The organism is Streptomyces sp. NPDC047981, from assembly GCF_040653315.1.
Taxonomy (GTDB): domain Bacteria; phylum Actinomycetota; class Actinomycetes; order Streptomycetales; family Streptomycetaceae; genus Streptomyces.
This window is the reverse complement of record NZ_JBEZNQ010000012.1, coordinates 1-57671: the sequence shown is the minus strand read 5'-3', so window position 1 is coordinate 57671 and position 57671 is coordinate 1. Positions and strand designations below refer to the sequence as shown.

Here is a 57671-nt window from a genome sequence, read left to right as displayed (position 1 = left end):
TCACGGAGGGCCACCGGGTACGGCGTGGAGTTCCCCAGGGGCGGCATCTGCACGCCCTGCAGGCACGTGGGCAGCAGGTCATCGAGGAGCTGTTCCCGGGCATCAGCGACGAGATGATCGCCGCCGGGGCCGCCACCGGTGACGTGGGGTTCAACACCCGCTGGTACTTCAACGGAAAGAGCCCGCGGCGGGTCCGCACCGGGCTGCGCGCCGTGGCCGCGAGCCGGCCCTTCCTGGAGCGCCACGTCTACGCGCGGGTCGCCGCGCTGCCGAACGTGGCCTTCCGGGGAGGACACGACATCCTCGGTCTGGAGACGACGCCCGACCACGCGCGGGTGACCGGCGTGCGGGTGCAGGCCCACGGCGGCGGCTCGCCCGAGGAGTCGATCGGCGCCGATCTGGTGGTGGACGCCACGGGTCGCGGCTCACGCGTGCCGGCCTGGCTGGAGGAGTTCGGATTCCCCCGCGTCGAGGAGTCCCGGCTGAAGGTCGGCGTCGGCTACACCACCTGCCGCTATCGGCTGACCTCCGACCCGTACGACGACGAGATCTCCATCGCCGTCATCGCCTCGGCGGAGCTGCCGCGCGGCGCGATCATGACCAAGGTGGAGGACGGCCTGGTCACCCTGACCGCCTACGGCATCCTCGGGGACCATCCTCCGACCGACCGGGAGGGCTTCCGGGTCTTCCTCAAGTCGCTCGCCGTGCCGGACATCTTCGAGGCGGTCCAGGACCAGGAGCCGCTGGAGGACCCGGTCGCCTTCAAGTACCCCGTCAGTGTCCGTCGTCACTTCGAGCGGGTCCCGCGCTTCCCCCAGGGGCTGCTGGTCACGGGCGACAGCGTGTGCAGCTTCAACCCGACGTACGCCCAGGGCATGACGGTCGCCTCGCTCGGCGCGCAGGTGCTGCGCGAACACCTGGCCTCGGGGTCGGCACCCGTCCCGGCGGCGTACTTCCGGGACGTCGCGCACCGGGCGGTCGACGGGCCGTGGGAAGCCATGACCATCAACGACCTCGCCTTCCCCGGAGTCGAGGGCAGGCGCACCCTGTCGACGCGTATGGCGCACGCGCTGACCGCCCGCGTCCAGGCGGCGTCGACCAGGGACCCCGCGGTGACCGAGGCGTTCCTGCGCGTCGTCGGCCTCATCGAACCGCCGTCGACGCTGATGCGCCCGGGAATGCTGACCCGGATCCTGCGCGGCTCCCGCGCCGCGTCTTGACCGCCCCCCTCCACTCCGCCCGTTCCACTCCGCTCCACCCGCAACCCCCCACCCCCCTCCACCACGAGACCTAGGCGGTTCCCGCAGTGAGCATGGACATCAAGAACGCGTCCGAGATCGTCCAGAAGTACATCGACACCTGGAACGAGCGGGACGGCCGGCAGCGTCGTGAGCAGATCGCCCAGGTCTTCGCCGAGGACGGTTCGTACATCGACAACAACCTCGACGCACCCGTCGAGGGCCACGTGGGGCTCGACGAGTACATGGCCTACTTCCACCAGGAGTTCCCCGAGTACGTGTTCTCGCTCGTCGCGGTCCTCAACGCGCACAACAACCTCGCTCTGTTCAGCTGGCGTTGGGGAGCTCCGGGAGCCCCCGCTGGTGCTGCCAGCGGCACGGACGCCGTCGTCTTCGAGGACGGACGGATCAGCAAGGTCTACGGATTCCTCAATTAGTCAGCCACCCCGTCGTATCCGACGGACCGAAAGCGCACGCCGAGAGGGAACCTTCCATGCGCGTTCTGTTCACCGTCCTTCCCGCGAAGGCCCATGTGCACGCGGTCGTACCGCTCGCCCGGGCTCTCCAGGGTGCGGGGCACGAGGTCCGCGTCGCGACCACCCACCCGGATGCGACGCGACCGGTCGTCTCCGCCGGACTCACCGCCGTCGCGCTCAGCGACGAGGACTACTTCCCGCCGATGCGGGTGGACGAGGAGAGGCTGGACCTGATCACCGAGAAGCTGGCGCTCGGTGAGGAGGACGCCGGGGTGTGGCAGGAGTTCCGGACGATCGTCATGCCACCGATGTCGATCTTCTACCCCACGGGTGACACCGCGGAGGGTGGGGGCGGCGACGGCGCGGAGCACCCCTCTCTCGTGGACCGCCTGGTCGGGTTCGCCACCCAGTGGCGGCCGGATCTGGTCCTGTGGGACCCGACCTGGCTCGCCGGCCCTGTGGCGGCCCGGGTGAGCGGCGCGGCGCACGCCCGGCTGATGTGGGGCGAGGACTACTTCGCCTGGGTCAAGGACCGCTTCGACGAACGCCCGGAACTGGCGGAGCTCGGTCTGCGCGACCCGCTGGTCGAGATGGCCGAGCCCGTCGCGGCGCGGTACGGCCTCACGGTGGACGACGAACTGCTGCTGGGCCAGTGGACCGTCGACCCGATTCCCCCGGCGATGCGGCTGGCCACGAACACCAGAACGGTGCCTGTCCAAGCGCTCCCTTACGGTGGCGCGGACGTCCTGCCCGAGTGGCTCTACGGGGCTCCGGAGCGCCCACGCGTGGCACTGACACTGGGAACCACGTCGCGGGACTACGAGTTCGGGGCCGAGGAGCAGGCGCGCCTCGTGGCGACGATGCTGGAGGTCGCCGGCGGTCTCGACGTCGAGGTGGTGGCGGCGCTCAACAGCAGGCAGCTGGCGGGTCAGCGGGTCCCGGACAACTTCCGGGTCGTCGACTACGTCCCGTACACCGCCCTGCTGCCCACCTGTTCCGCGGTGATCCACCACGGCGGGTACGGCATCTCGGCGGCGGCCGCCGTGTACGGCGTGCCCCAGCTGATCCTGCTCCAGGACCACAATTGGTGGCATTCCCGGTGGACCGCGCGGTACGTGACCGGGCGTGGAGCCGGTCTCGCGCTGGACCCGGCCCGCTCGTCCGTCCCGCAGCTGCGGGAACAACTGCTGCGCGTGCTCCGGGAGCCCGGATTCCGCAGTGGGGCGGAATCCCTCTACCGGGACCTTCTCGCGACACCGACTCCGAACGACATCGTTCCGCAGCTGGAGCGGCTGACCGCGGAGCACACGAAGTAGCGGCGAAGCGCCCGCCGAGCGATCCCTTCGGCGGCCGCACCCCCCACATCGCTCCCACGCACGTCCCCCTCGCTTTTCCGCCTCACCAACCGCAAGGAGAATCAGGATGACCGCGGCTGACACGGAGACCGCAGCTGTACTGAAGGCAGTGACGGACCTCGTCCCGAAGCTGAGGGAGAACGGTCTGGCGGCGGAGGAGCGCCGCTGGGTCCCGGAGGAGAACGTCGAACTGCTCGAGAAGGCCGGGGTGTTCAGGGCCGCCGTGCCCCGCCGCTTCGGGGGTCTCGATCTGCCGCTGGCCGACCAGGTCGAGATCTTCACGGAGATCGCACGAGGCTGCGGCTCGACCGGCTGGCTCTCGGTCGCCTGGGTCACCAGCGGGTGGATGGCCACCCTCTACCCGGACCGCACCCAGGAGGAGGTGTTCGCCCAGCCTTCGGTGCGGATCTCCGGCGGCTTCACGCCCAGCGGGATGGTGACGCCGACCGAGGGCGGCTACCTCCTCAACGGCAGCTGGCGATTCAACTCCGGCTGTCGCGCCGCCCACTGGGACCTGCTGGCAGCGCTTCTGGAGCACCCGGACGGTCAGTACGAGCAGGTCTTCGCGATCGTGCCGATGTCGGAGCTGTCCATCGCCGACGACTGGGACGTGACGGCCGCGCAGGGCACCGGAAGCTCCACGGTGACGGCCGAGAACGTCTTCGTCCCCGCGCATCGGGTGGCCGGCGGTGAGGACGCGGTCAACGGGACCTCTGGCGACCGGTCCAACACCGGGGCCACCGGCCGGAACTACGGTCTGGTCGGCGTGGTCATGGCCGCCTCCGTGGGCGCGTACATCGGGATGGCGAAGGCCGCCCTCGAACTGTTCGTCGGGCAGGTCAAGGGCCGCCCGATCGCGTACACGCACAACGAGGACCAGTCGCAGCACCCGCTGACCCAGATCAAGGTCGCCACCGCGGCGAACAAGATCGCCGCGGCCGAGGGGCTCGCCGCCGGCTACCTCAAGGTCCTCCAGGACCGTGCCGACGCCGGTGAGCAGCCCACCCTGGAGGAGCGCGCCGCGATCCGCGGTCAGTGCGGCTACGCCCTGCAGCTCACCAAGGAGGCCGTGGCGGAGCTGCACTCGGTGAGCGGGGCGTCCGCCATCGCCCGCAAGGCCCCGTTCCAGCGGTTCTACCGGGACATGATGGGCCTCTCCCTGCACGGAATGATGGCGCCCCACACCAACCTCGAGGTGCACGGCCGTGTGCTGCTCGGGCTCGACCCGGCCACCGAACTTCTCTGAATCCACCGCCGTCCGCGGCGCATCCGGCGCCGCCCCGACGGCGGCACTCGACGGACCATCCGACACCCCCAGGCCGGGCCCATGACGTGGCCCGCCCGGGGGTTTCGGCGAACTGGGAAGGAATCATGGATACTGCACGGGATTTGCTCGCTTCCATATCGGGCCGGGGCACCTCGCGGCGCTCGCTGCTCAAGGTTGCGGCCGGCTCCGCGGCGGTCGCCGGGGCCGGGGCGGTCGGACTCGGGGCCGCGTCCCCGGCCGCTGCCGACGAGGCGACCGGCTACGACGCCATCGTGATCGGCGCGGGTTTCGCGGGTGTCACCGCGGCCCGCGAGCTCCAGTCGAAGGGCCTGCGGACACTGCTGGTCGAGGCGCGCAATCGCATCGGGGGGCGCACCTGGACCAGTACGTTCCTCGGCAAGCAGGTCGAGTTCGGCGGCACCTGGATCGACGAGATCCAGGTCAACGTCTGGCGCGAGGCGCAGCGCTACAACATTCCGATCGTCTCGGACACCGACCCGATGGACCGGGCGATCTACCCGGCTCCGCAGGGCGTGGCGACGTACACGCCGGACGAGGTCTTCGCCCGGGAGGCGACGCTGCTCGGCAAGGTGATGGAGGGGACCGAGGGGTTCTTCCCGCGCCCCTACGAGCCGTTCTTCAACGCGGCCGGCCTCATCGAACCGGACAAGCTGTCCCTGCGCGACCGACTCGACCAGCTGCGGCTCAGCGCGGAGGACGACCGCTGGGTCAGCGCGATCACCGGCGGCTACTCCGGCGGCAGCAGCACCTACGGCGCGTACACCATGCTCGCCCACTGGTGGGCGCTGTCCGGGCGTACCTACGGGGGGTTCATGGGGGTCAACGTCGACCGCCCCGCCCCCGGTATGAAGGGCCTCCTGCAGGCCATGCTGGACGACGCGCGACTCTCCGGGCTGAAGCTGAGCACCCCGGTCTCGCGCATCGAGAACACCAATGCCGGAGTGCAGATCACCACCCGCGCGGGGCAGCGGATTTCGGCCAAGGTCGCCGTGGTGGCCCTGCCGGTGAACGTGTGGAAGAACATCAACTTCGGTTCGGCGGGTCTGCCGAGCGAGTTCCTCGCCCTGTCCAAGGAGGGCATGGCCGTCCAGTCCGCGCAGAAGATCTACATGCAACTGCGCGGCCAGAACATCGGTAGGTTCGTGGCCCAGGCGCCCGAGGGCTACAAGCTGGTGTCGATGCTGTCCCAGCACATCCTGCCGGACGGTCAGATCGCGGTGGGGTTCAGTGCCGACCCCACGCTGGACGGCAACAACCTGGAACAGGTGCGGGCCGCGGTGCGCGAGCTCGACCCGACCCTGGAGGTCGTCTCGGTCAAGGCCCAACACTGGGGCCGCGACGAGTTCTCGTTGGGCGGCTGGACCTTCCGCCGGCCGGGCCAGCTCACCACGAAGCTCCGCGCGGTGCAGCAGCCGGTGGGCCGGCTGACGTTCGCCACCAGCGACATCGCCACCGGCTGGGCGGGCTTCGTGGACGGTGCGGTCGAGTCGGGATTCCGGGCGGCGCAGCAGGCCCTTGCACTGACCAAGCAGGTCGCCGCATAGTCCGGGTGCGCCCCACCGCGGTCAATGCGGGATGACCTGAAATCCATTCCGGGCGGACCACTTACCTTTTTGTAAGTACTTGAGGGGTGGTGAAATCGCTGCCTACCATCTCAATGAATGCCGCCCGGATACCCATTTCCCAAGGAGACACCGCTCAATGTCCAACAACAACGCTCCGGTATCAGTCGTCGGCCTCGGTCTGATGGGCCAGGCGCTGGCGGCGACCCTGCTGCGCAACGGTCACCCGACCACCGTGTGGAACCGGTCCGCCGAAAAGGCCGACGCGCTTGTTTCCGAGGGCGCGAAGCTGGCCGGTTCGGTCGCCGACGCGGTCGCGGCGAGTGACGTCGTCATCGTCTGCGTGTCCACGTACGAGGTCACACGCGGTCTCATCGACCCGCTGGCCAAGGAGCTGTCGGGCAAGACCCTCGTCAACCTCACCACGGGCACGCCCGACGACGCCCGTTCGACGGCCGCCTGGGCCGCCGACCACGGCATCGCGTACCTCGACGGTGCGATCATGGCGATCCCGCCGCTCGTCGGCACGCCGCAGGGGCAGTTCTTCTACGGCGGCAAGAAGGAGATCTTCGACGCCAACGAGTCGCTGCTGAAGGAGCTCGGCGGCGCTTCCGTGCACGTCAGCGAGGACCCGGGGGTTCCCCTCATCTTCGACCTGGCGCTGCTGACCGTCCTGTACGCCGCCGGCCAGGGCTGGGGCCACGCGCACGCGCTGGTCAACACCGCGGGCATCTCCGCCCAGGAGTTCCAGCCCTACATCAACACCTGGGTGCAGTACGTGGTCTCGGCCGCCATCGCCAGCCAGGACCAGGCGCGGGTCATCGACGAGGGCGACTACGCGACCGAGATCTCCAACGTCAGCACCAACCAGCTCGCGCTCGGTCACATCATCCAGGCGAGCAAGGAGCTGGGCGTCGACGCCTCCTGGCTCGAGCCGGTCAAGAAGGCCGCCGACGAGCTGGTCGGCGAGGGCTACGGGAACGACTCGTTCGCCCGCACCTTCGAGAAGGTGAAGGCCAAGAAGAAGTAGCCGCCTGCGGCCTTCCGGCGGGGCCGGCCCGGTGCACCGATATCCAATTCGGTGCACCGGGCCGCCCCCTTTTCTCGCTGTGCTTTCTTTCCCTCAGGATGATTACTCACCGATTACTCGGTGGTGCGGCCACTCGACTAGTTTGCAGATATGACGAGCGACCGGGGGAGGCCCATGCGGGTGCTGTTCGCAGTGTGGCCCGCGCAGGCGCATCTCTTTCCGACCTATCCGCTCGCCGCGGCACTTCAGGCGGCGGGGCACGAGGTGCGAGTGGCGGGGCCGCACACGACGGCCGAGAAGGCCCGAGCGATCGGGCTCAACGGAGTGTCGCTCGGCGGCACGGAATTCACCGCGACGTCCCTGGCCGAACTGCGAGCCGGGGAGACAGCCGCCGAACTCTTCGAGGGAGAACTCGACTCCATCGAGAAGGAGTTGTCGCTCGACGAGGCCGATCAGCGACAGTGGCAGACCTTCCGTCACTTTCCGCTCTCGGCCGCGCGCCTGTTCCACCCCGCGCACAGCAGCCCGCAGGGCCACCCCGCCCTCCTGGACCACCTGCTCGACTTCACCGCCCGCTGGCGGCCCGACCTCGTCCTGTGGGACCCCATCTGGCCCTCCGCCGCGATCGCGGCACGGCTGACCGGTGCGGCCCACGCGCGGCTGCTGTGGGGCCAGGACTACGGAGCCTGGGCCCAGGACCGGATCGACACCCACCTGGGCCCCGGCGCCAGGAGCCCGCTCGTGGCTCTGGTGCGGGGCCTGGCCGAACACCACGGGGTCGAGGTCGACGAGGAGCTGTTGTTCGGGCAGTGGAGCGTCGACCCGATGCCGGCCGCGATGCGGCTGTCCACCCGCGCCCGGACCGTTGCGATGCGCTGGATCCCGTACACCGGTCCGGCAGTGCTCCCGTCATGGATGCGCGAGCCGCCCACGCGGCCGAGGGTGGCCGTGACCCTGGGGGGCTCGGTCCGTACCTTCGCGCCGGGCAGTTGGAGGCGCTGGGTGGACAACCTGCTGTCGGCGGTGGACGGCCTGGACGTCGACGTCTTCGCCACCTTCGACGACGATCAGCTCGCGGGGCGCACGGTTCCGGGCAACGTGCACGCGCACGCCTACGTACCGCTCGCCCCCCTGCTGCCGACCTGCGCCGCGCTGATCCACCACGGCGGCAGCGGCACGCACGGTGCCGCGCTGGCGCACGGTGTCCCGCAGCTGATCACGCTCGCCGACCGCGGCCCGGACACCCCCGTCACCGACAACACCATGAGCGCGTGGAACTTCGCGCGGCACGTCGAGGAGGGCGGCGCGGGGCTGACCCTCAACCAGGACGCGCACTCCGTCGCCGAGATGCGCGCGCGCCTGCTGCGGGTGGTCCGTGACCCCTCGTTCCGCGAGGGCGCCCGTCGGCTCCAGCAGGACGCCCTCGCCGTGCCGGCCCCCTCGGACGTCGTGCCCACGCTGGAGAAGCTCACGGCCCGGCACCGGGCCCGGACGTAGCGGAGGGACGGACCATGCGCATCACCCCCACCCGAGTGCCCGGAGCGTTCCTCGTCACCCCCGACGCCCTGCGTGACGAACGCGGGAGCTTCCACGAAGGATGGCGTGCCGAGGAACTGGAGCACGTGACCGGCTATCCGTTCACGCCCCGGCAGATCAACTACTCGGTGTCCCGCCGGAATACGCTCCGGGGCATCCACAGCGTCGCCCGGCCGCCCGGTCAGGCGAAGTTCGTGACGTGCGTCCGTGGCGCGCTGCGGGATTTCGTCGTCGATCTGCGCGTCGATTCGCCGACGTTCGGCCAGTACGACTCGAACGTGCTCGACGCCGACTCCGGGAATTCCGTCTTCGTGCCCGAGGGCGTCGGCCACGGATTTCTCACGCTCACCGACGACGCCTGCATCTGCTATGTGCTCTCCAGCGAACACGTCCCGGGCACGCAGATCGACATCGACCCGCTCGATCCCGACCTCGACCTTCCCTGGGGTTTCACGGAACCACCGTTGATTTCCGAGAAGGATGCGCATGCGATGAGCGTCGCCGACGGGATCTCCCGCGGTGCCTTCGCTCACTGGAAGGACACCAGTCCGGATGCGCTGTCCGCCGCCGCGAGGAGAACGTGACCATGAAGGCTCTCGTACTGTCCGGGGGCGCAGGCACACGGCTGCGCCCGTTCAGCTATTCCATGCCGAAACAGCTCATTCCCATCGCCAACACACCCGTGCTCGAACACGTCCTGGAAAACGTGGCCGCGCTCGGGGTGACCGAGATCGGCGTCATCGTGGGTGACTGGGGCGAGGAGATCGCCGAGACCGTCGGGGACGGTTCCCGGTTCGGCTGCCGCATCACCTACATACCGCAGGAGCGGCCGCTCGGCCTCGCCCACTGCGTGGCCCTGGCCCGCCCCTTCCTCGGCGACGACGACTTCGTGATGTACCTCGGGGACAACATGCTGCCCGACGGCATCCAGGAGATCGCCGACGCGTTCGCGGCGAACCGGCCCGCAGCCCAGGTCGTGGTGCACAAGGTGCCCGACCCGACAGCCTTCGGCGTCGCGGAGCTCGACGAGAACGGCGCGGTCCGCCGGCTGGTGGAGAAACCCAAGGAGCCGCGGAGCGATCTGGCGCTGATCGGGGTCTACTTCTTCACGCCCGCCATCCACGAGGCGGTGGACTCCATCGCCCCGAGCGCCCGCGGCGAGCTGGAGATCACCGACGCCATCCAGTGGCTGGTCAGCTCCGGTGCCGACGTCCGGGCCAGCGAGTACGACGGGTACTGGAAGGACACCGGGCGGGTCGACGACGTCCTCGCGTGCAACCGCAAGCTGCTCGCCGACCGGGAGCCCGGTGTCTTCGGTGACGTCGACGGGGCCAGCGAGCTGATCGGCCAGGTCACCGTCGAGGCGGGCGCCCGCGTGGTGCGCTCGCGCATCGAGGGCCCGGTCGTCATCGGCGCCGGCACGCTCGTCGAGGACTCCCAGATCGGCCCGTACACCGCCGTCGGGCGCGGCTGCGTCCTGCGCGCCACCCGGCTCGCCGACTCGATCGTGATGGACGACGCCTCGATCTCGCGGGTGCCCGGCCTGCACGGTTCGTTGATCGGGCGCTCCGCGGTCATCGGACCCAGCGAGCACGAGGAGTCCCACCACCGGCTCGTGGTGGGCGATCACACACGGATAGAGGTCGCGGCATGAGGATCCTGGTCACCGGAGGTGCCGGCTTCATCGGCTCGCACTACGTGCGCACCCTGCTGGCGGGCGGCTACCCGGGCTACGAGGACACCCGCGTCACCGTCCTGGACAAGCTCACCTACGCCGGCCACCTGAGCAACCTGCCCACGGACCATCCGCGGCTCGACTTCGTCCGCGGTGACATCTGCGACCTGCCGCTCCTGCTCGACCTGTTGCCCGGTCACGACGCCGTGGTCCACTTCGCGGCCGAGTCGCACGTCGACCGCTCCATCGAGGCGGCCGCCGACTTCGTCCGTACCAACGTCGGCGGCACGCAGAGCGTCCTGGAGGCCTGCCTGCGCACCGGCATCGAGCGGGTGGTGCACGTCTCCACCGACGAGGTGTACGGCTCGATCGCCGAGGGTTCCTGGACCGAGACATGGCCGCTGGAGCCCAACACCCCCTACGCGGCGTCGAAGGCGGGCTCCGACCTCGTCGCCCGTTCCTATGTGCGCACCCACGGCCTGGACCTGTCGATCACCCGGTGCTCCAACAACTACGGGCCGTACCAGCACCCGGAGAAGCTCATCCCGCTGTTCATCACCAACCTCCTCGCGGGCGAGACCGTCCCGCTGTACGGCGACGGCGGCAACATCCGCGAGTGGCTGCACGTCGACGACCACTGCCGGGCCATCCACACCGTGCTCACGCTCGGACGCGCCGGCGAGATCTACAACATCGGCGGCGGCAACGAGCAGACCAACCGGCAGATCACCGACCGGCTCCTGGAACTGTGCGGCGCGGACGCGTCGATGATCCGCTGGGTCGCCGACCGCAAGGGCCACGACCTGCGCTACTCGATCGACGAGTCCAAGATCCGCGAGGAGCTGGGGTACACGCCGCACATCTCCTTCGAGGAGGGCCTGCGGTCCACCGTCGCCTGGTACCGGGACAACCCCGGCTGGTGGAAGTCGATCAAGCACGAGCAGGCCGCCGCGTGACGGCGGTCGTCCTCGGCGGCACCGGCTTCCTGGGCCGGCACGTCGTCGCCGCCCTGCGCGCGACCGGTCGCCGGGTCGTCTCCGTCTCCAGGACGGCGGGGGCCGCCCCCGAGCGCTCCGGGACGGAGGGCGGCGCGGGCGTCGACCTGACCGCCGACGACGGGCAGCGCCGGTTCGCCGGACTGCTCGCCGCCGAACGGGCCGCCGTCGTGGTCAACGCCGCGGGCCGGGCCTGGCGGGCGACCGAGGAGGACATGGTCCGGGGCAACGCCGAACTCGTCGAGCGGCTCGTCGCCGCCGTCCTGGCCCAGGACGCGCCGCCCCGACTGATCCAGCTCGGCTCCGTCCACGAGTACGGCCCCGGCACGCCCGGGGCCGGCACGGCGGAGGACCACCCCGCCGCGCCCGTCACCCCGTACGGGCGCAGCAAACTGCGTGCCACCGAAGCGGTCCTCGCGGCCTGCGCCGCCTCGGACCTGGACGGCGTGGTGCTGCGCGTCGCCAACGTCTCCGGGCCGGGGGCGCCGGTCGGCAGCCTGCTGCGGACCGTGGCCGACCAGCTGGTCGACGTCGCCTCCGGCGCCCTGTCCGAGCTGCGGTACGGACCGCTGCGCGCCGAGCGGGACTTCGTCGACGTACGGGACGTGGCCGACGCCGTCGTCGCGGCCGCCGACGCCCCGCGCGGGGCGGTGCGCGGCCAGGTGATCAACATCGGCACGGGCGAGGCGGTGCGGGCCCGGCTGCTCGTCGACCGCCTGGTCGCGCTCAGCGGCCTCGCCGTGCCGGTCGTCGAGCAGCCGGCCGCGCCCGGCGCGACCGGCCGGGCCGACGTCGAGTGGCAGCGGCTCGACACGGCCAAGGCACACCGCGTACTGGGCTGGAAACCGGCCCGTGACCTGGACACGTCGCTGCGCGATCTGCTCCAGAGCCGCTGAAGCCCATTCGAGGAAGAAGAGGAAGTCGGACATGAGCGATCACAAGGCGCTGGTCCTGGAATACGCCCGGAAGTACCACCACGACGTCCACCCCGCCGGCCCGTTCGTGCCCGGGGTCACCGAGATCTGGCCCTCGGGCGCCGTCCTCGACGAGGAGGACCGGGCCGCGCTCGTCGAGGCCGCCCTGGAGATGCGGATCGCCGCGGGGCCCAGCTCCCGCAAGTTCGAGTCGGCGTTCGCCCGGAAGCTGGGGCGGCGCAAGGCGCACCTGACCAACTCCGGTTCCTCGGCGAACCTGCTGGCGCTGACCGCGCTGACCTCGCACGTCATGGGCGAGCGGCGGCTGAAGCCGGGCGACGAGGTCATCACGGTCGCGGCCGGCTTCCCCACCACCGTCAACCCGATCGTGCAGAACAACCTCGTGCCCGTCTTCATCGACGTCGAACTGGGCACGTACAACACCACGGCGGCCCGGGTGGAGCAGGCGATCGGGCCGAAGACCCGGGCCATCATGATCGCCCACGCCCTCGGCAACCCCTTCGAGGTCGCCGAGGTCGCCCAACTCGCCAAGGACCACGACCTGTTCTTCGTCGAGGACAACTGCGACGCGGTGGGCACGCTCTACGACGGCAAGCTGACCGGCAGCTTCGGCGATCTGACCACGGTCAGCTTCTACCCCGCGCACCACCTGACCATGGGCGAGGGCGGCTGCGTCCTCACGTCCAACCTCCAGCTGGCGCGCGTGGTGGAGTCGCTGCGCGACTGGGGCCGGGACTGCTGGTGCGAGCCGGGCAAGAACAACACCTGCCTCAAGCGGTTCGAGTACCAGCTGGGCAACCTCCCCAAGGGGTACGACCACAAGTACATCTTCTCGCACGTGGGTTACAACCTGAAGGCGACCGACCTCCAGGCGGCCCTCGGCCTGACCCAGCTGGCCAAGCTCGACGACTTCTGCGCGGCGCGCCGGCGCAACTGGCGTCTGCTCCGCGACGGCCTGGCGGACGTGCCGCACCTGCTGCTGCCGGAGGCCACTCCGCGCTCCGACCCGAGCTGGTTCGGCTTCGTCATCACCGTCCAGCCGGACGCCCCGTTCAGCCGGGCCGCCCTGGTGGACTTCCTCGAAGGGCGCAAGATCGGCACGCGACGCCTCTTCGCCGGCAACCTGACGCGCCAGCCCGCCTACGTCGACCAGCCGCACCGCGTCGTCGGCGACCTCACCAACAGCGACCTCATCACCGACCAGACGTTCTGGATCGGCGTCTACCCGGGCCTCACCGAGGAAATGCTCCAGTACGTCATCGCCTCCATCAAGGAATTCGTGGGGTCCCACACGTGAGCGCACCCACCGTGCTGCGGCCGCGCGAGGACGACTCGGTCGCGACCCGCCTCGCCCGCTCCGCCGCCGCCAAGGACTCCGGTGCGTTCCTGCGCACCAGTGACTTCGCCGACTGGCTCCGCGGCCGGGGCCTGGCACACCGCTTCAGGGTCGACCGCATACCCTTCGCCGATCTCGACGGCTGGTCGTTCGCCCCGGACACCGGCAACCTCGTGCACCGCAGCGGACGGTTCTTCACCGTCGAGGGGCTGCGTGTCACCCGGGACGAGGGGCCCTTCCGCGACTGGCAGCAGCCGATCATCAAACAGCCCGAGGTCGGCATCCTCGGCATCCTGGCGAAGGAGTTCGACGGCGTCCTGCACTTCCTGATGCAGGCCAAGATGGAACCGGGCAACCGGAACCTGCTCCAGCTCTCACCCACCGTCCAGGCCACCCGGTCCAACTACACCAAGGCCCACCAGGGCGCGGACGTGAAGTACATCGACCACTTCATCCGCCCCTCCGCCGGGCGCCGGGTGCTCGCCGACACGCTCCAGTCCGAGCACGGCTCGTGGTTCCACCAGAAGTCCAACCGGAACATGATCGTCGAGACGGACCGGGCCGTCCCCGTCGACGAGGACTTCTGCTGGCTCACCCTCGGCCAGATCGGCGAACTCCTGCACGCGGACAACGTGGTGAACATGGACGCGCGGACCGTCCTCGCCTGTGCCCCGGTCGCGCACGACGAGCCCGGCGCGCTGCGGTCGGACACCGAACTATTGTCGTGGTTCACCGCCGAACGCTCCCGCCACCAGGTCACCACCGAGCGCATCCCGCTGCGGGACGTCGCCGAGTGGAAGCGCGGCGACATGGCCATCGAGCACGCCGGCGGCGGCTACTTCCAGGTCGTCGCCGTCTCCGTGGCCGCCGACAACCGGGAGGTCACCGGCTGGACACAGCCGCTCTTCGAGCCCGTCGGCCTGGGCGTCACCGCCTTCCTCACCCGGCGCGTGGACGGTGTCCCGCACGTCCTCGCGCACGCGCGCGTGGAGGGCGGCTTCCTGGACACCGTGGAGCTCGGCCCGACCGTCCAGTACACCCCGGACAACTACGCCCACCTGGCCGGTTCCGGCTGGCCTCCGTACCTCGATGCCGTGCTCGGCGCCGATCCGTCGCGGGTCCGCTACGAGGCGGTGCACTCCGAGGAGGGCGGCCGCTTCCTCAACGCCGAGAGCCGCTACCTCTTCGTCGACGCCGACGAGGAGACGGCGACCACCGACCCGCCCGCCGGCTACCACTGGGTCACGCCCGGCCAGCTGACCTCCCTGGTCCGGCACGGCCACTACGTCAACGTGCAGGCGCGCACCCTGCTCTCCCTCCTCACCTCCGGGTGCGTGCGCCTGTGAGCACGACCGCCGCGCGCCCCGATCCCGTACGCATCGCCGTCCTCGGCTGCGCGGACATCGCCCGGCGTCGCATGCTGCCCGCCTTCGCCGCCTCACCGGACGTCGAGATCACCGTCGTGGCCGGCCGCAGCGCCGACCGCGCGAAGGAACTCGCCGACCGGTTCGGCTGCCGGGCGGCCACCGGCTACGAGTCGGCCCTGGCCGACGACGAGGTACGGGCCGTCTACGTACCGCTCCCGGCCTCGCTGCACGCGACCTGGGTGGAACGCGCCCTGCTCGCCGACAAGCACGTGCTCGCCGAGAAGCCGCTCTCGCTCTCCCTGCCCGACTCCCGGAAGCTCACCGCGCTGGCGCGGGAGCGGGGCCTCGCGCTGATGGAGAACGTCATGTTCGTCCACCACGCGCAGCACGCGGCGGTACGGAAGCTCCTCGCCGACGGGGCCATCGGGGAACTCCGTGCCTTCCAGGCCGCGTTCACCGTGCCCCGGCTGGCCGCGGAGGACATCCGCTACCGCCCCGAGCTCGGCGGCGGCGCCCTGACCGACACCGGTGTCTACCCGGTGCGGGCCGCGCTCCACCTGCTCGGCCCGGACCTGGAGGTCGCCGGCGCCCACCTCGCCCGCGGCACCGGCTTCGCCGTGGACACGGCGGGCGCGGCGCTGCTGCGCGACGGCCGCGGGGTCGGCGCCCAGCTGACCTTCGGCCTGGACCACGCCTACCGCAACAGCTACGAACTCTGGGGCTCCACCGGCCGGATCACCGTCGACCGCGCCTTCACCCCGCCCGCCGACCACCGTCCGGTGCTCCGCCTGGAGAACACGGACGGCGTACGGGAGGTGGTCCTGGCCCCGGACGACCAGGTGGCGAACACCGTCGCGGCCTTCGTCACCGCCGTACGGACCCAGGCCCCGCCGGACGCCGCGATCCTGCGCCAGGCCGCCCTGCTGGACGCCGTACGCGGGCTCGCGGCCCCCGGGGAAGGGACCGAGCGATGACCGGCCAGGTCGGAGACCACGCCGTGGTGCTGGGCGCGGGCATGTCGGGGCTGCTGACCGCCCGAGTCCTCGCCGACTCCTTCACCCGGGTGACCGTGGTGGACCGGGACGAGCTGACCGGGGTGGGCGAGCCGCGCAGGGGAGTGCCGCAGGGCCACCACGTGCACGGGCTGCAGCCCCGGGGCGGGGAGATCATCGAGGAGCTGTTCCCCGGCTTCACCGAGGAGACGGTCGCACGGGGAGCCCAGCTCCAGGACACCGTGAACGACGCGCACTGGCACTTCGAGGGGCGGCGGCTGCGCAAGGCCCCCAGCTCGATGGCGACCGTCGCCGCCGGGCGGCCCTTCCTCGAGCGGTACGTCCGGGACCGGGTCGAGGCGCTGCCGAACGTGACGTTCCTGCAGCGCCACGACGTCGTCGGCCTCGACACGACACCGGACCGGACCCGGATCGTCGGCGTCCGGATCCAGCCCCACGGCGGAGCGACCGGCGCAGGGGCGGCCGGCGCAGGGTCGACCGGCACAGGGGCGACCGACAGCGAGGAGGCCGGTGGCGAGCCGGGCGGGCTGCCGGCCGACCTGGTGGTGGACGCCACCGGCCGGGGCTCGCGCACCCCGGTGTGGCTGGAGGAGTTCGGCTACCCGAAGGTGCCCGAGCAGCGGGCCAGGATCGGCCTCGGATACGCGACCCGCCACTACCGCACCCGGCCGGGCTCCACCCACGACGGCCGCACGCTCGTCGTCGTCGCCTCGGCCGACCTGCCGCGCGGCGCGGTCTGCACGCGGATCGAGGGCGACCGGTACGTCCTCACCACGTACGGCATCCTCGGCGACCACCCGCCCACCGACCCCGAGGGCTTCGACGGCTACCTCAAGTCCCTGGCGGTCCCGGACGTGGCCGAGTTCGCCCAGTCGGCGGAGCCGCTGGACGAGCCGGTCGCGTACCGCTTCCCGGTCAGCCTGCGGCGCCGGTACGAGCACATGGACCGGTTCCCCGCGGGCCTGCTCGTGGTGGGCGACGGCGTGTGCAGCTTCAACCCGACGTACGCGCAGGGCATGACCGTCGCCGCCCTGGGCGCGCTCACCCTCCGCCGGCACCTGCGGCGCGGCACACCGCTCCGGGCCCGCGCCTTCTTCCGCGACCTCGCCCGCGACGCCGTCGACCCGTCCTGGGAGGCGATGAACCTGAACGACCTCGCCTTCCCCGGCGTCGAGGGCGCACGCACCCTCAAGATCCGGGTCGCGCACGCCTATGTGGCCCTGGTCCAGAGGGCCGCGACCCGGGACGCGAAGGTCGCGGAGGCCTTCATCAGGGTGGTCTCCCTCATGAGCGGCCCGGAGTCGCTGATGCGCCCCGGCATGCTGCTCCGGGTGCTGCGCCACGGGCGCGTCTGACCCGGCCCCGACGGACGGAGGAGGCCCCGCACCGCCAGGCGGTGCGGGGCCTCCTCCATGGGGGTCGGATCACCAGGGCAGCTGGTCCTCGTCCTTCAGGACCGGGCGGTCGACGGCCATGTACCAGACGCCGTCCTCGTCCTCACGGAGGACGTCGGTGCAGCTGCCCTCCAGGTGGACGTCCTGCCCTTCGGGCGTGGTGAAGTCGAGCTTGAACTCGACGACGACGAGCGCGGTGTCACCGGCCCGGTAGGCGTAGCGGACCGTGGAGTCCAACCGGGGCCCCAGGGACAGCAGTTCCTTGATCGCCGCGGTCCTGGCCTCGCCGCTCAGCGCCGAGCCGGTGAGGTTCGAGATCGAGTCGTCGTGGTAGAGGGAGTCGAAGATCGCGCCATCACCCGAGTTGAACGCCTTGAGGAAGACCTCGTTCTGCGTCTCGGCCTCGGCGGTGAGCACCAGGCCGTACGGGTTGGGAGTGGCAGCCATGACGGAAACTCCAATGGTCGGTGACGGTGAAGGGATGAACTGATCGCGTGCGCGCCGCGCCAGGGGTGTCCGGCCGGAGCCCTGTCGGCCAGGGCCGGTCCGGCTCCGGTCCGCTGCCGGCCCGAGCCCCTCCCACACGCGGGCGAACCCGTCGAGCCCGTGCCCCTCGGCGACCAGCGCGTCGAGGTGGGCCCGGAGCGGGCCGAGACCAGCCCGCGTTCGTTGATTCGGTACGTGCCCCGGTGCCCATCGGGCCTTTGCGTCAGGGCTGGAAGAACCGCTGCTCGTCCTGGTCGCGGAGCAGGCCGGCGACGGCGCGCAGGCCCGTTTCCAGCTGCTGGATCTCCGCGTCGCTCAGGTACACGGACGGCTCGAAGCGCAGGGTGTTCACGGCGCTCGCCGTGGGGAACGTGCGGATGCGGTGACCGCGGAGCAGGTGGCCGGAGAGCGCGTAACCGAGGAAGCCGGCCTGGGCGATGCCCCGGATGCCGGGCGCCTCGGCCGCCGACTGGTCGTGGAACTCCATGCCGAGCATCAGGCCGCGGCCGCGCACGTCCTTGATGACCTCGGGGAAGTCCGCGCGGACGGACTCCAGCATCGACTTGAGGGCCTCGCCGCGTTCGGCGGCGACGCCGTACAGGCGCCCGCCGTCGGCCTCCAGGAGGTCGAGCACGCGGTGGGCGACGAGGCCCGAGAAGCCGTCCTTGGCGAAGGTCGAGCTGTGCACCATCTCGAACTCCTTGCGGTAGCGGGCCTGCCGCACCAGCATCACGGAGATCTTGGCGAGGCCACCGCCGAGGCTCTTGGCGAGCGTGTAGTAGTCGCCGCGCAGCCCGATCGACGAGGCGGCGAGGAACGAACCCGTCCGGCCCATACCGCTCTGGATCTCGTCCACGACGACCGGACAGTCGACCGCCGCGCAGACGCGCTGGATCTCCGCCGCCAGCTCGGGCGTGACCTCCACGATGCCGCCCTCGCCCTGGATCGGCTCCAGGAGGAACGCGCACACCGAGGGGAAGTCCCGCTCGACGACCGTGACCGCGCCGCCCTCGACCACCACGTCGAAGGCGGCCACCCGCTCGGCCGCGACGGCCTCCTCCACGGCTCCGGGACGGTCCAGGGGGACGAACCGGGCCTGCGCGCCGAGCGAGGCGAACGGAGTCCGGTAGGCCGGGTTGTGGGTGAGCTGGACGCTGCCCATGAGCTTGCCGTGGAAGCCGCCCTCCAGGGTCAGGAAGACCGGGGGCCGGGCCGCCAGCTGCCCGTTGTGGCGCTCCACCGCGGTGAGCAGCTCCTCGATCCCGCCGTCGCCGGCCGGCCCGCCGGCCGGCAGACCGACCCGGGCCCACCCGTCGTCGGCGACCTTCGCCTCGCCCCCGGCGACCGCCGCCCGAGCGGCCGCGAGATGCGCGCCGATCTCCTCGGCGAGCGCCTGCACCCGTAGGACACGGTCCAGCTCGGCGTGTTTCACGGCGGCCTCGATGGCCTCGGCGCCGCTGTTGGCGAAGATCGCCAGATACGGCTCGTCCGTGCCGACCTCCCGCTGCACGATCTCGTTCAGCCGGGCCGCCAGCGAACTCGCGTGGGAATTCCGGGAGAACTGCGCGTGCACCGGCGCGCGGGCGTCCAGTATTTCCTTCGCCCGTGCCACGATCTCCGGGTTGTTGTGCCCGAGGAGGAGTGAGCCGTAGCCACCCGCGAAGTCGGTGACGGCGATTTCCTGGCCGTTCTCGTCCAGGTGGTAGAGGGTGTTCCCCTCGGCCCGTACATAATCGACGTCCAGGCCGGCGGTGCCGAGCGTCTCACGCAGATAAGGCTCCGCCAGATCGCGTTCGGTGGACACAGTACTCATCGAATCCCCATTCTCGACGGGCGAAAAGGACGTCCTGACCGGAAAGGCGTTCCGACCGGACGGAAGACCTTTCCGGGAAAGGCGTCCCGACCGGCCGGCGGGCGCCCTCGTGGCGGACCGTTGCGACCGTACCAACGGCTTTCTCGGGCCCTCCCATCGCGCAGTCATGACGGGGTAATCAGGAATTCTCAGACGGTGGAGAACTCGCCGTGCCGGGCATGACCGGTCCGCTCGTTGCGGGCCGTCGACAGCAGCAGGTCCACCACCTTCTCCGTGGTGAGCCGCTCCGGTCGGTGCAGCGTGACCGTCGTCGTCCGGCTCTTGCCGCCCGCCCAGGCGGGACGGCGCAGCAGGAGCTCCGGCCCCGCCGACGCGACGACGAACAGCGGCACCGGACCCACCGACTCGGCCAGTCCCTCCACGGCGTCCAGGACGAAGTCGTCCGCGCGGTGCAGGTCGTCGACGCAGAGGACGACGGGATGCCGTCGGGCCGCCTCCACGAAGAGGACGCCCCACGCCTCCAGCGTGTCCGCCTCGCCGGTCACCCCGTAGCAGGACTCGGCGGTGGACACGGCGAGCGGCATCAGCCGCCGCAGCAGCCGGTCGGCCGTCTCGCGGGACGGGAAGAGCGCGCGGACCGCCTCGGCGAGCCGGTGCTGCGCCGCCTCCGCGCCGTCCTCGGGCCGGATCCCGCAGTACGCGGCGAGGATCTGCGCCTGGGCCGTCAGCGGATCCTCGTGCGGGGTGGTGGGAGCGCGCCCGGTCAGAAACACCGCGGGCGCCGCCGCACCGCGGACACCTCCGTCCGTGGCCCTGTGCGCGAGGGCCCGCAGGAACCGGCTCCGGTCCGCTCCGGGCTCGGAGAGGACCGTCACCAAATGCGGTACGGAACGCCTCCTGGTCCTCTCGAACAGGCCCAGCAGCGCCTCCAGTTCGTGCGCCTGCTCGGAGTCCTCCGCGCTCTCCGCCGCGTCCGCGCGCTCCCGCGGGCCGAGCGCCTGCCGCCCGGTGGACGGCGCGTCCATGGACGCGTACGCGACGGCGTGATCCGTCTCCCGGAACACCGCCTCGCAGACCCGGACCTCACCGGCCGGTACGTGCGCGAGCAGCGCCTGCGACTCGTCGAGGACCGCGCCGACCACGACGGGCGGCGCGCCGTCCCGGGGACGGCTCCGCAGCAGCACTTCACCCCTGCTCACCGCCGCGTGCACGGTCAGCTGGGCGCCGTCGAGACCGTCACCCGGCGGAACGTTGAGGACGTCCCGTACGGCGAGGGCCGCGAGCACCGCCCGGTGGGCGTCCCCGTGGCCGGGCCCCTCGAGTCCGAACAGGGCCAGGGAGGTCGACCCGAGGGAGGCCGTCACCGTCCCGCCGTACCGCTCGATCTGCTCCCGCACCACCAGCGTGGCGCCGTCCAGCAGGTCGTCGAGGTCCTCCTGACCGCCCCGGCCCGCCAGCTCCGGCGCGAGCCGGGTACGTACCGAAAGGACGGTCACCTGCCGCCGGCCGTCGGCAGGGCTGCCGTCGGCCGGCGTGCTGTCGTACGCCGTGCCGTGGGCCGCGTCCGCCGCGGACGGCGGCACGGCGTCCGCGGGCGCGGAGAGCCGTACGGCCTCCCGGGGCCTGCCCGGCCCCGGCAGCTCGCCGCGCGGATCGCGGACCGGCCCGCTCTCCCCGACCAGGGACAGCTCCGGATCCTGCGTCAGGATCGCCTGCTGGAGCCGCTGGAGACCGCGGCCGGGCTCGAGCCCGAGGTCCTCGACCAGCACCGAGCGGATCCGGCTGTACATGTTCAGGGCGTCGGCCTGCCGTCCGCACCGGTAGAGGGCGAGCATCAGCTGACCGCAGGAGCGCTCCCTGAGCGGCTCGTTCTGGACCATGGTCTCCAGCTCGGCGAGGACCGCGTGGTGCTGCCCGGAGGCCAACTGCGCCTCGCAGTAGTCCTCCATCACGTCGAGCCGGGTGTGCTGGACCGCCGTCAGCTCCGGCCAGTCGATCCCGGTCTCCACCAGGTCAGCGAGGACGGGCCCGCGCCACAGCCCGAGCGCGTCCTGCAACAGCCGTGCCGCCGACGCCGCATCGCCGTGCGCCAGCTTCTCCCGGCCCTCGGCGACCCGCTCGTGGAAGAGGTACAGGTCCACCTCGGTGGGGTCCACCCGCATCATGTAGCCGGGGGCCTGGGTCAGCAGGGCGGTGGCGGACCGGCCACCACCGGGCCCGTTGCCGCCGCCACCGATCCCGCCGCCACCGATCCCGCCGGGAAGGACCCCGCGCAGACCGGAGATCGCGTTCTGCAGGATCTTCCGGGCGCTCGCGGGCGCGTCGTCCACCGACCACAGGGCTCTCAGCAGCTCACTGGTGGCCACCACGCGGTTCGCGTGCAGCAGCAGGAAGCTCAGAGTGGCCCGCTGCTTGGTGCCTCCGAGCGCCACCTGCCGCTCGTCGGCGACGAGCTCCAACGGCCCCAATAACCGGAACTGCATCGATTCCCCCCACGATCCGCACACCGGCCAAGATCCTCGCCCCATCCTGCACGCGAGCACTCCAAGCCCACACAAACGGCGGCCAAGGGCCGCTCACATCCGCGCCGCGGCCCTCACGACGATGCCGCCCGGAACCCCAACTCCCCGCCGATCTTGGGCAAGTCGCGCTTGTGTCCACGCCCGGAGGCGAAGAAGAGTCGAGCTTCGGACGGACGGAACGACGATCAAGGAGAGCCACACATGCGCGGAGCGGTCACCGTCATCGGACTCGGGCTCATGGGATCCGCCCTGGCGCGCGCGTTCCTGGTGGGCGGTCACCCCACCACCGTCTGGAACCGGACGGCCCGCAAGGCGGACCCCCTCGTGGCCGAGGGCGCGGTCCGCGCGGACTCCGTGCCCGAGGCCTTCGCCGCGGGCGGGGTCGTGGTGCTCTCCCTCATCGACTACAGCGCGGTCCGCGAGGTCCTCGACGCGGCCGGTGACGCGCTGCGCTCCGGTGCGACCGTGGTGAACCTCAGCTCGGGGACGGTACGGGAGGCACGGGAGCTGGCCGCCTGGGCCGCCGAGCGGAACGTCCGCTACCTCGACGGCTCCGTCATGGCGGTCCCGCAGACCGTGGGCGGGCCCGAGGCCGCCGTCGTCTACAGCGGCTCCGGCGCGCTCCTGGACGAGCACCGCCCGGTCCTCGACCGCCTCGCGGGCACCAGCCTCCACCTGGGCGACGATCCGGGGCTCGCCCTGCTGTACGAGAACGCGCTGGCCGGCATGCTCTGGAGCACGCTGGGCGGGTACCTCCACGCCCTGGCCCTCGTCGGTACGGAGAAGGTCGCGCCCACCGACTTCCTCGCGTTCGCCGAGCGCTGGCACACGAGCCTGGGGGCCTTCCTGCCGGTCATCGCGGAGGAGGTCGGCTCCGGCACGTACACGACGGACGTCTCGACCCTCGACATGAACCAGCGGGCCCTCGCCCACCTCGTCGAGACGAGCGAGGCCCAGGGCCTTGGTGTCGACGTCCTCGGCGGCATGAGGTCCCTGATCCACCGGCGCGTGGCCGACGGGCACGGGGACGAGAGCCTCAGCTCCGTGATCGAGGTGATCAGGGCGGGGTCCGGAACGGCGGGGGAGGCGTGATCCGGGCGGGGCACGGCACGGCGGGGGAGGCGTGATCCGGGCGGGCCCGCGCCACCGACCGGCCGCCGGGAGTCCCGGCCTTCCCACGGATCGCCTCGGGCCGTCGTACGGACCGCCCCAGCCCGTCGTCGTACGGAAACCCTCAGGCCATCTCCAGGACGGCGCAGCCGAAGCTCCGTCCGCAGCCGCCGCCCACCAGCACCACCAGGTCGCCCGGGGCCAGTTCGCCCGCGTCGAGGAGGTGCGCGAGCCCTGCCGCCTGGTCGCCCGAGCGCAGATGGCCCACGCCCGTGCCCCAGTCCCAGGTGGTCCGCTCCTCGTGGATGCCGAGGGCGGCCCGCCGGCTCCATCCCTGGAGGCGGCGGCCCAGGTTGGGGAAGACGAACCGCGTCACGTCCGCCACGGTGGCCCCCGCCTCGGACAGCGCCAGTTCGAGGACCTCCCGCTCCCGCTCGGCGAGGACGGCGGCCAGGTCGTCGGGGGTACGGCCGCCCGGCCCGCCGACGGCGCCCCCGCCTCCCGCCCGGGCGCCTTCCGGCACCCGCCACTCCAGGTCGGCCCGTACGAGAGCGCCCTCGGGCGCGTCCCCCAGCACCGCCGTCGACAGGACCCGGGCCACGCCGCTGCCGGTGGTGACCACGAGCCCCGTCGCGCCGTCCCCGAGCACCTTGCCCCGCTCGGTGCGGTAGCGGTCGGCGCCCGTGCCCGCCGCGCAGTCGACGGTCGTGAGCAGCGCGGCCCGCATCGCGGGCGAGGCAGACAGGTAGGAGGCGACCAGGTGCAGGGCCGCCAGGCCGCCGTTGGACGCCTGGACCACCTCCATCGCGGTCGCCGCCGAGCAGGCGAGCTCCCGGCTCACGTGCGCGGCACGGCCGGCCTCCCGGGCGTGCCCGGCGAAGGCGTGGACCACCAGGTCGATGTCGCCCGGCGCCACACCGGACCGGTCCCGGGCGAGCCCGGCGGCCCGCAGGACCAGGCCGGGCAGGGCGCTGTCCGGGGCCACGCGGACGGCCCGGTAGGAGTCCCGCTCGTGGTCGTGGGCGTCGTACCGCCCCTGCGACACGGCGTCCTCGAGGTCCTGTGTGTCGCCGAGCGCGGCCGCGACGGCGCCGATGAAGACACCGTCCCAGCGTGTCACTTCGGATCCCTCCGTCAGCGGGAGCGGTCGGAGCCCGTCGCCGCCGGTACGAGGGCGTCGAGCGTCCTGGTCACCGTCTCGGCCACCGCGGCGACCCGCCCGTCGAGGTAGAAGTGGCCGCCGCCGAAGACCCTGACGTCGGTCCCCGCGGTGGTGAAGCCGCTCCACGCGGACGCCTCGGCGACGCGCACCACGGGGTCGCTGTCCCCGACCATGACGGTGAACGGCACGTCCAGCCGGGGTCCTTCCGTCCAGGTGTACGTGCTGAGCGCGCGGTAGTCGGCGCGCAGCGTCGGCATCACCATCTCCAGGATCTCCGGGTCCTCGAAGACGGTGGCCGTCGTGCCGCCCAGCCTGCGGACGGCCGCCAGCACGTCCGCGTCCGTGCGGAGTTGGTCATGCGGGTTGGCGGTGGTCAGGGGCGCGCCGCGGCCGGAGAGGAAGAGATGGACGGGACCTGGGCCGTCGGCGAGGCGCCGGGCCGTCTCGTACGCCAGGAGCGCGCCCATGCTGTGCCCGAAGAAGGCGTACGGCGTGGAGTCGGTGCGCCGCACCTGGTCGGCGAGCGCGTCGGCGAGCCGCCCGATGTCGGTGAACGGCTCCTCGCCCCGGCGGTCCTGACGGCCCGGGTACTGCACGGCGAGCACGTCGACGGCGGGAGCCAGCGTCCGTGCGAGGGCGACGAAGGAACTGGCCGCCCCGCCCGCGTGCGGGAAACAGAACAGGCGCGTGCCGTCACCGGCCGTCGGCTGCTCTCCACCGACAGGGCCGAACCTGCGGAACCACTCGCTGCCCACGTCATCTCCCCGGTCGTCGCTCGCCTCGGCCGCCCGGTCGGGGCGGCACGGGCCACCATCGTGGCAGGGGGCGGTCAAAGTCCGCCCAAAGAGCGGTGGAAGGCGTAGGCCGCCGAGACGAGCGTCACGTGGTGGTGCCAGCCGGGGAACGACCGCCCCTCGAAGTCGAGCAGCCCGAACTCCTCCCCGAGGGCCCTGACGGTCTCCTGGGCCCCCGGGAGCAGCCGGGTCAGGGCGAGGACCTCTTCGGGGCCCGCGCCGGTCAGGTTGGTGATCCAGTGGCGCGTCGGCTGCGGTGCGGTGGACTGCCGGGCCAGCAGCCGGTACGCCCCGTGGGCCCGCGGACCCGGCGCCGCGTCCGCGCCGCTCGGCACCAGGACGTCCGCCGTCAGCGTGGCGACCGGGCGCGGCTCCCCGTGCGCCCCGCCCGGCCGGACCTGGCGCACCTGTCGGCGGCCGGCGAGGCGCAGCGCGTCCTGTGCGCGGACCGCCGGGGGGTCGCCCCTCCCCGCGCGGTCCGGGCGGTGCGGGGCGAGGAGCACGGGAAGCCCGGGCCGCACCTCGACGACGAACCGGACGCCGTCCCGGTCGAGGCGGGCGATGAGCGCGCCGGCGTTCGGCGCGCCCCTGAGGCTCGCGACCAACGGCAGGGAGGGAGAGGGGACATGGGCCGCCGCCCACTCGGCCAGCTCGGGAATCTGGTCCTCGGGGGTCAGGTGCGCGACGCCGTCGGGGACTCTGGAGCGCGCCCTGCGGTAGGGGTCCGCGGCCCACTCGCGGTCGATGAACAGGCTCCACCCGACCGGGAGCACGGTGGCGTCGCCGGAGGCGAGGAAGAGGCCCATGGCCGCCTGGCAGTTGACGGTCCGTCCCAGGTGCGGGACGTGTCTGCGGTGCACGCCCGCCGAGGCCCGCCCGTACTTGGGCAGGAGGACCGGCTCCGCCACCCAGGCCCGCGGGGCCGACCGGCCCGCCGCGTGGTGGGCGAGGCGTGCCCGGGCCGGAGCCCAGTCCCAGGGGCTCTGGTTGACGAACTGCCGCAGGGAGTCCGGCGCGGTGCGGGGCTCGTGGAGAGCGGCGGCCATCCGCCGGGGGGACTTCCTGCCGGGGCACAGCAGCAGACCGCGCAGGTACGTGTGCGCCCAGCGGCGCTGGTCGGCGCGGGGCAGATGCCCGAAGAGGTCGTCCGTGAACCGACCGAGATCGTCCGCGAACCGACCGAGACCGTCCGCGAACCGGTCCTGGGTGGCCGGAGCGGCCTCGTACGGCCGCGGGGACCTTTGGACCGTGCGGGGGCCCGGCACCGTCGTCACGTCCTCTCGCCATGCTCGGGAAGGGTCGGCCAATTAAACCGATCAATCGGTTTGCTGGCGCCCATCGTCCGGGCATCGCGGAGTCCGCCGGCGGTGCCGCCTCAGCGGTGCGACACCGTGCAGGACTCGCCCTCGGACCAGGCCGCGAGCAGGGCGGAGTCCTCCGTGCCCTCGTCCACACCGCCCGCGTCGTCCCAGAGCGGCGCGGGGTCCCCGGCGTCCCTGCACACCGCCCGGGACGCCCCCGTCCCGGCCGCGTCGATCCCGGCGGCGGCAGGGTCCGCGCTGAGCCGGGGAAGCATCAACGTCCAGAAACGGGTGACCGATTCGCGGGAACACCACTCGACGTCGGCCCGGCCGAGCACCTCGAACCCGACGACCGCGGCGGTGACGGCGGCCACCGCGTCGTTCAGGGCGACGTCGGCCGCCAGGTCCCCCTCGCCCGACGCCAGCGTGAGCATGAACCGCACCCAGTTCCGCCACGCCATCCACAGCTGTGCCCGCGGATGCCAGGTCGCGTCGTTCCCGAGCCGGAAGCCGGCCCGCAGCACGTCGTCGTCGGTGAGCCGCTGCGCGAGGATGTGCGAGGTGTCCACCAGGAGCTGGAGCGGCGAGTGGGCTCCCACCGGGCACGAGCCCATGATGTGGTGCAGCGTGCGCGCGGCGGCGGCCTCGACCGCCTCTCCGAGGGCCCGTTTGTTGCTGAAGTGGAAGTGCAGGGCCCCGTTGCTGACGCCGGCCCTGGTGCTGATCTCGGTGAGCGACGACTGCGCGAAGCCCCCTCGGTTGAACGCCTCGGCGGCGGAGCGGATCAGCTCCTGGCGCGTGCGTACCGCACGGTCCTGCTTGGCCATCGTGTCGCTCCGGATCATTCAACGTCAGGTCAGCGCGCGAACACTGTCCGTATCAAGGTGGGCACCTTAACAAACCGGATGTCTGGTTTAGTAGACCAGTGTGGTCGCGTGGCTGAAACTCGATGCGGTCCGTCGTGCAGAGTGCCTGGTGAGAGCCGTGCCCGGCAGCGCCGTTCCGGCAGGCCGCCAGACTACTGAGGAACGCCACGGATGAGTTGAGTCCGTTTCAGCCGTTTCTCTGCCCGATCGGACCGTGTTCGGTGGCCGATCGTGGCTCCCGGGGGAGTCGATCCCAGGTCATATAGGGTGAGGCGGAATTTCTGACAGTTCGGCAGTTCCGCGGTTCGGCAGTGGGCCAGTTCTGCGGTTCTGCAGTTCACGACAGTTCGCGGAGGAAGGCCACGATGACCCAGGTCGTGCTCACCACCAACTTCGGTGTGATCAAGCTCAAGCTCGACGCCGAGAAGGCGCCGAAGACGGTCGAGAACTTCTTGACCTATGTCGACGAGGGGCACTACGACAACACCGTCTTTCACCGCGTCATCCAGACGTTCATGATCCAGGGCGGAGGATTCCTGGAGGACATGACGCAGAAGCCCACCCACGCCCCCGTCGAGAACGAGGCGAACAACGGCCTGCCCAACGTCCGCTACAGCGTGGCCATGGCCCGCACCTCCGACCCGCACTCCGCCTCGGCGCAGTTCTTCATCAACACGGCGAAGAACGACTTCCTCAACCACACCTCGCCCTCGCCGCAGGGCTGGGGCTACGCCGTGTTCGGCAAGGTCGTCGAGGGCCTCGACGTGGTCGACAGGATCGCGGCCGTCCCGACCGGCCGTCGTAACGGCTTCCAGGACGTCCCCGTCGAGCCGGTGATCATCGAGAGTGCCAAGCGCGAGGGCTGAGGCCCGCCCGTTCGCGGTGGGCGGCCCCGGCGGGCCGCCCACCTGCGGATTACCGGCGAATGCCTTGCGAGTGGATCGTCCACTGGTATAGCTTGATCCGGCTTGACGGGGGTATTTCGCCAGGTCTGTTCATTTCGACGACGTCATGGGGATGCGTTGTGGTTGGGCGGGGGCATTTAGTCGGCGTGTCGACGCCGCACCACGAAGTGTCGCGAAGGGCACACCGGCTCATCGAGCGCACCTCAATTCACATGTCCTTTCTCTGGAAACAAGGGGAAGCGACGGCGCTCGCCCCGCGCGCGGAAGTCCAGGTGTGACACCCATGACCGACGGAAAGACCGGTCGGCTCCTCGCCGTGAGCGACCTGCACGTCTCCCACGCCGAGAACCGGCGCATCGTCGAGGAGATGAAGCCGGAGACCGAGGGCGACTGGCTGCTCGTCGCCGGCGACATCGGCGAACTGACCACGGACATCGAGTGGGCCCTGACCCTGCTCCGCGGCCGCTTCGCCGAGGTGGTGTGGGCGCCGGGCAACCACGAGCTGTGGACCCACCCGGCGGACCCGGTCCAGCTGCGCGGACAGGCCCGCTACGACCATCTCGTCGCGTTCTGCCGGTCCCTGGGCGTGCACACCCCGGAGGACCCCTACCCGGTCTGGCGCGGAGCCGACGGACCCGTGACGGTGGCGCCGCTCTTCCTGCTGTACGACTACACCTTCCGCGCCCCCGGACTCACCCAGGAGCAGGCGCTGGCCCGCGCCTACGACGCGGGCGTGGTCTGCAGCGACGAGTTCCTGCTGCACCCCGACCCGTACCCGAGCCGCGAGGCCTGGTGCCGCGCCCGCGTCGCCGCCACCGAGGAACGGCTCGCCGCCTGCGACCCGGAGATCCCGCTCGTCCTGGTGAACCACTTCCCGCTCGTCCAGGAGCCCACCTCGGTGCTGTGGTTCCCCGACTTCGCCCAGTGGTGCGGCACCGTGCTCACCGCCGACTGGCACCGGAGGTTCCGTACCGCCGCCGCGATCTACGGACACCTGCACATCCCCCGGGACACCCGGTACGACGGCGTCCCCTTCAAGGAGGTCTCGCTCGGCTATCCGCGCGAGTGGGGCAGGAGAGGACTGCCGAAGACGCTGCTGCGCCCGGTGCTCCAGGACGAGCCGCGCGGATGATCGGCGACATACTCCCGGCCGGCGTCCCGTACGCGGATTCCCGCACCGACCTCCCGCACGCACCGCTCCACCCGGAGGAGGAACAGCACATCGCCCTCGCCGTCGACGTCCGACGGCGGGAGTTCACCACCACCCGCGCGTGCGCCCGCAAGGCCCTGGCCGGTCTCGGCGTTCCCTCCGTGCCGATCCTGCCGGGACGGCGCGGGGCGCCGCAGTGGCCGGCGGGGGTCGTCGGCAGCATGACCCACTGCGCGGGCTACCGCGCCGCGGCGGTGGCCCGCGCGGACCGGACCCTGACCATCGGGATCGACGCCGAGCCGAACGCGCCCCTGCCGGACGGCGTCCTGGAGGCCGTCGCCTTCCCGGGAGAGGGCGACGCCGTGCGCTCCCTGGCGCGTGTGAACAGCGCCGTGTGCTGGGACCGGCTGCTCTTCAGCGCGAAGGAGTCCGTCTACAAGGCGTGGTTCCCGCTCACCGAACGCTTCATCGGCTTCGAGGAGGCGACGATCGATCTGGACGTCGGCGGCGACAGCCGGAACCGCACCTCGGGCGAGTTCCTGGCCGAACTCCTCGTCGAGGGCCCCTGGCCGACGGGGCGGAGGATGACCGGACGCTGGACCGTCCGCGACGGACTGATCTGCACCGCGATCGTCCTGCCGCGCCAGGCCGTCAGTTGAGGGCTTCGCCCATGCTCCGCTGCCAGTACGTCACCCGGAGCGAGGAGTCGACGTACACGCCCTTCCCCGCGAGCGAGGGGTTCGCGACCGTGCCGTTCCTGAAGCCGACCGTGAGGCTGTTGGTCGTGTAGCCGTGCGTACCGCTGCCGTCCGCGGCCGACAGCCGGACGCCCGCGTAGCCGGACTCGCCCGGGGCGAGCGTGACGACCGCCTGGGGGCGGGTGGCCTCGTCCACCGGGGGCACGGCCTGGGCCTCGCCGAAGCGGGCGTACGGGTAGCCGAGCAGGTCGCAGTTCTTCTTGCCGGTGTTGGTGACGGTGATGAGGAGGTGGTTCAGGGGACGGGCGACAGGAGTCGCGATGGTCCGTGTGGTGCCCGCGCCGCACTGCGGGTTCGTGGACTCCCCGCCCCCGGACTTCCCGCCCCCGGACTCTCCGCCTCCGTCCTTGCCCGTCGCGGGCTTCCGGGGCGCACGCGTCGTCGCGCTGCCGGCCGGCGGCCGAGTGGCCGGCGGCTGGGTGGTGGGCCGCGCCGTCGAGGAGGCGGAGGCGGTGGGGGAGTTGGGGGCCGTGGGGGAGCCGGGGGTGGACGAGGTGGCGGGGCCTTCGTTCCGTACGGCGGAGGCGTCGGTGCCGCCGCACGCGGTCAGCGCGAGTGCGGCGACCGCGACCGTCGTCGCGGCGAGGAGGCGGGTTCGGGTGAGGCGTCCGGACATGACAGATCCCCCTGGAAATGGGTGGGTCGAGTGCGGGGCCGGCGGTCGGGCCGCTGCGGCGTGCTTGGATGACCAGAGCGTGTGCCAAGATCCGTCCCGGCCGCCACAACCGCCGCGTGGCACGGGACACTGGGACGAAGTCAGGCCGCTGACCTGGGGAGATGCTGATCCCTGGGATGCGGGGGCGGGATGCGGGAGAGGATGAATCGGTGGTCGGGGACGAGTTCGCGACGCTGCTGGGCCGGCTCAAGGAGCGGTCGGGACTGAGCTACGGCTCGCTGGGGAAGCGACTGCACCTGAGCGGTTCCACACTTCACCGGTACGTCACCGGGGAGGCCGTGCCGGCCGACTACGCGCCGGTGGAGCGCTTCGCCCGGATCTGCAAGGCCACGCCGGACGAACTCGTCGAACTGCACCGCCTCTGGGTGCACGCGGACGTGACACGCCAGCGCAAGGGGGCGGCGCCCGAAGCCGCACCTGCTCCCGCACCCGTTCCCGCTCCCGCCGCCCCCGCACCGCAGGCGCCGGTGGAGGAGGCCGCCGAGAAGGAGGCCTCCGCCGACAGCGAACCGGTCGTCACCGGCCCCGCCCCCGAACCCGCTTCGGCACCCGCTCCCGCTCCCGAGCCGAACTCCCGGCGCGGCCCGCGTCGGCGTACCGTCGCCGTCGCCGGGGCGGCCGTCGTCGCGGCCGTCGTCTCGGTGGCCCTCGTGCTGAACGTCGCCGACGGCGCGGGCGGTGACGACAAGCGGGGGGCCGCGGGTTCCGCCTCGTCCGTCTCCGAGCGCCCGCCGACCGGCCCCGTCACCCCGACCCCGTCCGCGTCGGGCAAGGGCGGCGGCAGCACCACGGGCCCGACGCCCTCCACGTCGAAGAGCACCGGCGCGGGCAACGGCGCCGACGCGCGTACGGAAGGGGCCGAGGCCACCGCGCCGACCGTCGCCACCAACGCGTACAAGTGGGAAGACCCGTGCAGCCAGCACTACCTGCTGGACCGGGAGCCCGCGCAGGTACCCCCGCCGCCCTCGGAGGCGGAAGCGCCCGGCTGGGTCTCGGCGCTCGGCGGGGTGGCGAGCGGCGAGCACCTGCTCGCGCTGACCGTGCAGGGCACGGGGAAGCGGACCGTGGTCCTGGAGGCCCTGCCCGTCCGCGTCGTGAGCAAGGGCGCCCCGCTCGCCTGGAACGACTACAGCATGGGCGTCGGTTGCGGCGGCGAGGTGTCCACCAAGTCCTTCGCCGTGGACCTCGACTCGCCCCGCCCCGACGCGGGCCCCTTCGCCGGCCAGCGGGACTTCCCGTACAAGGTCAGCGAGTCCGACCCCGAGGTCTTCTACGTGAAGGCGCGCGCCCAGGCGCACGACGTCAGCTGGTACCTCGAACTCGACTGGTCCAGCGGCACGCAGCGCGGCACGGTACGGATCGACGACAACGGCAAGCCGTTCCGTACGAGCGGCAACGTGGGCCGCCCCGGTTACGACCGGCCGCTGGGCTGGAACGAGTGGATCGACCGGCACGTGGAGGACGGCGGCGAGCAGACGCCGTAAACGCCGTATGCCCCGCGTCTCCTCCTCCGGGACGCGGGGCATGCGGTGGGGCGGGACCTGGGTCAGTTGACGGAGTCGAGCTTCGTCCGCTGCTCCGCGGTCAGTTCGAGCTCGACCGCGCCGAGGCTCTCGTCCAGCTGGGCCACCGAGGAGGCGCCGACGAGCGGCAGGACCGGGATGTCACCGCCCATCAGCCAGGCGAGCGCCACCTGGTTGACCGTGGCGCCGGTCTCCGCCGCCACCTCGCGGATCGCCGTGAGCCGGGGCTGGGTGCCCGCGTGGTCGAAGCCCGGGCCGAGCGGCTTGTCGTCCCGTACGTACGCGCCCGAGATCAGCGGCGAGTACGAGACCTGCGTGAGCTCGGGGTTGGCGCGCAGGTAGCTGAGCAGGTCGCCGCTGACCAGACCCTGGTTGCCGTCGGGCGAGCGCAGGCTCGGGACGTCCATGCGCTGGCGGAGGTAGGTGTGGTGGTGCTGGAGCACCTCGTAGCCGGGCACCCCCGCCGCGGCGGCCAGCGCGCGGGCGCGCTCGACGCGCCAGGCCCAGTGGTTGCTCGCGCCGAGCAGGCCGGCCACGCCGTCCGCGACGACGTCGGCGAAGCCCTGGACGGTCTCTTCGAGCGGAGTGTGCTCGTCCATGATGTGCGCGTACAGCAGGTGGATCTTCTCGATGCCGAGCCGCTCGCGGCTGCGCTCGGACGACTCGCGGATGACCTTGGCGGAGAGGCCCTCGACGTCCAGGCTGAAGCCCGAGGTGGGCTGGTTGGGGCGGGCGCCCAGCTTGGTGGCGATGGTGATCTCGTCGCCGATGCCGCGGCTCTTCAGCCAGCGGCCGACCAGCTCCTCGCTCTCCCCGCCCTGGGTGCCGTTGACCCAGAACGCGTAGTTGTTGGAGGTGTCGATGAACGTGCCGCCGGCCTCGACGAAGCGGTCGAGGATCGCGTACGAGGTCGCCTCGTCCACCGTGGTGCCGAAGGTCATGGCACCGAGGCTCAGCACGCTGACCTCGCGGCGCGTTGCGGGCGAACTTCCGATGACGCGGTACTTCATGACGGACGGTCCTTTCGGATCAGGGGTGGGTGGGTGCGCCGGTGGAGACGGTGTCCGCGCCGCGGGCCGGGAGATCGGCGAGCAGCTCGGACACGATGGCGTCCAGATGGGGTACGAGGTAGAAGTGGCCGCCCGCGTACGAGCGCAGCCGGAAGGCGCCCGTGGTGTGGGTGCGCCAGGCCAGCGCCTGCGGCTCGTCGACCCGCGGGTCGATGTCGCCGATGAGCGCGGTGACGGGGCAGTCCAGCGGGATCGCGCCACGGAAGCGGTACGTCTCCGTGGCCACGTAGTCGCTGCGGACGGCGGGCAGGATCGCGGCGAGCAGCTCGGGGTGGTCGAGCATCCGCTCGTCGGTGCCGCCGAGCAGTTTCATGTCCGCGATCAGCCGCTCGTCGGAGGCGAGGTGCACCGCGCCGGGCGCGGCGATCGACGGCGCCCGCCGGCCGGAGACGGCGAGCGCGGCGGGCGGGAAGCCCGCGTCGCGGAGCCGGCAGGACACCTCGAAGGCGAGCGAGGCGCCCATGCTGTGCCCGAAGACCGTGAACGGCCGGTCCAGGAAGGCCTCCCGGCCGCCGAGCAGTTCGGCGGTCACCAGGTCGGCCAGCTCGTGCAGGGACTCCACGCACCGTTCGCCGAACCGCTCCTGGCGGCCCGGGTACTGCACCACGAGGACCTCGGCGTGCTCGGCCAGGGCCGCCGAGAGCGGGAAGTAGTAGGAGGCGTTGCCGCCCGCGTGCGGGAGGACCAGCAGGCGCGGGGCGTCGGCCGGGGCGGTGTGGAAGCGGCGCAGCCACCGCGATCCGGTCGGCGCGACGGCCGTCCTGGCGGCCGGGGTGGTCACGCCGTCCTCCGTGCCCGGCCGTCGCCGCCGCGCGCGGGGCGGGCGGTGATCGGGATGTGCTTGTAGCCGGAGACGAAGTTGGAGCGCAGCCGCTCGGGGGCACCGGCGGGCCGGAAGTCCTCGAAGCGGGTGAACAGCTCGTGGTAGAGCGTCTTGAGGGTGACGCGGGCGACGCTGTGGCCGATGCAGTAGTGCGGGCCGATGCCGAAGGCGAGGTGCTTGTTGGGCTTGCGCCGGATGTCGAACTCACTGCCGCGGGTGAAGACCCGGTCGTCGCGGTTGGCGGAGCCGAGCCAGACGACGACGGCGTCCCCGGCCTTGATCAGCGTGTTGCGGATCTCGATGTCGCGGGTGGCGTACCGCAGGAAGTGGTTGACGGGGGAGGCCCAGCGCAGGGACTCCTCCAGGCCGGTGGCGTCGGCCTCCGGGTGCGCGGCCCAGTCCTGGAGCACGCCGGACTCGATGAACTCGGCCATGACGAAGTTCGGCGCGTGCGGGGTGGTGACGTTGGCGCCGAGCAGCAGGCTGTAGCAGTTGGCGACGATCTCGTCGGGCGCCATGTGCCGGCCCTCGAACTCGGTGGCGATCAGGACGCTCAGCAGGTCGTCGCCCAGGTTGTTGCGGCGGAACCGGACCAGGTCCTGGAAGTACGCGAAGAGGTCCCGGTGGGCCGCCTTCAGGGTGGCGTCCCGGCCGCCCGCGTCCTGGTACTCGGGGTCGTCGGCGGCGATGCACACGGTGGTGAGCCGGTTGAGCCAGGACCAGTCCGAGGTGGGCAGGCCCATCATGGTGCCGGTCACCGACATCGGCATCGCCAGCATGGCCTGCGCGAAGTCGAACGTGCCGCCGTCGCCGAGCGGTTCGATGAGCGGGACGACCAGGTCGCGGATCATCTCCCGCTGCCGGTCGACCGACTTGATGGCCAGGGCCTTCTTGAGACGGCCCTGCATCTCGGTGTGGCGGGGCGGGTCGGTGGCCGCGAGCTGCTTGCCGCTGGCCGGGTCGTCGAGACCGAGCAGGTCGAGCATGGTGCCGCGCTCGGAGGTGAAGGTCGCGGTGTCGCGCAGGACCTGGTCGGAGTCGTCGAAGCGGACGACGTTCCAGAACCAGCGGTCGGCGTCGACCTCGTGCCGGGTCAGGGTGTCGAGCGCGCGCATGCGGGCCCACTCCGGGTGCGGGTCCCCGTCGCTGTAGAGCTTCGGGTCGACCAGGTCGAGGGCGTCGGCGGGACCGGTGGCCGCCGCGTGCATCGGGCAGCCGGGCGGCGGTACGAGGGGTGGTGCGGCGGACGGTGGTGTGGCGGACGGTGTGGTGGCGTGGACGGTCAAGACCCGTCTTCCTTTCGCCGGGGTGGGCGGTGGGAACGCGCCGGGACACGCGGGCTCGCGGCGTACGAAGACGACGGCGCGGGGCGCGTGCGGAAGGACGGACCAGCAGCCACCGGGATCGACGATCCGGGGCAGGGTCCTGCGTGGCGCGACGGGGAACCAGCCGGTCTGCGCTGTGCTGCGGCCGGAGACGGCCGCGCGGGGGGTGGTGCTGTGGGCACAACGTACATGACACCGCCACGAACGTGAAGCGCCCCCCTGCGCGGCCGCCTCGTCACTCCTGGGCGGCGTCGTCCAGGAAGCCGCTCTTGGCGATCAGATAGGCCAGTTGGGCCCGGCTGCGGCTGCCGAAGAGCTCCGCCGCCCACCGCATGTGGTTGGCCACGCTGCGCGTGCTCATGCCGAGGCGGGCCGCGATCGCGTCGTCGGTGTAGCCGTTCACCATGTGCCGCAGGATCGCCCGCCGCACCTCGTCCGTCAGCAGCGGGGGCAGCCGGGTGCTGGGGAAGTTCCGCAGCGGCGAGGCCCGCTGCCAGGCGTGCTCGAAGATGCCCACCAGGTACCGGACCACGCCCGGATGCTCCACGGCGAGCGCGATCTCGCTCCGCTCCGAGCTCGGGTCCGGGATGAAGGCGATCTTCCGGTCGCAGACGATCAGCCGGTCGAACACCTCGTCCAGCGTGCGGACCTCGCCGCCCGCCCGGGCGATGTGCTCGACGTAGGTGAGCGTCGGCTGGTGGGAGCGGATCGTGTGCTGGTAGATCGTTCTCTGGGCGACCCCCCGCCCGATCGCCTCCAGATCGCTGGCGAGCGCCTTGTCCAGCAGTTCCTGCGGCCGGCCCCCGCCCGGTTGCGCCGTCAGGAGTTCCTCTTCGCAGGCGTGTACGGCCGCCGAAAGCGTCGCGCTGATCGCGTCGGCCCCCTGCACGACGCGAATCAGATGCGAATCCCCCTGGCCGTAACTGTCCAGATAGACCTCCTGCGCCTGGGCGATGGAGGCGCGCATCGTCGCGAGGGCGTTCTTCTTCTCCTCGATGACGCGTTCCATACGGTCCATCTGCGCGCCCGAGGCCAGTCGAGGCGGAATCGGGGCCAGGTTCCCGTCCGGCACGCGCTGGACAAGGCCCAGGTCAAGCAGGCAGCGCGGGCATTCGCCCGCTGTCGGCCGGCCTCCCAGGGAGTCCGCGTAGTACTGCAGTCCGTTCGCGCAGATCTCGACGGTGCGATCTTCGCTTCCATTGTCCGCTCTCGTGCACATTTCCCCACCCTGCTGGTTTCCGCATTGCAGGATCATCCTCCCCGATCACGGGTGACCCGGCCCGTCAGGACAGCGCATGATTCCGGACGGGGAACCACACAGGTCTAAACCATGCAGCGTCACTTCCGACCACAGTGAAAAGGCAAGGTATAGAGATGTTCAAGCACGTTTCCGTCCGCGCTCTGGCTGTTCTCGCGCTGACGATTCCGGCCATCGCGGGACTGGCCGTCACGACCACCGACGCTCCCGCCGTCACCGTCCTGGCCGACTCGCAGTGGGGCCCGACCCCGCCGAAGACCCCCGTGACCCCGGTCGCGCCGCTCGACGACTCGCAGTGGGGCTGAGGCCGAGCCCGGCCGACCACATTGGCCTGAAAGGGTCGCCGGCCCCCACGGGCCGGCCCACCGGGCCCTGATTTCCCCGGGCTCTGACTCCACCGGGCCCTGATTTCCCCGGGGCTCTCCCGCCGGGCCTCCAGAGGCCCCCACCGGGCCCTGACGTCCACCGGGTCCAGAGGCCCCCACCGGGCCCTGACGTCCACCGGGTCCAGAGGCCCCCACCGGGCCGCGAGGCCCCCGCCACTCACGGCTCTCACCGCTCCCACAGAATTCGGAGGTCCATTCGTGCTGCCCGCAGCGCCGTACGGTACGTCACCGACCGGACACGTCTGGTATCCGGCCACGAGGGTGCAGAAAGGCATCTGGGTCCTGGACCGGGACGAGCTGCTGCGCCCCACCCAACTGGTCCCCACGGTCGTCGAGTTCAGCGGCCCCGTGGACCACGCGGCGCTGGTCACGGCGGTCGGACGGTCCCTCTCCCGGCACCCCTCGCTCCGCGCCCGCTTCCGGCTCGACGTCAAGCGCCGCCAGGTCGAGTACACGACCGACGGAGCGCCCGCCGAGCCCGGCTTCCTCGACGCCGAGGCCGAGGGCTGGACCGAGGAGGAGGTCGACAACCTGGTACGGGCCCTGTGCTCCGCACCGTTCGACCTCGCGAAGGACGCGCCCGCCCGGGCGGAGGTCGTACGACTCGGTCCCGAGCGCACCCTCCTCGTCCTCAACGTGCACCACATCATCTTCGACGGGGTCTCCCGCGGGATGCTCCTCGACGACATCGTCGCCCTCTACCGGGCCGTCGCCAACGGGGCCGAACCGCTCCTGACCACCCCACCGCACCCCGCCTCCGTCGTCGCCGAACGCGACTCGGACGCGATCGCCGAGCAGGTCGCCGAGGTCGTCGACCGGCTGCGCGGCGCACCCGCCGAGGTGCGCCTGCCCTTCACCCGTACCGGCCACGAGGGCACCGAGGAGTCGCTCCTCGGCGCCACCGTCGCCGACTCCCTCGACCCCGCGACCACCGCGCGGATCATGGAGATCGCCGCCCGAGAGGGCTGCACGCCCTTCATGGTCGGCGTCGCGCTCCTCGCCGCGACCCTCGCCCGCACCGGGCCCCAGCGGGACTTCCTCATCGCCTTCGCCTGGCCGGGCCGCGACGACCCCGCCACCGCCGACGTGATCGGGATGTTCATGACCACCGTCGTGCTCCGGGTCACCGTCGACGCCGACGACACCTGGCACGACCTGCTCGGCGGTGTACGGATCGCCGGCATGGAGGCCTTCGTCGACAGCGACGTACCCCTCGACGCCGTCTCCGCCGCGCTCAACCCCGACCGCAACGCCCTGTGGCCGCCACTGTCGCCGGTCCTGGTCAACCTCGACGAGGCGCCCCGGTCCCTCGACCTGGTCCCCGGCACCACCGGCCGGCTGCGCCCGCTCGACCCGATGTTCATCAAGTACGACCTGGCCCTGTTCGTCCGTCTGGAGGACACGCCCGACGGACGGCGGCTCGGGCTGTCCCTCGACTACCCGGTCCACGTGTTCGGCACCGGCGAAGTCCAGGACTTCCTCAACGCTCTGCGGCGCAGCGCCGCGGACCTCGCCACCTTCCCGGAGAATCCCGTGCTCGAAGAGTCCGTACGCCCCCACGCCACCGCCCCCGCCGTCGACCTGGACGACCCGGAGGCCCGCCTCGAACTCGTACGCTCCATCTGGCGCGAGGTCCTGGAGACCGACGAGGTCGCCGACGACGTCAGCTTCTTCGAGTCCGGCGGCGACTCGCTGCTCCTCGTCCTCCTCGTCGAGCGGCTCGGCCAGGTCTCCGGTCGCGAGGTCCGCACCATGGACCTGTTCCGCTCGCCCACCGTCGAGGGCCAGGCCGAGCTGATCGCCGCCGCCGCTGCCCCGGCCGCCGCGCCCGGCGCCGGCGGCGACCGCGCCGCGCTCCTCGCCGCCGCCCGCACCCAGTCCACCGGAGCCGCCCGATGACGGCCCGCGCGCTGGCCGCCGAGGTCCTCGACCTCCCGGACGGCCCGGACGCCTTCGGCGACGAGAGCTTCATCGCCCTCGGCGGCGACTCGCTGCGCGCCATGCGCCTCGCCGCCGTCCTGCAGGAGAAGCTCGGACTGCGCGTCGCCATCATGGACCTCCTCGGCGAGGCCCCCCTCGGCCGGGTCCTCGACGGCGCCACGCCTGTCGTGCCCGCCGACCCGGCCCCCGCCGAGCTGCTCACCGGCAGCGCCGAACAGGCCCTCACCCCCGCCCAGCGCGGCATGTGGCTGATCGAGCGGGTCGCCGGCGGCTCCCCCTACAACCTCGTCTTCCACTGCTTCACCGAGGGCGGCCGGCTCGACCGCGACCTGCTCACCAAGGCCATCGCCGCCACCGTCGCCCGACACGAGGGGCTGCGCACCGTCTTCCGCGAGACCGCCGACGACGTGGTCCAGGAGATCCTGCCCGCGCACACCCCCGAACTCGTCGGGCACACCTACGTCGGCCCGGCAGAGGCCTTCGAGAACCAGGTCCGCCGCGAGGGCGCGGAGCTGGGCCGTGAGCCCTTCGACCTGGCGGCCGCCCCCGCCTACCGGTTCGGTCACTGGGCCCCCGCCGCCGCCGAGGACGAGCGCGGCGCCCTCGTCCTCGCCGCGCACCACATGGTCCTCGACGGCTACGCCGTCGGACACCTGCTGCGCGAGATATTCGAGACGTACGCCGAACTCGCCGTCGAAGCCGCCCAGATCGGCGAGGCCGCGCCCCGCGACCCCGGCACCCCGCTGGCCGCGCTCCGCCGCCACCAGGAGGAGACCCGCGCCCGGGGCGCCTGGGACGAGCAGACCGCGTTCTGGCGCTCCCACCTCGACGGCGTGCCGTCGGTCCTCGAACTCCCCGCCGACCAGCAGCGCCCGGCCGTCCAGGACGGTGCGGGCGACCGCCTCGGCCTCGACCTCGGCCCCGGCGTCACCCAGCGGGTCGCCGACCTGGCCCGCACGCTCGGCATCACCCCGTACGCCTTCCTGCTCGGCGCCTTCGGCCTCACCCTGGCCCGCCGCACCGGCGCCCGCCGGCTCCTGGTCGGCGTGCCGCTGCTCGGCCGCGGCTCCTCCGAACTGCGCCGGCTCGTCGCCGTCGCGGGCAACCTCGTACCGGTCCGCGTGGACGTGGACGACGACCTCGACGTCGCCGACTACCTGCGCGGAGTGCACCGTTCGCTCGGCGCCGCCATCGACGCGGGCGACCTGCCCTTCGAGGAGCTCGTCGCCCGCCTCGGCGTCGAGCGCAGCCTCGGCTGCCACCCTCTCGTCCAGGTCTGCTTCGGCATGCACGACCAGCTCGTGCCCCGCGAGCTGACCGCGGGACCGCTGCGGGTACGCGTCGAGGAGGGCCACGGCGGCGGCTCCCAGTTCGACCTCACGATGCTCATCGGCCACGCCGACCCGTCGTACGCCGGACACCTGGAGTACGCGACGAGCGTCTGGCGCCAGGCGGAGGCGGAGGCGTTCCTCGCCGACTTCCGGACCGCGGTCGCCCAGCTCGCCGACGCGCCCGACGCCCGGCTGGAGGACGTCCGGGGCATCTCCGAGGAGAGCCGCGCGCTCCTGGACGAGATCAACGAGAGCGGCCGGGACTTCCCCGTCACCTCCCTCGACGCCCTCTTCCGCGAGGTCGCGGCGCGCGAGCCCGGCGCCGTCGCCGTCCGCGACGCCGCCCACACCCTGACGTACGGGCAGCTGGAGCGGGCGGCGGCCGAACAGGCCCGGCTGCTGCTCGACGCCGGCGTCGAGCCGGGGGACCGGGTCCTCGTCGGGGTGGACCGCTCGGTCGCCGAGGCCGTCGCCGTCCTCGGCGTGGCCTGGGCGGGCGCCGCGTACGTCGGCATCGACCCCACGCTGCCCGACAGCCACCTCACCAAGATCCTGGAGCGGGCGAAGCCGACCGCCGCCCTCACCGGCCCCGTCGACTCCACCGTCGCCGAGCGCTTCGCCGGCCTCGGCGTCCCCGCCGTCGCCACCTGGGAGCCCGACTGGCGGCCGGGCCCGGCCGACGCCGTACCCGCCCCGCCCGCCGACCCGGCGCGCCTCGCGTACGTGGCCTTCACCTCCGGCTCCACCGGGCAGCCCAAGGGCGTGTGCGTACCCCACCGGGCCGTCATCCGCCTTGTCCACGAGGCCGGTTACGTCCGCCTGGGCGCGGGCGAGCGGATGCTGCGGCTCTCGCCGCTCTCCTTCGACGCCTCCACCCTGGAGCTGTGGGGCGCCCTGCTCACCGGCGCCTCCCTCGAAGTACACCCGGCCGGGCTCGCCTCGCCGACCGAGCTGGGCGCCTTCCTCCAGGAGCGCGGGGTCACCGTGGCCTGGCTGACCGCAGGACTCTTCCGGCTGGTCGAGGAGTTCGCCCCGGACTCCCTGGGCGGCCTGCGCCAGCTCCTCACCGGCGGCGACATCGTGCCCCACGAGCACACCGCCCGGCTGCTCGCCCGGCACCCCGGCATCGTCCTCACCAACGGCTACGGCCCGACCGAGAACACCACCTTCACCACCACCCACTCGGTGGCCCGCGTGGAGGACGTGGACGGCCCGCTGCCCATCGGCCGCCCGGTCCCCGGCACCCGTGTGTACGTCCTCGACGCCCGGCGCCGCCAGCTGCCGCCCGGCGCGGTCGGCGAGCTGTACACCAGCGGCGCCGGCCTCGCCGACGGCTACCTCGGCGACGAGAAGGAGACCGCCCGCGTCTTCGGGAACCTCTCCCCGGACGTCCCCGAGCGGCTCTACCGCACGGGCGACCTCGTCCGCGTCGACACCAGCGGCCGCGTCCGCTTCCTCGGCCGCGCCGACGACCAGGTCAAACTGCGCGGCTACCGGGTCGAGCTGAGCGCCATCAGCGACGTCCTCGCCGCGCACGACGAGGTGCAGGACGCCGTGGTGATCGTGACCGACGGCGACGGTGCCGAGAAGCGGCTCGTGGCGGCCGTGGTCCTCGCCCCGGGCGCGTCCGTCGACGCGGTGGGCCTGCGCGCCCTGCTCGCGGAGGCCCTGCCCTCCTACATGGTGCCGAACCTGTGGGCCGTCGTGGACCGGCTCCCGGTGACCGCCAACGGCAAGGTCGACCGACGCGCCCTCGCGGCCGTGGCCGGCCCGGCGCGGCGGCCCGCCGCGGCCCCGGCGCCGGTGCCCGTCGCGGAGGCGCCCGTCGCCCCTGCCCCGGCCGTCGCCCCGGCCCGGGTGGACCTGGAGCGCATCGCCGCGCTGTTCGACGGCGTCATCGACGGCGACCCGCTCACCCAGGTCACCGAGGACACCGACTTCTTCATGGTCGGCGGCAACTCCCTCGGCGCCGTACGCCTGATGCGCAAGGTCAAGCAGGAGCTCGGCGCGAACGTACGGCTGCGGGACTTCCTGCTGTCGCCCACGCCCGCCGGGCTCAGCGCCCTCATCGAGAAGGCCGCGGGCTGATGACCCGTACCGCGGCACAGGTCCCGGCGCCGTCCCCCGCGGACGGCGTCCGGGCCCCCGAGTGGGACGAGGGCCTCGACTGCTGGGTCGTCGCCGACCCGCGCCTGGCCCAGCAGGTCCTCAACCACCCCGGCTTCGCCTCGGGGACCTTCGAGCGCTCCTTCCAGCTCTACATGACGGACGCGGCCCGCGCCGAGTACCGGGAACTCACCGAGTTCCTGCGGCTCTGGTTCGTGCAGGCCGACGCCCCCGAACACATGGCGCTGCGGCGCCCGGTGCAGCGCATGCTGTCCGCCTCGTACGTGCGCTCGCTCGCGCCGCGCATCGAGGAGATCACGGACGAGTGCCTGACCGAACTGGCCGCCGCCGACCTCCCGCAGGACCTCGTGCCGGCCGTGGCCGAGGGCATCTCGGGCAAGGTCATGGCGCACGTCGTCGGCGTCGACGTGGACCCGCCCGTCCTGCACCGCTGGTCGCGGACCCTGTCGCTGTTCATCGGCGCCATGTACCGCCGCGACCACGCGCTGGCCGCGCACCAGGTGATGGAGGAGATGGCCGAGGCGCTCGCCGGCGCCCGGGCCATGGAGGGCTTCCCCACCGACACCCCGGAGGACCGGGCCAGGACCACCGCGACCTGGGCCATGTGCCTCTTCGGCGGCCTGGAGACCACGGCCTCGCTGCTCGGCTCCACGGTCCTCACCGCCCTCGGCGACCCCGGCCTCTGGGAGACCGTCAAGCGCGACGAGCCGGGCGCGGTCACGGACCTCGTCGAGTCGGTGCTCGTCCGCAAGCCGCCGCTGCGGCACCTCGGCCGGGTCGTCGCCCACGACCAGGAGTTCGCCGGGGCACGGCTGAGCGAGGGGGACCTCGTGCTCGTGAGCCTCACCGGCCAGGGTCCGCTCGACGAGGTCGAGCCGGTCGAGCCGGAGAGCGTCCCCCCGGCGGCGGTCTGCCCGGTGACCGGGGCGACCGCGAGTGCGGCCGCGGGGGCGGCCGGCGGGACGGCCGCGATCCCCGCCGCGCTCGCGGAGGGGGAGCGGAACCTCGTCTTCGGCCACGGCCCGCACTACTGCGTCGGCGCGCCGCTGGCCCGCCTGGAGGCCGCCGTCCTGCTGCGCCGGCTGGCCGCGCGGTTCCCGCACGCCCGGCTGTCCGACGAGGCCGCCGTCTGGGGCCCCAACCTCAGCTACGTCGGTCTCGACCACCTGTACGTCGACCTGGGAGGAGAGGTCTGACATGCCCCTCGAAGACGCCGTCGCCGTCGTCGGCATGGCCTGCCGGCTGCCCGGCGCGCACGATGTCCGCGCCTTCCGCGCCCTGCTCCGCGCGGGCCGGGACGGCATCAGCCGCCCCACCCGCGAGGAGCTGCTCGCGCGCGGTGTGGACCCCGCCTACGCCGGGCGGGAGAACTTCGTACCGGCCATGGGCGTCATCGAGGACTCCCGCCGCTTCGACTGGTCCTTCTTCCGCTACAGCCGGGCGGAGGCGGCGGCGATGGACCCCCAGCAGCGGGTCTTCCTGGAGTGCGCCGCCACCGCCGTCGACGACGCGGGACTCGATCCCGTACGGTTCCGCGGCCGCGTCGGCGTCTACGCGGGCGCCGACCGGTCGGGGCCCGGCCGCGACGACGCCGCGCTGAGCGAACTGGCCCGCTACATCGGGCGGGAGAAGGACTTCGTCGCCACCAGGGTGGCGTACAAGCTCGGCCTGCGCGGCCCCGCGATCACCGTGCAGACCGCCTGCTCCACCTCGCTGACCGCCGTCCACCTCGCGGTCGGCGCGCTGCGGGGCGGCGAGTGCGACGCGGCCCTCGCGGGCGGTGTCACCGTGATGCCGGCCGGCGAGTGGGGCTACCTCTTCGAACCCGGCGGGATCCTGGCGCCGGACGGACACTGCCGTCCGTTCGACGCCCGGTCCGCCGGGACCGTCCCCAGCGAGGGCGTGGGCGTGGTCGTGCTCAAGCGGCTCGCCGACGCCCTGCGCGACGGCGACCGGATCGCCGCCGTCATCGCGGGCACGGCCGTCAACAACGACGGCGCGGACAAGATGGCGTACACCGCGCCCTCGGCCGGTGGCCAGAGCGAGGTCGTCCGCGCGGCCCTGGACGCGGCCGGCCTCCCGGCCACCGCGATCGGCCACGTGGAGGCGCACGGGACGGCGACCCGGCTCGGCGACCCCATCGAGCTGCAGGCGCTCACCGAGGTCTTCGGCCCGGCTCGCCCGACCGGCGCGGCGACCGGCTGGTGCGCGCTCGGCGCCGTGAAGGGCAACATCGGCCACACCGGGGCGGCGGCCGGTGTGACGGGCCTGATCAAGACGGCCCTGATGCTGGAGCACCACGAGATCTACCCGACCGCTCACTACACGTCCGCCAACCCGCTTCTGGAGCTGGAGCGTTCACCGTTCCGCGTGACCGAGTCCCTCTGTACGTGGGAGCTGGGCGAGGGCCAGGAGCGGCGGGCCGGAGCGGTGAGTTCGTTCGGCGTCGGCGGCACCAACGCGCACGCGGTGCTGATCGAGGCGCCGACGGTCGCGTCGTCCCGCCGGCGCGCCGGGGGGCGCGTCGGCGGACCGCGGCTCCTCCCGCTGTCCGGCCACAGCCCGGCGGCACTGGCGCGCCTGGGCGACGCCCTGGCGGATCGTTTCGAGGCCGAGGGGGCCGAGGGGGCGGAGAAGGTCGAGGAGGCCGCGTTCGCGGCCGAGGTGCGGGCCGAGGGGGCTTCGCCCCTCGAACTCGACGCGGTGGTGCGGACCTTGGCAGGGCGCCGGGTCCACAAGCAGCGTCAGGCCGTGGTCGTGCGCGACCGGGCCCACGCGGCCGACGCCCTGCGTACGGCGAGCGCGGCCGTGGCCGAACGGCCCGGCACTCCGAGGCGGTTGGGCAAGGTGGGCTTCCTCTTCCCGGGGCAGGGCACCCTCAAGAGCGCCGCGGGCGACGCCGCGTACCGGCTGCTGCCGGAGTTCCGCGCCGCCTTCGACGAGATACGCAAGATCGCCCTTGACGACTGCGGTGTGGACCTGGATCCCGTGGTCGTCCCGGTCGAGGAGAGCGCGGCGGCCGAGTCGCCGGACTCCGACGACTGGTACGCGGACACCGTCCACCAGCAACTCGGGCTCTTCGCCCTGGGCTTCGCCTACGGGCGCCAGCTCGCCGCGTGGGGCGTCACCCCGCACGCCATGCTCGGCAACAGCATCGGCGAGTACGCCGCCGCCGCGCTCGCCGAGGTGTGGAGCCTGCCCGACGCCGTCGGCCTGGTCCACCGGCGCGCGGTGGCCATGCGCGACGCCGGCCCCGGCCGGATGGCCGTGGTCGAGGCGGCCCCCGCCGATGTAGAGGCCCGGCTGCCCGCGGGCTGCGGTGTCACCGTCGCCGTACGAGGAAACGGTTCGGCGGTCCTCTCGGGCCCCGAAGCCGCCATGGACCTCCTTCTCGCGGGGGACGCGCTCACCGGACTGCGCGTCACCCCCGTCCACACCCGGCGGGCCTTCCACTCGCCGGCCATGAACTCGGCAGCCGAGGCGGTGCGGGACCATCTGTCGTCGATGCCCGCCCGCCCGCCACGGCTGCCGTACATCTCCAACACCACGGGCGACTGGGCCGATCCCGAGTCCGCGGTCACCCCCGGCCATTGGGCCGCGCACCTGCGCGAGCCGGTCCGGCTGGACGCCGGCACCGCGACCCTGCTGGCCGCCGGCTGCACGACGTACCTGGAGCTGGGCCCCGGCGGCTCGATGACCGGCTCGCTGCGGGTCGCGCCCGGCTGGAACCCGCGCCACCGGACCGTACGGCTCGCCCCGGGCGGCCGGGTCGAGCCCGAGTCCGGACTGCTCGACGCGCTCGGCGCCCTCTGGGAACTCGGCGTGGACGGTGCCCTCGACACGCTCGTGGAGAACCGGTACGCCGACCCCGAGGACCGCCCCCTGCGGTGCTCCCTGCCCGCCCACCCGTTCCTGGGGGAGGACCCGGATCCGGGCCCGGAGGCGGCCCCGGGCACGGCCTCGGGTGCGGCCTCCGGCGCGACCCCGGTACGGGGGGTTCCGGCAGCGCGGCGCGCGGAGGCCGTGAGGTCCGCGGGCGCCGCGAAGGCCGCCGTGGTCGTGGCATCCCCGCGTCGGGTCCTCGAGGAGATCTGGCGGCAGACCCTCGGCGTCCCGGCGGTCGGGGACGGGGACGACTTCTTCGTCCTCGGCGGCGAGTCGCTGCTCGCCCTCGCCCTGACCACCGCCGTCCGCGAGCGGCTCGGCGCGGAGGTCTCCGTCACCGAGTTCGTCCTGAAGGGCACCTTCGCCGGGCTCCTCGAACTCGTCGAGCGACGGCTGCCCGGCCGGAGCGACCCGGGCACCGCGATGCCCCCCGGCGTCGCCACCCTCCGCGAAGGGACCGGCCGCCCGTTCTTCCTCGTCGCGGACGCCCTCGGAAACGCCCTGCCCTACCGGGAGCTGGCCACCCGGCTCGCTCCCGACGGCGACCGCCCGGTCCTGGCCCTGGAACGGTCCGCGGCACGGGCCGGAACGATCCGGGCCCTCGCCGCCGCGCACGCCCGCACCCTGCTGCGGGCCCAGCCGACAGGTGCGTACACCCTCGGCGGCTGGTCCTTCGGCGCCGTCGTCGCGCAGGAGACGGCCCGGCTGCTCATCGGCCGGGGGCGGGAGGTGGACCTCCTGGTCTCCCTCGACGGCTACGTACCCGACACGCGTCCGCTCCCCGTCGCCGCCGCCCCCGACTTCCTGCTCGGCGGGGTACGGGCCGGCCTCGACACCCTGCTCCGCGTGGGTCCGACGGCCGGAGCGCTGCGCCGCGACCCCGAGGTGCGCCGCCGGTTCCTAGCCGGTCAGGCCGCCGTACTGGCCCACAGACCCGGCCCGGTGAACTGCCCGGCCGTGCTCTTCAAGGCGGACACGGACCCACGGGCGGCCGCGCGGCTCGCGCGGCGCCTGGCAGGTCTCCACCCGGCGGGGCTGCGCGTGGTCCCGGTCGCGGGCGACCACTGGTCGATGCTGCGGCCCCCGTACGTCGACGAGCTCGCCGCCCGCCTCGACGAAGCACTCACAGAGCAATCCAAGGAGAGGAAGGACTCATGACGGTCTCGCAGACACCGCCCGGCAGCGCTGCGGACGAGGCGACGGCTGCCCCGGACGAGGCGAAGGCCCCGGACGAGGCGACGGTCCCGGACGGAGGGGAGAGCCGGAAGAAGGAGCCCGCCGAGAAGCCGCTCCTGAAGAACCGCGACTTCCAGGCGCTGTGGACCAGCGAGGCGTTCGCCGCGCTCGCCAAGGAGACCGCGGAGGTGGCGTACCCGCTGCTCATCCTCGCCTCCTCCGGTTCCGCCTTCTACGCGGGCGCGGTCGGCTCGGCGCAGCTCATCACCGCCAGCCTGATGTCCATTCCCGGCGGCACGCTCGCCGACCGGATGGACCGCCGGCTACTGATGATCATCTGCAACCTGGTCCGGGTCGTCCTGCTCGGCGTCTTCAGCCTGCTGATCTTCGCCGACCAGACCCACCCCGTCCTGGTCTTCGCCGTCGCGGTCGGCTCGGCCGCCTGCCTGGGCATCTCCAACCCCACCGGACTCGCCGCCATCAAGCAGCTCGTCCCGCCCTCCCAGCTCACCCAGGCCACCGCCCAGAACCAGGTCCGCTACTTCGCGGCGACCATGGGCGGCCCGCCGGTCGGCGGTGCACTGTTCGGCGTGGCGCGCGCGTTCCCGTTCCTGAGCGCCTCGATCGGCTTCCTCGTCTCCACGGTCCTGCTGCTCTTCATCCGCAAGCCGATGAAGGTGGAGCAGATCACCCCGGGGGAGAAGCGCAACACCGCCGAGGGCTTCAAGATCCTGGGCAACCAGCCGGTCCTGCGGCTGCTGATCGTCTGGATCATGGGCTCGAACATGGCGTTCACCCACTCCGGCGTCTTCCTCGCTCTGATCGCCACCGCCGAGAGCCGGGGCGCCTCCGCGAGCTTCACCGGCATGCTGCTGTCCATCGCCGGCATCGGCGGCCTGGTCGGCTCGCTCGTCGCGGGACCGGTCATCAAGAAGGTCGCCCCGGCCAAGCTCTTCCTGGCCGCCGCCTGGATCGGCCCGGTCGCCGCGATCCTGCTCGCGAACGTCTCCGGCCTCGTCCCGCTCGGCATCATCGTCGCCTGCGTGTTCCTGCGCGGCCCCATCACCAGCGCGCTGTTCCTCGCCTACCTGGCGGCGATGGTGCCCGACAAGGCGCAGGGCCGGGTCCTCGGCGCGGTGATGTTCATGTCGATGATCGCCGCCCCTGTCGGCGTCTTCGCCATCGGCACCGTCTTCGAGGCGGCCGGCCCGGTCTGGGTGTTCACCGTCATGGCCGTCGTCTCCGGCCTCGCCGCGCTGCCCACGCTCAGCCCGCGCATCCGCAACCTGGCGCCCCCGGAGGCGTACGCGGACACCTCCGCGACCGACGCGGCACCGATCGCCGACGCCACCACTCCCGAGAGCGACCGTTCCGACAAGGAAGGAGAAGCCCGATGACCACCGAGCTGCCCCGCACCACGGACCAGCTGCCCCCCGAGTTCTTCACCGCGCCCGAGGGCAACGACCTCCACACCCCCAACGCCGAGCTGCGTGCCTCCGGTTGCCCGGTCCACGCGATCAACTACCCGGTGGGCGGCGAGGGGTACGTCGTCGCCGACTACGAGACCACGCTCAAGGCCTTCAGCGACCCGAGGCTGTCGAAGCAGATCGACAACGCCCCCGCCTGGTTCCGCGACCTCGTCAAGGACGCGAGTCCCGTCCTCATCCGCAACATGCTCACCGCCGACCCGCCGGAGCACACCCGGCTGCGCAAGCTCGTCAGCCGCGCCTTCGTACCGCGCCGGATGGAGCTGCTCCGCCCGCGCATCCAGGAGATCACCGACGAGCTGATCGACGCCCTGCCCGAGCACGGTGAAGTGAACCTGATGGAGTTCGCCTTCTCCCTGCCGATGCGCGTCATCTGCGAGTTCCTCGGCGTCCCGGTCGACGACCGCCCGCAGCTGCACAGCTGGGGCAACTGGCTGAGCGGCGCCCCGTACCCGGACGCCGAGTCCAACGAGAAGCTCAAGGACGCCAGCGAGAACATCGAGCGCTATCTGCTCGACCTGCTCGCCGACCGGCGCGCCGACCTCGGCGACGACCTGGTCAGCATCCTGCTCAGGGCCGCCGACGAGGAGGGCCGCTTCACCAACGACGAGCTGGTCTCCACGCTCGTCCTGCTGATCATCGCCGGACACAAGACCACCGCCAACCTCATCGGCAACGGCGTCCAGGCCCTGCTCACCCACCCCGACCAGCTCGAACTGCTCCGCTCCCGGCCCGACCTGGCCGGCTCGGCGGTCGAGGAGTTCCTGCGCTTCGAGTCGCCCGTCTACCGGGGCACCCTGCGGGTCGCCGCCGAGGACATGGAGATCGGCGGCTGCCCGATCCCCAAGGAGGCCTTCGTCCACCTGCTCATGGGCTCCGCCAACCGCGACCCCGAGGCGTTCGACGACCCGGACCGGCTCGACATCACCCGCACCGCCAACCGCCACCTCGCCTTCGGCCAGGGCCCGCACTTCTGCGTCGGCGCGCCGCTCTCCCGGGTCGAGGGCCAGATAGCGTTCACGACCCTGCTGCGCCGCCTCCCCGGCCTGCGGCTGGCCGTGCCCGCCGAGGAGCTGGAGTGGCTCTTCGACAACTCCACCAGCCGTGGCCTGGTGAAGCTCCCGATCACCTACGACGTCCGCCTGCCGGCCGACGCACCCGAGCCCGAGCCCGCTGCCGAGTCCGAGCCCCAGCCCGCGGCCGCCGAGCCGACCGCCGCCGCCGACCACATCGGGGAACACTGACATGTCGTCCGACCGCATCACCCTCGTCTGCCTGCCCTTCGCCGGCGCCGGAGCCTCCTTCTACCGTCCCTGGCAGCGCCACGCCGAGCCGCTCGGCCTCGACGTCCTGCCGCTGCAGCTCCCCGGCCGCGAACGCCTCATCGACGAGGAGCCGTTCCGCGACGCGCACGCCGCCGCCGACGCCCTCCACGCCGACCTCCTGACGGCCCTCGCGGCCCTGCCCGACGAGGCCGGCCCGCGCCGGGTCGCGCTCTACGGCCACAGCCTCGGCGCGGTCCTCGCGTACGAGCTGGCCCGGCGCCTCGCGACCACCCCGGACGTCCGGCTCGTACGGCTCTTCGCCAGCGGCTCCCCGCACCCGGCCGAACCGCGTGCCGCCCGCGCGACGGGTCTCGACGACGACGCGTTCCTTGCGCGCGTCAACGAGTTCGCCGGCTACGCGGACGAGGCCCTGGACGACCCGGAACTGCGCGAGCTGGTCCTGCCCACGCTCCGCGCCGACGTGGAGATGCACGAGTCCTACGCACCCGCCGACGACCGGACCCTGTCGGTCCCGGTCACCACGCTGCGCGGCGCGGCCGACACCCTCGTCCGCCGCGCCGAGGCCGAGGCGTGGGACCGCACCACGGACAGCGGCCACCGCCATGTCGAGCTGGACGGCGGCCACATGTACCTCACCGAGTCGGCCCCGGAGCTGCTCCGGATCGTCGCCGAGGAGCTGGCGGCCTCGGCCGAGGAGGCGGAACTGTGCGTCTGACCGGCAAGACCGTCCTCGTCACCGGCGCCGCCCGGGGCCTGGGCCGCGCCACCGCCGTCGCCTGCGCCGCCGAGGGCGCCGACCTGGCGCTGCTCGACCTCTGCGAGGACCTCGACGGCGTCCCGTACCCGCTGGGCACCCGCGGCCAGCTGGAACACACCGCCGCGCTCTGCCGCAAGAACGGCGCCGCCGTGCTCACGGCGGCCTGCGACGTCCGCGACCTGTCCTCCGTGGAGGCCGCCGTGGCCCTGGCCGAGGACCGCTTCGGCCGCATCGACGCGGCCGTCAACAACGCGGGGATCGCGGCCCCGTCCGGCAGGCCGGCGCACGAGATCGGCGAGGACGAGTGGGCGCTGATGATCGACGTCGACCTGTCCGGCGCCTGGCGGGTGATCCGTACCGTCGCCGGGGCGATGAGCGCCCGCCGCTCCGGCTCCATCGTCAACATCTCCTCGACGGCCGGACTGGTCGGCTACCGGCACTTCGCCGGTTACGTCGCCGCCAAGCACGGCCTCATCGGACTGACGAAGGCCGCGGCCCTCGACTACGCGCCCACCAAGGTCCGGGTCAACGCCGTCTGTCCCGGTTCGGTGCGCGACGACTCGACCGCCGAGGGCCGGATGCTCGCGGAGATCGCCCGCGCCCTCGAGGTGGAGGTGGGCGAGCACGAGCAGACGTTCACCGAGGCGCAGCCGATGAACGCCCTGATCGAGCCCGAGGACGTGGCCGCCGCCGTCGTCTACCTCGTCTCGGACGACGCCCGGCAGGTGACCGGCTCCGTCGTGACCGTGGACGGCGGCTTCACCGCGCGCTGACCCGCGCGGGACCAGCAGTTGTGACCTTTGTGAGAGTTGAGAGGGAGGACACCCCATGGTGGGTGAGCGTTGCCACGCCCTACGCGTCCGGCTGAGCAGTCGGGTGACCGCCGCCGAGCTGACCGCCCGCCTGGGTGCGGCGGGCCCCTGGCGGCTGTGGGTGGAGGACGTCGCCGCCGGCGCCGACGAGCCCGCGGCTCTGCGCCGCCGGCAGACCGAGCTGAACCGGCCGACCCCGGCCGTTCGGTGCGTGCTGCTGGGCCACGCGGACGGCGTCGAGGACCTGATCCTCGTCGCCGACCGCTCGGTGCTCGACCGGAACGCCCTCACCCGCCTGGCCGCCGTCCTCGTCGACGGCTCGGACCCGGCGATCATCTCGGAGGGGGCGGCGGCGACCGTGACCGAGGGGGCCGCGGCCGCCGGGTCCGGTTCCGAGGCCGCCGGTTCCGATGCCTCCGGGTCCGAGGCCGTCATCCGGCCCGTCGGCACCGGCCCGGCGCCTGACTGGGGCGGCGGCACGAGCGGCGCCACCGCCTGGGCGACCCGCTCCCTCGACCTGCCGGCGGAGGCGGACCCGGCCGCGCTGCGCGCCGCCCTCGCCCTCACCCTGCACCGCTACGAGGGCCACGGCGCCACCGGTGACATCACCCTCGCCACCGATCGGCGCGGAGCCCTCACCCACACCGTCCCGGCGGACGCCACGCTCGCCTCGCTGCTCGCCGCCGTACCGTCGCCGACGGACCGCCCGGTCATCGTCGGCCTGCTCGAACCGGCCCTGGGGGCAGGCCCGTTCCCGCACACGGGGGAGTACCTGCCCTGCCTGGCACCGCCGTTCCCGCTCACGGTCACGGTGCTGCAGGACGGAGGTGCGGGCGAAGGCGGCCCGCGACTCTGGGCCGCGTACCGGAGCAGCCACTTCACTCCCGAGACGGTCGACGGATTCCTGCGCCATCTCGCCCATGTCCTGGGCCAGTTCGGCCAGACCCCGGCCCTCCGCGCCGATGACGCCGAACTCCTCGACGCCGCCGAGCGCGAGCGAGTCGCCGCCCTCGGCCGGCCCGCCGCCGTCCTGACCGGCGCGCCGGAGCGGCTGACCGACGCCTTCGCGCGGGTGGTCGCCGAACGCCCCGACGCCCCGGCCGTCGGCGACGGCACGACGACCCTCACCTACCGCGAACTCGACCGTCTGGCCGACCGCCTGGCCCACGGCCTCGTGGCCCGCGGGGTCGCGCCCGGCGACCGGGTCGGCATCTGCCTGGAGCGCACGGACGAGATCGTCGCCGCCATGCTCGGCGTCCTCAAGGCGGGCGCGGCCTACGTCCCCACCGACCCGGCGTACCCGGCCGACCGCCTCGCCCACACCGCGCAGGACGCGCGCCTCGAACTGGTGATCACCCGGCACACCGAGTACCCGGCCGGCGCGGGCGAGCCCGTCACCCCCGACGACCTCCTGACGGCCGACTCCACCGACTCCACCGACTCCGTCGCGCTGCCCGGCGCCGACGGCCCGGACGACCCCGCGTACGTCATCTACACCTCCGGCTCCACCGGCCGCCCCAAGGGCGTCGTCGTCCCGCACCGGAACGTCGGCGCGCTGATCGACGCGACCCGCGAGGAGTACGGCCTCGGGCCGGACGACGTGTGGACGTTCTTCCACTCCGGCGCGTTCGACTTCTCCGTCTGGGAGATCTGGGGCTGTCTGCTGACCGGCGGCCGGCTCGTGGTCGTCCCGTACCTCGTCTCCCGCGAACCCGAGGAGTTCCGCGACCTGCTGCGGCGCGAGGGCGTCACCGTCCTCAGCCAGACGCCCTCCGCCTTCTCCCAGCTCCTGGAGACCGACCACGCCGCCCTCGCCGTACGCCTGGTCGTCTTCGGCGGCGAGCCGCTCGACGCCCGCATGCTGCTGCGCTGGTTCGACCGGCACCCCGAGGACGAGTGCCGCATGGTCAACATGTTCGGCATCACGGAGACCACCGTGCACGTCACCGCGCAGACGCTCACGCGCGAACTGGCCCTCGCGGGCTCGAAGTCCGTCGGCCCCGCGCTGCCCGGCTGGCACCTGTACGTGACCGACGCGCGCGGCCGGCTCGTCCCGCCCGGCGTCACCGGCGAGATCCGCGTCGGCGGCGCGGGCGTGGCCCTCGGCTACCTCGGGCAGCCCGAACTCACGGCCGCCCGCTTCACCGCCGACCCGTACGCGGAGGGCCGCCAGTACCACAGCGGCGACCTCGGCCGGCTGCGCCCCGACGGCACCCTCGAACACCTGGGCCGCATCGACAGCCAGGTGAAGATCCGCGGCTTCCGCATCGAGCTGGACGAGATCCGGTCCGTCCTCCTGGAGGACCCCGACGTCCGCGCCGCGGCCGTGGTGGTCCGCCGCGACGACCCGGCCGACCCGGCGACCGCACGCCTCGACGCGTACGTCGTCCCGGCGGACCTCGACCCCGTAGGGGTACGCAAGCGGGCCGCGACCGTCCTTCCCGCGTACATGCTCCCGGCGACCGTCACCCCGCTCGACTCCCTGCCGCTGACCACCAACGGGAAGCTGGACACCGTCCGGCTCCCGGAGCCGACGCGGACGGCGACGCCCCCGCCGGCCGCCGCCGCGGTGGCGGGCGAGGGCGCGCGCGACGGTGCCGGCGACGGCGCGGCCGGGAGCGAGGGCAAGGCGGCGGTGCTCCAGGAGGTCTGGTCGGCGATGCTGGGGACGCCGGTCGGCCTCGACGACGACTTCTTCGAGCTCGGCGGCAACTCCCTGCTCGCGGTGCGCATCAGCGCCGCGCTGCGCGCTCGCGGACTGCCCGCCGTACCGCTGCGCGACCTGTTCCGTACGCCCACGATCCGCGAACTCGCAGGGGCGGGCGGCGTCGATGGCTGAGAGCCTTCGGACCGTCGAGGCCTTCGGCGCCGCCCGCGCCGCCTTTCCCGCTCTGCATGTTCCGGAGAGCGCCCTTCCGGAGCCGGGCCGGCCGCCACAGGGCGGCGAGGTCGCCCTGTGGTGGCTGGACACCGACCGCGAGATCGTCGGCGGCCACCCGGTGGCGGCCGAGGAGACGCCGCTCAGCCCGGAGGAACGGGAGCGGTCGGCCCGCCTGCGCCGTCCCGGCGACCGGCACCGCTACCGGGCCGCCCACATCGGACTGCGGCTCGTCCTCGGCGGGTACACGGGGCTCGCCCCCGAGGCGCTCGGCCTGGTCCGCGAGGACTGCCCGTGCTGCGGCGCGCCGCACGGGCGGCCCGCACTGGCCGGCGGCGGACCGCACTTCTCGCTCTCGCACAGCGACGGGCTCGCCCTGATCGCCGTCTCGGGGGTGAAGGTGGGCGCCGACGTCGAGGGCGTTCCACGCCTCGCCATCACCGACGAACTCCTGCCGTCCCTGCACCCGCGCGAGCAGAGTGCCCTGCGCGCACTCCCGGACGCGGCCCGACCCGGAGCCCTCGCCCGGGTGTGGACCCGTAAGGAGGCGTACCTGAAGGCGACCGGGGTCGGCCTCGCGTACGGCGTAGCGGACCCCTACGTGGGCGGGTCCGAGATCCCGGCCGAGCTGGCCGACTTCGCCGTGCACGACGTGCCGACGCCCCTGCCCTCGTACGCGGCCGCCATCGCCCTCGCCACGGCTCCCTCTCCTCTCCCCTAAGGACAACCCATGACGGACACCGGTACGTTGAGCGAGCGGGCACCGACCCGCAAAGAGGTGCACCAGCTCGATCGGGTGATCATTCGGTTCGCCGGTGACTCCGGTGACGGTATGCAGCTGACGGGTGACAGGTTCACCTCGGAGACGGCGTCGTTCGGGAACGACCTGTCGACGCTGCCGAACTTCCCGGCCGAGATCAGGGCTCCTGCCGGCACGCTGCCGGGTGTCTCCTCGTTCCAGCTGCACTTCGCCGACCATGACATCCTGACCCCGGGTGACGCGCCGAACGTGCTGGTCGCGATGAATCCGGCGGCGTTGAAGGCGAACATCGACGATGTGCCGCGGGGCGGCGAGATCATCGTGAACACCGATGAGTTCGCCAAGCGTGCGATGGCGAAGGTGGGCTACGCGACGTCTCCGCTGGAGGACGGTTCGCTGGACGCCTACCGGGTGCATCCGGTGCCGTTGACGACGCTGACGATCGAGGCGCTGAAGGACTTCGGGCTGTCGCGGAAGGAGGCCGAGCGGAGCAAGAACATGTTCGCGCTCGGGCTGCTGTCCTGGATGTACCACCGGCCCACCGAGGGCACCGAGACGTTCCTGCGGCAGAAGTTCGCGAAGAAGCCGCAGATCGCCGAGGCCAACATCGTTGCCTTCCGGGCGGGTTGGAACTTCGGCGAGACCACGGAGAGCTTCGCGGCCTCGTACGAAGTCGCTCCGGCCACGAAGGCGTTCCCGAGCGGGACGTACCGCAACATCAACGGGAACCTGGCCCTGTCGTACGGGCTCGTGGCGGCGGGGCAGCAGGCGGATCTGCCGCTGTATCTGGGTTCGTATCCGATCACTCCGGCGTCGGACATCCTGCACGAGCTGTCGCGTCACAAGAACTTCGGTGTGCGCACGTTCCAGGCCGAGGACGAGATCGCCGGTATCGGTGCGGCGCTGGGCGCGGCGTTCGGCGGCTCCCTCGCGGTCACCACCACCTCAGGGCCGGGTGTGGCGCTGAAGTCGGAGACGATCGGGCTCGCGGTGTCGCTGGAACTGCCGCTGCTGATCGTGGACATCCAGCGCGGCGGCCCCTCGACGGGCCTGCCGACCAAGACCGAGCAGGCGGACCTGCTGCAGGCGATGTACGGCCGCAACGGCGAGGCCCCGGTGCCGGTGGTCGCGCCGAAGACGCCCGCGGACTGCTTCGACGCGGCGATCGAGGCCGCCCGGATCGCGCTCACCTACCGCACCCCGGTCTTCCTCCTCTCCGACGGCTACCTCGCCAACGGCTCCGAGCCCTGGCGCATCCCCGAGGTGGCGGAACTCCCGGACCTGACCACGGCGTTCGCCACCGGACCGAACCACACCCTGGACGACGGCACCGAGGTCTTCTGGCCCTACAAGCGCGACCCGCAGACCCTGGCCCGTCCCTGGGCCGTGCCCGGCACCCCCGGTCTCGAACACCGCATCGGCGGCATCGAGAAGCAGGACGGCACCGGCAACATCTCCTACGACCCGGCCAACCACGAGTTCATGGTCCGCACCCGCCAGGCCAAGATCGACGGCATCGAGGTCCCCGACCTCACGGTCGACGACCCGGACGGCGCGAAGACCCTGGTCCTGGGCTGGGGCTCCACCTACGGGCCCATCACCGCCGCCGTCCGCCGGCTGCGCCGCGCCGGGCACCCCATCGCCCAGGCCCACCTGCGCCACCTCAACCCCTTCCCGAGGAACCTCGGGGAAGTGTTGGAGCGCTACGAGAAGGTCGTCGTCCCGGAGATGAACCTCGGCCAGCTCGCCATGATGATCAGGGCCAAGTACCTGGTCGACGCCCATTCCTTCACCCAGGTCAACGGCATGCCCTTCAAGGCGGAGCAGCTCGCGACGGTTCTCGAGGAGGCCATCCATGGCTGACACCCCCACCCTGCTCTCCCTCGTGCCGAAGGCCGAAGCGGCGCAGTCGATGAAGGACTTCAAGTCCGACCAGGAAGTGCGCTGGTGCCCCGGCTGCGGTGACTACGCCGTCCTCGCGGCCGTGCAGGGGTTCATGCCGGAACTGGGCCTGGCGAAGGAGAACATCGTCTTCGTCTCCGGCATCGGCTGCTCCTCCCGCTTCCCGTACTACATGAACACCTACGGGATGCACTCCATCCA

General features: G+C 72.6%; 44 protein-coding genes and 1 pseudogene (1 of these 45 running past the window's edge). 33 read left to right on the top strand and 12 right to left on the bottom strand.

Translation table 11 applies throughout. The features are described 5' to 3' along the window. From AB0E14_RS10090 to AB0E14_RS10020, 15 genes are all read left to right on the top strand, one after another. Positions 1-1220: the 3' portion of an FAD-dependent monooxygenase gene (locus AB0E14_RS10090; protein WP_362414505.1), read on the top strand. It extends 127 nt beyond the left edge of the window; the window shows 1220 of its 1347 coding nt (coding positions 128-1347); its start codon lies off the left edge, out of view; the stop codon is at positions 1218-1220. A gap of 92 nt (positions 1221-1312) precedes the next feature. Further along, positions 1313-1675: a nuclear transport factor 2 family protein gene (locus AB0E14_RS10085; RefSeq protein WP_362414610.1), complete on the top strand. Its 363-nt coding sequence runs from the start codon at positions 1313-1315 to the stop codon at positions 1673-1675. A gap of 56 nt (positions 1676-1731) precedes the next feature. Beyond that, positions 1732-3030 (top strand): nucleotide disphospho-sugar-binding domain-containing protein, encoded by a 1299-nt coding sequence (locus tag AB0E14_RS10080; RefSeq protein ID WP_362414503.1) that lies wholly within the window; start codon positions 1732-1734, stop codon positions 3028-3030. Between the two features lie 106 nt (positions 3031-3136). Continuing rightward, positions 3137-4315 (top strand): acyl-CoA dehydrogenase family protein, encoded by a 1179-nt coding sequence (locus AB0E14_RS10075; protein WP_362414501.1) that lies wholly within the window; start codon positions 3137-3139, stop codon positions 4313-4315. A gap of 125 nt (positions 4316-4440) precedes the next feature. Further along, positions 4441-5901, top strand: coding sequence for an NAD(P)/FAD-dependent oxidoreductase (locus tag AB0E14_RS10070; RefSeq protein ID WP_362414498.1), 1461 nt, complete (start codon positions 4441-4443; stop codon positions 5899-5901). 79 nt (positions 5902-5980) lie between these two features. Further along, positions 5981-6949 carry an NAD(P)-binding domain-containing protein gene (locus tag AB0E14_RS10065; protein ID WP_362414496.1) on the top strand — a complete coding sequence of 323 codons (969 nt, stop codon included), beginning with the start codon at positions 5981-5983 and terminating at the stop codon, positions 6947-6949. Positions 6950-7129: 180 nt separating this feature from the next. Further along, positions 7130-8446, top strand: a complete 1317-nt coding sequence (locus tag AB0E14_RS10060) for a nucleotide disphospho-sugar-binding domain-containing protein (RefSeq protein WP_362414494.1) — start codon at positions 7130-7132, stop codon at positions 8444-8446. A gap of 14 nt (positions 8447-8460) precedes the next feature. Next, positions 8461-9069 (top strand): dTDP-4-dehydrorhamnose 3,5-epimerase family protein, encoded by a 609-nt coding sequence (locus AB0E14_RS10055; RefSeq protein ID WP_362414492.1) that lies wholly within the window; start codon positions 8461-8463, stop codon positions 9067-9069. 2 nt (positions 9070-9071) lie between these two features. Next, positions 9072-10139: a glucose-1-phosphate thymidylyltransferase gene (locus AB0E14_RS10050; RefSeq protein WP_362414490.1), complete on the top strand. Its 1068-nt coding sequence runs from the start codon at positions 9072-9074 to the stop codon at positions 10137-10139. Further along, the gene (rfbB, locus tag AB0E14_RS10045; protein WP_362414488.1) at positions 10136-11116 is read left to right on the top strand and encodes a dTDP-glucose 4,6-dehydratase; all 981 of its coding nucleotides are present in this window, start codon (positions 10136-10138) and stop codon (positions 11114-11116) included. Before AB0E14_RS10050 ends, rfbB begins: the two co-directional genes overlap by 4 nt. Next, positions 11113-12051 (top strand): NAD(P)-dependent oxidoreductase, encoded by a 939-nt coding sequence (locus AB0E14_RS10040; RefSeq protein ID WP_362414486.1) that lies wholly within the window; start codon positions 11113-11115, stop codon positions 12049-12051. Before rfbB ends, AB0E14_RS10040 begins: the two co-directional genes overlap by 4 nt. Positions 12052-12082: 31 nt before the next feature. After that, a complete protein-coding gene (rfbH, locus tag AB0E14_RS10035; RefSeq protein ID WP_362414484.1) occupies positions 12083-13387 on the top strand; it encodes a lipopolysaccharide biosynthesis protein RfbH in 1305 nt (434 codons plus the stop codon). After that, positions 13384-14772, top strand: coding sequence for an NDP-hexose 2,3-dehydratase family protein (locus AB0E14_RS10030; RefSeq protein WP_362414482.1), 1389 nt, complete (start codon positions 13384-13386; stop codon positions 14770-14772). The genes rfbH and AB0E14_RS10030 overlap by 4 nt, the downstream gene beginning before the upstream one ends. Then, entirely contained in the window at positions 14769-15767 is a 999-nt protein-coding gene (locus tag AB0E14_RS10025) for a Gfo/Idh/MocA family oxidoreductase (protein ID WP_362414480.1), read from the top strand. Before AB0E14_RS10030 ends, AB0E14_RS10025 begins: the two co-directional genes overlap by 4 nt. Continuing rightward, the gene (locus AB0E14_RS10020) at positions 15764-17161 is read left to right on the top strand and encodes an FAD-binding monooxygenase (protein WP_362414478.1); all 1398 of its coding nucleotides are present in this window, start codon (positions 15764-15766) and stop codon (positions 17159-17161) included. Before AB0E14_RS10025 ends, AB0E14_RS10020 begins: the two co-directional genes overlap by 4 nt. Before the next feature lie 69 nt (positions 17162-17230). On the opposite strand, the gene AB0E14_RS10015 is transcribed toward AB0E14_RS10020, so the two are convergent. From AB0E14_RS10015 to AB0E14_RS10005, 3 genes are all read right to left on the bottom strand, one after another. Beyond that, complete coding sequence (locus AB0E14_RS10015) at positions 17231-17647, bottom strand: DUF4440 domain-containing protein (protein ID WP_362414476.1); 417 nt, start codon at positions 17645-17647, stop codon at positions 17231-17233. 262 nt (positions 17648-17909) lie between these two features. After that, on the bottom strand, positions 17910-19499 hold the full coding sequence (locus AB0E14_RS10010; protein WP_362414474.1) for an aminotransferase class III-fold pyridoxal phosphate-dependent enzyme: 1590 nt from the start codon (positions 19497-19499) through the stop codon (positions 17910-17912). 188 nt (positions 19500-19687) lie between these two features. Further along, entirely contained in the window at positions 19688-21982 is a 2295-nt protein-coding gene (locus AB0E14_RS10005; RefSeq protein WP_362414472.1) for a BTAD domain-containing putative transcriptional regulator, read from the bottom strand. Between the two features lie 153 nt (positions 21983-22135). On the opposite strand from AB0E14_RS10005, the gene AB0E14_RS10000 reads away from it, so the two are divergent. After that, positions 22136-23113, top strand: a complete 978-nt coding sequence (locus AB0E14_RS10000) for an NAD(P)-binding domain-containing protein (protein WP_362414470.1) — start codon at positions 22136-22138, stop codon at positions 23111-23113. A gap of 142 nt (positions 23114-23255) precedes the next feature. Here AB0E14_RS10000 and AB0E14_RS09995 read toward each other — a convergent pair whose 3' ends face one another. The 4 genes from AB0E14_RS09995 to AB0E14_RS09980 all read right to left on the bottom strand — a co-directional run bounded on the left by AB0E14_RS09995 (position 23256) and on the right by AB0E14_RS09980 (position 27215). Beyond that, on the bottom strand, positions 23256-24251 hold the full coding sequence (locus AB0E14_RS09995; protein ID WP_362414468.1) for a ketoacyl-ACP synthase III family protein: 996 nt from the start codon (positions 24249-24251) through the stop codon (positions 23256-23258). A gap of 14 nt (positions 24252-24265) precedes the next feature. Continuing rightward, positions 24266-25048 (bottom strand): alpha/beta fold hydrolase, encoded by a 783-nt coding sequence (locus AB0E14_RS09990; protein WP_362414466.1) that lies wholly within the window; start codon positions 25046-25048, stop codon positions 24266-24268. Between the two features lie 74 nt (positions 25049-25122). Further along, entirely contained in the window at positions 25123-26361 is a 1239-nt protein-coding gene (locus AB0E14_RS09985; RefSeq protein WP_362414464.1) for a transposase, read from the bottom strand. Between the two features lie 101 nt (positions 26362-26462). Beyond that, the gene (locus AB0E14_RS09980; protein ID WP_362414462.1) at positions 26463-27215 is read right to left on the bottom strand and encodes a ScbR family autoregulator-binding transcription factor; all 753 of its coding nucleotides are present in this window, start codon (positions 27213-27215) and stop codon (positions 26463-26465) included. 404 nt (positions 27216-27619) lie between these two features. Between AB0E14_RS09980 and AB0E14_RS09975 the strand changes: the two genes are divergently transcribed. From AB0E14_RS09975 to AB0E14_RS09965, 3 genes are all read left to right on the top strand, one after another. Next, entirely contained in the window at positions 27620-28120 is a 501-nt protein-coding gene (locus AB0E14_RS09975) for a peptidylprolyl isomerase (protein WP_362414459.1), read from the top strand. A 322-nt stretch (positions 28121-28442) separates the two neighbouring features. Then, positions 28443-29291, top strand: coding sequence for a metallophosphoesterase (locus tag AB0E14_RS09970; RefSeq protein WP_362414457.1), 849 nt, complete (start codon positions 28443-28445; stop codon positions 29289-29291). Beyond that, a complete protein-coding gene (locus tag AB0E14_RS09965; protein ID WP_362414455.1) occupies positions 29288-29968 on the top strand; it encodes a 4'-phosphopantetheinyl transferase superfamily protein in 681 nt (226 codons plus the stop codon). The genes AB0E14_RS09970 and AB0E14_RS09965 overlap by 4 nt, the downstream gene beginning before the upstream one ends. Here AB0E14_RS09965 and AB0E14_RS09960 read toward each other — a convergent pair. Continuing rightward, a complete protein-coding gene (locus AB0E14_RS09960) occupies positions 29961-30683 on the bottom strand; it encodes a DUF4232 domain-containing protein (protein WP_362414453.1) in 723 nt (240 codons plus the stop codon). The two genes, AB0E14_RS09965 and AB0E14_RS09960, sit on opposite strands and share 8 nt — an antisense overlap. 209 nt (positions 30684-30892) lie before the next feature. On the opposite strand from AB0E14_RS09960, the gene AB0E14_RS09955 reads away from it, so the two are divergent. Further along, the gene (locus AB0E14_RS09955) at positions 30893-32227 is read left to right on the top strand and encodes a helix-turn-helix transcriptional regulator (protein WP_362414451.1); all 1335 of its coding nucleotides are present in this window, start codon (positions 30893-30895) and stop codon (positions 32225-32227) included. A gap of 62 nt (positions 32228-32289) precedes the next feature. Here AB0E14_RS09955 and AB0E14_RS09950 read toward each other — a convergent pair whose 3' ends face one another. The 4 genes from AB0E14_RS09950 to AB0E14_RS09935 all read right to left on the bottom strand — a co-directional run bounded on the left by AB0E14_RS09950 (position 32290) and on the right by AB0E14_RS09935 (position 36502). After that, the gene (locus tag AB0E14_RS09950; RefSeq protein ID WP_362414449.1) at positions 32290-33276 is read right to left on the bottom strand and encodes an aldo/keto reductase; all 987 of its coding nucleotides are present in this window, start codon (positions 33274-33276) and stop codon (positions 32290-32292) included. Between the two features lie 19 nt (positions 33277-33295). Beyond that, on the bottom strand, positions 33296-34117 hold the full coding sequence (locus AB0E14_RS09945) for an alpha/beta fold hydrolase (RefSeq protein WP_362414447.1): 822 nt from the start codon (positions 34115-34117) through the stop codon (positions 33296-33298). Then, positions 34114-35445, bottom strand: coding sequence for a cytochrome P450 (locus AB0E14_RS09940; protein ID WP_362414445.1), 1332 nt, complete (start codon positions 35443-35445; stop codon positions 34114-34116). Before AB0E14_RS09940 ends, AB0E14_RS09945 begins: the two co-directional genes overlap by 4 nt. A gap of 274 nt (positions 35446-35719) precedes the next feature. Continuing rightward, a complete protein-coding gene (locus tag AB0E14_RS09935; protein WP_362414442.1) occupies positions 35720-36502 on the bottom strand; it encodes a LuxR C-terminal-related transcriptional regulator in 783 nt (260 codons plus the stop codon). Positions 36503-36858: 356 nt separating this feature from the next. On the opposite strand from AB0E14_RS09935, the gene AB0E14_RS09930 reads away from it, so the two are divergent. The 13 genes and pseudogenes from AB0E14_RS09930 to AB0E14_RS09870 form a co-directional block, all read left to right on the top strand. Further along, positions 36859-37047, top strand: coding sequence for a hypothetical protein (locus AB0E14_RS09930; RefSeq protein WP_362414440.1), 189 nt, complete (start codon positions 36859-36861; stop codon positions 37045-37047). Between the two features lie 279 nt (positions 37048-37326). Next, positions 37327-39027: a condensation domain-containing protein gene (locus AB0E14_RS09925; protein WP_362414438.1), complete on the top strand. Its 1701-nt coding sequence runs from the start codon at positions 37327-37329 to the stop codon at positions 39025-39027. Then, positions 39024-42488, top strand: coding sequence for an amino acid adenylation domain-containing protein (locus AB0E14_RS09920; protein WP_362414436.1), 3465 nt, complete (start codon positions 39024-39026; stop codon positions 42486-42488). The genes AB0E14_RS09925 and AB0E14_RS09920 overlap by 4 nt, the downstream gene beginning before the upstream one ends. Further along, positions 42488-43723: a cytochrome P450 gene (locus AB0E14_RS09915; RefSeq protein WP_362414433.1), complete on the top strand. Its 1236-nt coding sequence runs from the start codon at positions 42488-42490 to the stop codon at positions 43721-43723. The genes AB0E14_RS09920 and AB0E14_RS09915 overlap by 1 nt, the downstream gene beginning before the upstream one ends. 1 nt (position 43724) lies before the next feature. After that, a complete protein-coding gene (locus tag AB0E14_RS09910; protein WP_362414431.1) occupies positions 43725-47570 on the top strand; it encodes a beta-ketoacyl synthase N-terminal-like domain-containing protein in 3846 nt (1281 codons plus the stop codon). Next, positions 47567-48985 carry an MFS transporter gene (locus AB0E14_RS09905; RefSeq protein ID WP_362414429.1) on the top strand — a complete coding sequence of 473 codons (1419 nt, stop codon included), beginning with the start codon at positions 47567-47569 and terminating at the stop codon, positions 48983-48985. Before AB0E14_RS09910 ends, AB0E14_RS09905 begins: the two co-directional genes overlap by 4 nt. Then, on the top strand, positions 48982-50319 hold the full coding sequence (locus AB0E14_RS09900) for a cytochrome P450 (protein WP_362414427.1): 1338 nt from the start codon (positions 48982-48984) through the stop codon (positions 50317-50319). Before AB0E14_RS09905 ends, AB0E14_RS09900 begins: the two co-directional genes overlap by 4 nt. 1 nt (position 50320) lies before the next feature. Next, complete coding sequence (locus AB0E14_RS09895; RefSeq protein ID WP_362414425.1) at positions 50321-51076, top strand: alpha/beta fold hydrolase; 756 nt, start codon at positions 50321-50323, stop codon at positions 51074-51076. Continuing rightward, entirely contained in the window at positions 51067-51891 is an 825-nt protein-coding gene (locus AB0E14_RS09890) for an SDR family oxidoreductase (RefSeq protein ID WP_362414423.1), read from the top strand. The genes AB0E14_RS09895 and AB0E14_RS09890 overlap by 10 nt, the downstream gene beginning before the upstream one ends. A gap of 55 nt (positions 51892-51946) precedes the next feature. Then, positions 51947-54769: an amino acid adenylation domain-containing protein gene (locus tag AB0E14_RS09885; protein WP_362414421.1), complete on the top strand. Its 2823-nt coding sequence runs from the start codon at positions 51947-51949 to the stop codon at positions 54767-54769. Next, entirely contained in the window at positions 54762-55529 is a 768-nt protein-coding gene (locus tag AB0E14_RS09880) for a 4'-phosphopantetheinyl transferase superfamily protein (RefSeq protein ID WP_362414419.1), read from the top strand. Before AB0E14_RS09885 ends, AB0E14_RS09880 begins: the two co-directional genes overlap by 8 nt. A 9-nt stretch (positions 55530-55538) precedes the next feature. Next, positions 55539-57431: a 2-oxoacid:acceptor oxidoreductase subunit alpha gene (locus tag AB0E14_RS09875; RefSeq protein WP_362414417.1), complete on the top strand. Its 1893-nt coding sequence runs from the start codon at positions 55539-55541 to the stop codon at positions 57429-57431. Continuing rightward, positions 57424-57671, top strand: a pseudogene (locus AB0E14_RS09870) (2-oxoacid:ferredoxin oxidoreductase subunit beta); the annotation flags it as partial. The gene AB0E14_RS09875 and the pseudogene AB0E14_RS09870, both read left to right, overlap by 8 nt.

Coding starts and splice junctions, on each gene's coding strand:
- AB0E14_RS10085 (WP_362414610.1), top strand. CDS start 1,313: ATGGACATCAAGAACGCGTCCGAGATCGTCCAGAAGTACATCGACACC.
- AB0E14_RS10080 (WP_362414503.1), top strand. CDS start 1,732: ATGCGCGTTCTGTTCACCGTCCTTCCCGCGAAGGCCCATGTGCACGCG.
- AB0E14_RS10075 (WP_362414501.1), top strand. CDS start 3,137: ATGACCGCGGCTGACACGGAGACCGCAGCTGTACTGAAGGCAGTGACG.
- AB0E14_RS10070 (WP_362414498.1), top strand. CDS start 4,441: ATGGATACTGCACGGGATTTGCTCGCTTCCATATCGGGCCGGGGCACC.
- AB0E14_RS10055 (WP_362414492.1), top strand. CDS start 8,461: ATGCGCATCACCCCCACCCGAGTGCCCGGAGCGTTCCTCGTCACCCCC.
- AB0E14_RS10050 (WP_362414490.1), top strand. CDS start 9,072: ATGAAGGCTCTCGTACTGTCCGGGGGCGCAGGCACACGGCTGCGCCCG.
- rfbB (WP_362414488.1), top strand. CDS start 10,136: ATGAGGATCCTGGTCACCGGAGGTGCCGGCTTCATCGGCTCGCACTAC.
- rfbH (WP_362414484.1), top strand. CDS start 12,083: ATGAGCGATCACAAGGCGCTGGTCCTGGAATACGCCCGGAAGTACCAC.
- AB0E14_RS10020 (WP_362414478.1), top strand. CDS start 15,764: ATGACCGGCCAGGTCGGAGACCACGCCGTGGTGCTGGGCGCGGGCATG.
- AB0E14_RS10015 (WP_362414476.1), bottom strand. CDS start 17,647: ATGGCTGCCACTCCCAACCCGTACGGCCTGGTGCTCACCGCCGAGGCC.
- AB0E14_RS10010 (WP_362414474.1), bottom strand. CDS start 19,499: ATGAGTACTGTGTCCACCGAACGCGATCTGGCGGAGCCTTATCTGCGT.
- AB0E14_RS10005 (WP_362414472.1), bottom strand. CDS start 21,982: ATGCAGTTCCGGTTATTGGGGCCGTTGGAGCTCGTCGCCGACGAGCGG.
- AB0E14_RS09980 (WP_362414462.1), bottom strand. CDS start 27,215: ATGGCCAAGCAGGACCGTGCGGTACGCACGCGCCAGGAGCTGATCCGC.
- AB0E14_RS09975 (WP_362414459.1), top strand. CDS start 27,620: ATGACCCAGGTCGTGCTCACCACCAACTTCGGTGTGATCAAGCTCAAG.
- AB0E14_RS09970 (WP_362414457.1), top strand. CDS start 28,443: ATGACCGACGGAAAGACCGGTCGGCTCCTCGCCGTGAGCGACCTGCAC.
- AB0E14_RS09965 (WP_362414455.1), top strand. CDS start 29,288: ATGATCGGCGACATACTCCCGGCCGGCGTCCCGTACGCGGATTCCCGC.
- AB0E14_RS09960 (WP_362414453.1), bottom strand. CDS start 30,683: ATGTCCGGACGCCTCACCCGAACCCGCCTCCTCGCCGCGACGACGGTC.
- AB0E14_RS09950 (WP_362414449.1), bottom strand. CDS start 33,276: ATGAAGTACCGCGTCATCGGAAGTTCGCCCGCAACGCGCCGCGAGGTC.
- AB0E14_RS09935 (WP_362414442.1), bottom strand. CDS start 36,502: ATGGACCGTATGGAACGCGTCATCGAGGAGAAGAAGAACGCCCTCGCG.
- AB0E14_RS09930 (WP_362414440.1), top strand. CDS start 36,859: ATGTTCAAGCACGTTTCCGTCCGCGCTCTGGCTGTTCTCGCGCTGACG.
- AB0E14_RS09920 (WP_362414436.1), top strand. CDS start 39,024: ATGACGGCCCGCGCGCTGGCCGCCGAGGTCCTCGACCTCCCGGACGGC.
- AB0E14_RS09915 (WP_362414433.1), top strand. CDS start 42,488: ATGACCCGTACCGCGGCACAGGTCCCGGCGCCGTCCCCCGCGGACGGC.
- AB0E14_RS09910 (WP_362414431.1), top strand. CDS start 43,725: ATGCCCCTCGAAGACGCCGTCGCCGTCGTCGGCATGGCCTGCCGGCTG.
- AB0E14_RS09905 (WP_362414429.1), top strand. CDS start 47,567: ATGACGGTCTCGCAGACACCGCCCGGCAGCGCTGCGGACGAGGCGACG.
- AB0E14_RS09900 (WP_362414427.1), top strand. CDS start 48,982: ATGACCACCGAGCTGCCCCGCACCACGGACCAGCTGCCCCCCGAGTTC.
- AB0E14_RS09895 (WP_362414425.1), top strand. CDS start 50,321: ATGTCGTCCGACCGCATCACCCTCGTCTGCCTGCCCTTCGCCGGCGCC.
- AB0E14_RS09885 (WP_362414421.1), top strand. CDS start 51,947: ATGGTGGGTGAGCGTTGCCACGCCCTACGCGTCCGGCTGAGCAGTCGG.
- AB0E14_RS09880 (WP_362414419.1), top strand. CDS start 54,762: ATGGCTGAGAGCCTTCGGACCGTCGAGGCCTTCGGCGCCGCCCGCGCC.
- AB0E14_RS09875 (WP_362414417.1), top strand. CDS start 55,539: ATGACGGACACCGGTACGTTGAGCGAGCGGGCACCGACCCGCAAAGAG.